This is a genomic window from Gracilibacillus thailandensis (genome assembly GCF_010994055.1).
GTDB lineage: Bacteria > Bacillota > Bacilli > Bacillales > Amphibacillaceae > Gracilibacillus > Gracilibacillus lacisalsi.
The window spans coordinates 1-56,818 of record NZ_WJID01000022.1; the positions used below are offsets into that span (position 1 = coordinate 1).

The following is a 56,818-nucleotide window of genomic DNA, read 5'->3' on the forward strand; positions in this document are numbered from 1 at the left end:
CACTTCGCTTTCCATGGGGCGTGTCTTCAGCTAACTTTTGTAAAGAAGATCGCTTTACAAAAGTGAATCTTCAGATCACGCTGATCCCACAGGGGTCGAAGTGGGCGCATGCGCTAAATAACGTTCTACATTTTTTAACGTACGGACATTACGTCTTTTATTTTACATTGTATAAAACCTTAAAGTTAGCTGTCACTTACGTTGTAGAGCTGCTTCACAGCGGAGGCCGCCCGCTTAACAAAAAATCCTCCTCGCTTCTTCCTGCGAGGAGGATTTCAAATTCAACTATGGATTATTCTACACCTTCAGTCCACTCAGCAACTTTGTCTGAATTAGCTTCTACCCAGTCTGCTGCAGCTTCTTCTGGATCTGTACCATTGTTAATTTCAAGCATAACAGAGTTACTGTCTTCTTCTGTCCACTCGAATTGATCTAACACTTTATATGCATTTGGTAAATCTTCTTCTAGTCCTTCACGAACCATTGTTTCAATTGTTTCTGCTTCACCAAATACACCTTCTGGATCTTCTAAATATTTCAAATCATATTCAGAGAATTTCCAGTGTGGAGACCAACCAGTAACAATGATAGGTTCTTCATTTTCAATTGCTTCTCCAAGTTGTGTTGTCATTGCACCACTTGAAGATGTTTGCACTTGCCAGTCACTTAAATTGTCATATTCTTCGAGAGCCTTTTCAGCAGCACTTACCACACCGGCACCTGGCTCAATACCAGTAATCGTTTGACCTGCTTCATCTGTAAGATCTGCAATAGAGTCAACATCCATGTAAGATGGTACTACAAGACCAATTTGTGCTCCTTCAAGGTTTGGTCCCAATTCTACAACTTGATCACCAAATTCTGCATATTGTGATTCATGTGTTCCTGGTAACCATGCTGCAACCATACCATCAGCTTCACCATTTGCTACCGCTTCCCACATAGCTGCATTTTCAATAGATGTAAGAGTTACATCATATCCTAAATCTTCTAAGACATTACCTACAACATGTGTAGAAGCAATTTCAGTGTCCCAGTTTACGTACACTAATTCAATTTCTTTACCTTCACCTACAGCAGCTGTTTCATCACCTGTAGCATCATCACCTTCATCATCGGCACCACAAGCTGCAAGTACAAACACTAAAGCTAATACTGCCATTAATCCAAAAGACTTCCATGTTTTAAACATGAATAGACCTCCCCTTTAAAAAATTTATATTTAAACATATCCAGGTTATTCTGGATATGTTTATCACCTTAACTTTAAAAAACTTCACAGTGTCTTAACAAATTTCTTCTAACCAGTTTAATACCACTTAATCTGGCTATGTTTATTAAACTTAGCCTTTATTTAAGTTTTGAGAAACTCTGTCAATAATAATCGCTAAGATAACAATACCAAAACCTGCTACAAACCCAGGTCCTTCTTGTGAACGTTGCAGAGCTGTTAATACTTTATCACCAAGTCCTGGTGCACCGATCATTGATGCAATTACAACCATAGATAACGCAAGCATTACCGTTTGGTTTACACCTGCCATAATCGTTTTTCTAGCCATTGGTAATTCTACTTTAAACAGCTTTTGTGATCCTGTTGTACCAAATGCGTCCGCAGCTTCTACTAACTCATTGGATACTTGACGGATACCTAAATTGGTAAATCGGACAACAGGTGGTGTTGCGAATACAACAGATGCAAAAATACCTGGTACCATCCCAATTCCGAAGAATACAACGGCAGGAATTAAATAAACGAAAGCAGGCATCGTCTGCATAAAGTCTAATATTGGCGTAATAATTGTTTGTGCCCATTTACTCTTTGACATCCATATACCGGCTGGAATACCAATAATGATCGATATTAAACTGGCAAAAAGAACTAATGTGAATGTGTACATTAACTCTTCCCATAAGCCCTGGTTATAGACAAACCACAGACCAATAATAGAAAAAGCAACTAATCCAAATTTCTTACCAGATACAAAGAAAGCAATAAGAGCAACGATTAATATGATAATCAGTGCCGGAACTTGATTTAACCATTCTGCAGTCGTTTCAACAAATTGACCAAAATCTTGTTTGATTGGATCAAAAATAAATTGAAATGTATCTTTCATCCAATCAACAGCTGTATTAATCCACTGTGCTACTGGAATCTCGGGGATAAAATCAAGCATCTTCAGTCACCCCATTTCCATTTGCTAATGCTGCAATTACTGCACCTCGTACAATGATGCCTTTCATTTTGCCATCTTCCACAACAGCTACTGGTACTGGCGCATCATGAATAATTTCAAAAATTTCATGAATAGGTGCTTCTAATCCTACTGTAGGCATATCTGTACGAAGAATGCTGTGTAAATCTTTTTCTTCATTATCCCGAGCCTGTTTAACATCATCGGCTGTGACATAGCCCTTTAATTGTCTAGAGCGATCAACTACATAGATGCTTGACAAGCCTTGCTCACGAATTCTTTCTAACGCAACTCTTGGACCATGTTTTTCGATATCAACCGTTTCAGGTCGCTTCATAATATGACTTGCTGTTAATACTTTGGAGCGATCAACATCTTCAACGAATCGTTCCACATAGTCATTGGCCGGATTCACTAAAATTTCTTCCGGCGTACCGATTTGAACAATAGAACCATCCTTCATCAATGCAATTCGGTCACCGATCCGTAATGCTTCGTCCAAGTCATGCGTAATGAAGATAATCGTTTTCTTCATTTTTTGTTGAAGGTCCAGTAATTCATCTTGCATATCTTTTCTAATTAATGGATCCAATGCAGAAAAAGCTTCATCCATAAGTAGAACCTCCGGATCGTTTGCCAAGGCTCTTGCTAAACCAACACGTTGTTGCATACCGCCTGATAACTGATCTGGATATTGGTGAATAAAACTTCCTAATCCTACTAATTCTAAAGCTTCTTTGGCTTTTTCAGCACGCTCTTCCTTTTTGATACCTTGAATTTCCAGTCCAAACTCCGTATTTTCTAACACGGTACGGAAAGGAAATAATCCGAATTTTTGGAAGACCATACTCATTTTTTCACGACGGACTTTACGTAATGTTTCTTTCCCTACCTTCGCAAGATTTTCTCCACCTACTTCAACATCACCTTCCGTAGGGTCAATCAAGCGATTCAATAAACGTACAAGTGTTGACTTCCCACTACCAGAAAGTCCCATAATAACGAATACTTCGCCTTCTTCGACTTCAAACGTCGCACGGTTTACACCGACTGTACATCCTGTTTTTTCTAAAATTTCTTCCTTTGCATATCCCTCATCTAATAATGAGAGAGCTTCTTTTGTTTTCTTGCCGAAAATTTTCGACAAATTCTTTACACTAATGACAGACATGAATCTATATCACCTCAATTTATATTCGACTTTTCCCGTCATTTTATGCATCACTTATACTATGCTAAAGGTTTTACTTATGAATTTCAAGCGTTATACACTTATTTTTCCGTTTGTTACGTTTGTAAAGTTTAAACTTTACAAATGGAAATCCTTACTTTTACTATATACTTAGTATTTACATTGAATTTTTAATTATATAGTGTAATGTTATTAATAAGAGAGTTGAAAGGGGTTATCATACTTTTATGACACAGGAAGCTGATACTAATATAGAAAGAGTAAACAATCAAATTATTTCTGAGTTTTCCAAAACACTTGAAATGTTTTCTTTAAATAAAACAGAAGCGCAATTATTTGTTACGCTTTATTTAAATGGAGCTCCCATGACTTTAGACCAAATGAAAGATGCTCTGGGTAAAAGTAAAACGGCAATGAGTTATGCCGTTCGCAGGTTGCAGGAATTTAATTTAGTTGAACGTGTCTTTCAAAAAGGTGTGCGAAAAGACTTATATGAAGCTCGTGAGGATTTGTATAAGAAATTTATGAAAACTTATGTTAATCGTTGGCTCGAGTCACTCAACCTGCAAATTAACAACTTAGCAGACATTCAAGAGGATCTAGATCGCTATCCTCATGAACAAAAGGAATTATTTGAGCATAAAATTCAAGAAGCAATTTCCTTTCATCGCTCGCTTGAAACGGTTTTTTCGAATATTAAGAAGAATGATTTTCTTTGATTCATAGTGATCCTGGTCCATATATATTCTAAATAATGGGACTTACTATAATTTATAAGCTTTATTTATATGTACTATATGTAAAAATGGGACAACATATGCTGTCCCATTCGATTACATCATCTCTTCAACTGTCCCATCTTCTTGATCAACAATATACCATCCAATAGTTGCGGTATGACTTGTTTCACCATTGGAAACTAATTCATACACTTGAACGACAAAATTGCCATCATCATCTTTGTGATCCATTACGACATGGATATCACTATTCTGTGAAATATTAAGGTGGTTCCTTACTAAATCTTCTGCTTTAGTGTTCGTAATTTCACTCGTATCCGTTTCGTGGTTACTATCAGTATTGTTTTCATCTGATGCTTGTTCTTCGCCTTCTCCATTCTCAATGTTTTCTCCATTTAAATCTTCAGACCTTACTTCACTAACAATCCAAGAATCATCAGTTGACGCAATCACATAAGTCATTCTTACATTTCCTATTAATTCATTTGATTGTTCTTGTGTTACCTCATATTCTACATCATTCACTTGTTCAAAACTAAAATCACTATCTTCATCAAACCACACAGGGGCCTCGGTTGAAACAGTATATACCTTACCGTTATCCTCTTCAAAATAATGAGCCACAAATGAATCAGCTAATTCTTCTGACATAATGGTCATGAATTCTTCTTTCAGTGACTCCTTTGAATCATAATCTTTCAAAGCACCATCATCCTCCGTATTTTCAATGACAGACATGAATTTATTTTGGTATTCATTTAAAACTTCTTTTGCTTGTTCTTGATCAAGTGTAGGTGTATCTTCCTCAGAAGATTCATCTTGTTCTGAGTTTTCTGCTGATTCCTCTACTTCGTTCTCTGGATCTTCTGTTTCATTTTCATCTTTGTCATCTTGTGTACACGCCATTACTAATAACGATAACAGTAATACTAGAATGACAAACAATAATTTCTTTTTCATGTCGATTTCCCCCATTTTTCATCTAATATCAAAAATATTACTTAGTAATAATATACCCTATTTTTGATAATAACAAACTATTTATCATCCTCCTATAAGGCTTTATTACTAATATTTCTTGAGATCTTTAGCTATTTCACTTTATCCTTGCACAGTGAACGACTTTTTTTATTCAGCGTACGAACAGGACGAATCAGAAAACTGCTAAATAAAACTGTAAGATTTCCCCGTAAAAGTGGTTTTACCGGGAAAAGTGCCTGTAAAAATGCTGATTTTTCCCGGTGAAAATACAATTACAGGGAAATCTATTAAATAAAACAGAGGATTTCCCTATAATAAAAGGAACGATGTTAGTCAAGGACCTAATGAAAAAGATAGGTGAATTCATCACCTATCTGCTACTTATCTATAAATCTCGTTAAAAAATCAGCCAATCTAGTTTGATATTTTTCCTTATGAAGTGCGTATGCTTCACCATGCCCGGCATCATCATATAAAAAGATTTCTGCATGACTATTAGTCTCTTCATAGAGTTCATTTGCCATTCTGGAAGGGACAAATGTATCTTCTTTTCCATGGAAATAGAGAATCGGAACCTTTGCCTTCTTTACCTGATCAATAGCGGAAGCTTCGTAAAAGGAGTAATTGGCACGTATGTTGGAAACCATACTCGTTGTAGGTAATACCGGAAATGCTGGTATGTTGTACATCCTGTTCATTTGATATTGAAAAAGGTCATATACATTGGTATAACCACTATCCGCGATGACCGCTTGTACTTGTGGAGGAAGCTCTTCTCCACTAGCCATTAGCATCGTTCCTGCACCCATCGATAACCCATGTAGAACAATTTCCGCATTCGTTCCAACACGCTCAATAACTTGATCTATCCAATCTAAAACATCCAGACGGTCATGCCAGCCAAAACCAAAGTAATCTCCTTCACTTTTTCCATGCCCTCTCATATCAAAAAGAAAGATATTATAACCTAACTCTTCATAATAGTATTGCGCATATAAGCCCATATCTGTAGCTTTTCCTAAATAACCATGACCAAAAATAACTGTTTTGTTTGTATCAGTAGTGGCCGGTAAATAGTATCCTTTTAAAGTTAAATCATCAAAAGTTTGCAGCTGCCAACCTTCAAAACTCTGACTGGCCACCCAGTCTCGCCATCCGCCTTTGGTAAAGACGTTCATCGCTGATGCGGATACTTCTAAGTCTTCATTTCCTTGTAAAAAAGTCTTTTGTTCACGTTTGATGGCGAGGTTATAAAAATAGTTTCCAGCAAATAAATCTATGCATAATAAAATGGCGATAAGCGCTATCATTATTTTTAAACCTTTACCTATCTTCACAAAAAATCCCCTTTCGACATCTTTATACATATTATAACAAGCATTTGCTTCATAAAGGGGATTTTTTATTGGAACAACCGGAAAATTTCGACATTTTTTTCATTCTTCTAATGATGTCAGGACCTCATTAATGGTGATAAATGCTTCTTTTAAGGCTCCTTTATCTTGATCCGCTAATGTTGCAAAACGTTCTCGCACGACTTGGTAAAGAATCTGCTTTTTCTCAGTTGAAAACTGCTTTCCTTTTTCCGTCATTTGAATGTATGTTATCCGCCGATCTGTTTCATCCTTCGTTTTAATAATAAACTCCTTCTCCGTCAGTTTTCGAATTAATGGAGTTAAGTTTGATTTGTTAATATCTAATTTTTTAGCAATCTCCGCCATTTGAATTGGCCCCATGTTTTCCACGATGTGTAACACATGGAAGTGGGATGGGTGAAGTCCTTCTTTTTTCGTTATCGGAGATGTACCAAACATCTTTTTTGTCAATATTGGTAATACAGTTAATGCCTGTTCCACCAATTCATTTGTCAATGTATCTTGTTCTTCCATCTATTTCGCTCCCTCATATAGATTGACTTCATTAGATATACAATGGATAATAGTTATTATATCATAACTATCTTAGTTGATAAGGAGGTTACATATTGAATTCTATCATTTCCGTGAAAGATTTAACAAAGACCTATAAAAAAGTAGATGCGGTAAAAGGAATTAACTTTGATGTTAAAGAAGGCGAAATTTTTGGCTTTCTCGGTCCTAATGGTGCAGGTAAAAGTACAACAATCAATATGATTTGTACAATGCTAAAGCCAACTTCCGGAGAGATTATCATCAATGACTATGATGCTAAAAAGCAAAAAGATGAAGTTCGAGCAAGCATCGGCATCATTTTTCAAGAAAATACATTAGACGAAAAATTAACAGCTAACGAAAACTTGAAATTACACTGTCGTTTTTATAATGTGCCTAAAAATAAACGAGAAGAGCGCATTCAGGAAGTACTGGAAATTGTCGATTTGGTCGATGAACAAAACCAGCGTGTAGAAGAATATTCCGGTGGGATGAAACGTCGTCTTGAGATCGCACGTGGACTTCTTCATTATCCGAAGGTGCTTTTTCTAGATGAGCCGACTGTTGGACTGGATCCGAACACGAGAGCACACCTATGGGAATATATTTTAAAGCTCAAAGAAAAAGAAGGTATTACAATGTTTCTCACCACACACTATTTAGATGAAGCTGAGATTAGTGATCGAGTGGCGATTATGGACCAGGGTGAAATTATTGCGATCGACTCCCCTACTGCTCTTAAAGACCAGCTTGGTGGTGACATTATTGAATTGTCCACGGAAGATAATGAGGCTGCTTTAAGAGAAATTGAAGACAAAATGGAAACGATCGAAGTGAAAGTGGAAGATGATACGATTCATCTCAAGGTCGAAAGTAGTGACACCTTTATTTCTTCTTTCATCAAAACATTAGAAATTCCGATTACGAAATTAAATATTCGTAAACCTACATTAAATGATGTGTTTTTAGCTTTTACAGGAAGAAAAATTAAGGAATAAGGGGGTAATACTGATGGAAGGTATCATAGCAATTTGGCAGCGTGATTTAACGAAATTTTTTCGTGATCGAGCACGACTTCTTGGGTCATTTTCAATGCCGATATTATTTCTGCTTATATTCGGTGGTGGTTTAAGTGGAACGATGGAGACCATGATGTCTGGCGGTTTTGGAGAAGAAACTAGCGGATTTAATTATGTCGAATTTGTATTCCCTGGCATTGTCGCTATGACGTTATTAATGACAGCGATCTTTTCCGCCATGTCTGTGATCGAGGATAAAAACTATGGCTATATGAAAGAAATTTTGGTTTCACCAATTTCACGTGTAAGTATTGCTGTTGGGAAAATGTTAGGAGCAGCAACGGTTTCAACCATTCAAGGTGTTATTTTGTTTTTGCTCATTCCTTTTTTAGGGTTATCCTACAGCATTATTTCACTGATTCAAGTCATTCCGTTTATGTTCTTACTTGGTGCGGCATTATCAGGCGTTGGCTTGTTATTTGCCAGTATGATTAAATCGACACAAGGATTTCAACTGATTGTGCAAATTATTGTGATGCCGATGATATTCTTATCTGGCGCACTATTTCCTGTTAGTAATATGCCAGGTTGGCTCGATGTCATTGTCAAATTGAATCCTGTTACATACGGTGTCGACGTGATGAAGAAAATTATGATTGACGTAGATAGTCTATCTCAAACAGTACAAGAGACAATGGGCTTACATATTACCGTCTTTGGCAGAACTGTATCGGTGTTTGAAGAAATTTTATTTATTTTTGCATTTGCAGTCGTCTTTGTCGCGATTGCAACAATTAGTTTTAAACGAGCACATGCGTGAAAAAACCGCTCAGTCTTTAGTCATAATGAGAGTTAGTATTCATTACCAGCAAAACCGTTACATGTATCAATAAGATTTCCCGGTAAAGTTACATTAACCGGGAAATGAACCTACTTAAGCAATAGGATTTCCCTATAAAAATAAAATTACAGGGAAAACTAACAAGTAGCATAAGCAGTTTTTCCCATAATAAAAGTGTATTCTATGTCAGAATTAGCACACTATTCGTCCTTCAAAATCTCACGCAAAAACCGTTCCCGATGTTCTAAAAAATAACGAGTGATTTGATAATGATCCGTATTCTCATAAGCAACTTCCTGAATATGATCATCATCAAAACTAAAAATGGTCGCCTCCGGATACCCTAACAGAATCGGCGAATGGGTTGCGATAATAAATTGACTATCACCGTTTGCTGATAAATCATCCAATATCCTTAAGAAAGCAAGTTGTCGCTGGGGGGATAAGGCAGCTTCCGGCTCATCCAATAAATAAATCGCTTGTTGATGAAAGCGATGTTGAAACAAGGATAGAAAGGACTCACCGTGTGATTGATGATGCAACGACTTGCCTCCATAAGACAAGTCACCTCCATCAAGCGAATCAATATGGGTAGCAAAATGATGAAACGTTTCTGCTCGCAAAAAGAAACCGTTTGTTACTTTCGGCATCCATGACAATGTAATATAATCTCCTAATGCTGACTGAGCTTCATGTACCTCAAAATAATTATTACGTCCCCCACCAGCTGTATTAAATCCACATTTATCAGCAATAGCCTCTAGTAATGTTGATTTACCTGACCCGTTCTCCCCGACAAAAAAAGTCACGTTACTGGTGATATCCAATTGCTCTAACCTTTTTATTACTGGGATAGAAAAAGGGTAACGATCATCAATATTTTTATCTTTCTCTAGTGTGATTCGTTTTAAATACATATTATCACCAACTTTCTACTCTTTTTTAAAACGATAACCAACACCCCAGATCGTTTCAATAAAAGTTGGTTGTGAGGGATCTCGTTCGATCTTCTCCCGGATTTTACGAATGTGCACCGTTACCGTGGAGCTGTCACCGACCGCATCAAAGCCCCAGATTTTTTCTAAAAGGTGATCTTTCGTGAATACCTGGTTAGGATTCGTCGCAAGGAAATATAATAAATCATACTCTTTGGCGGTCAACGACAGTTCTACATCATCAAGATAGACTCTTCTTGATGGATGATCGATAGTTAACCCTTTGAATTCGATGAGTGGACTTGTTTTTTCTCGTTGTGTTAGCCGCTGATATCGAGATATATGTGCCTTTACTCTGGCAACAAGCTCATTCGGATTAAATGGTTTGACGATATAGTCATCAGCTCCACGGTTAAATCCTTTTATCTTATCGATATCTTCTTTTCTTGCGGTTACCATTAAAATCGGGATGTCTAATGTTTCTCTGAATTGTTCACAAAGCTTAAATCCATCAATTTCAGGCAACATTAAATCTAGTAAAATCAGTGCATAAGATTCTTGCTTGGCCAAGGTTAAACCTTCTCTACCAGTTGTTGCGATATCCACCTCAAAACCACTTAATTCTAAATAGTCCCGCTGTAATTCTGCAATACTTTCTTCATCTTCAATAATTAATATCTTGGTCATTTTTGTTCACCTTTTTTCAATTGAAAATAAATAGTCGTACCTTGACCAGGCTCACTATCCGCCCAAATCATGCCGCCATGTGCTTCGATAATCTTTTTCACAATCGCAAGTCCAAGACCGCTTCCCCCTGTTCTTGAATTCCGTGATGTATCTGTCCGGTAGAAGTGGTCAAATATATAAGGAAGTTCGTATTCACTAATACCACTTCCATTATCTTCTATAGCTATCATAACATGATCGCTTTGTTCTGTTAGCCTAATTGTGATCATGGCTTTCTTTTTGTCAATATATTTAACACTGTTAGTAATGACATTCATAATCGCTCGGTGTAATTGCTCACGATCCGCTTTCACTAAAAAGTTTTGTCCCTTGTCCGCAATAAAATCGAAAGTTATATTGTTATATTGAAACGTTAATTCCTCGATAATATCGTCTAAATAGTCATTAATATCAAGCACTTCAAACTGAAATGGCATCCGATCTAAATCCAGCTTTGAATAGATAAAAAGCTCATCTACCATTTTTTCAAGTTGATCTGTTTTGTTATATATCGTCTGCATGTAGCAATCTAATTTTTCAGGTGAATCCGCAACACCATCCAGTACTCCTTGAACATATCCTTTAATCGATGTCACCGGTGTCCGCAAATCATGGGAGATACTAGCAATTAATTCTTGGCGGTTTGCTTCATATTTTTCCTGGGTTTCCTTCGCCTGTTTTAAACTTATTCTCATTTCTTCAAACGTATTGGATAACTGGCCGAGCTCATCATTTTTCTTGGATTGTATGTTATGGTCCAAGTCACCTTGTTTTATTTTTTCTGCGGCTTCGTTCAATCGTTTAATCGGTTTAATGATCGTCCTTGATACAAAGTAAGTCAACAAGCCATTCGTAATCATTAATAAAAGAATAATTGCCACCAATCGGTAACTCATAAACCTTTGCAAGCTATTCCCTTCAGGTTCTAGATTTCCCATCACGAAAAAAAGATAACCTAACAAAATCTCAATGATTAAAAAGCCGACCACTGGTATGATGATCATCGCTATATTGGACAACAATAATCTTTTTTTTATCGACATCAGCTGCACCTGCCTTTTGTTAGATTATATTAAAGAAAGAACGGATAAGCCAATTTATCCGTTCGTCTTCTTGTGATCTAGGAATGGTACAAGGATCGCACAAATAATAGCTGTATAATAAGGCAGAAACTTTATTCCGAATGGCGTGTTAAAGATCGTCATTCCTAAAATACCCATTAAGCTCGATAAAGCAATTCCTAACACAAAACCTCCTATTAATCCTACTATAATAGCGATAAAAGTTCTCATGATTGATTCTCCTTATTTAGATAAAATTTTGCTTGAATAACCATCCAAAATGACAATAATAGAAGACCAGTTCCTATTACTGGATGTAACGCTGCAAACCACGGAAAATGTCCTGCAATATTTGCAGAGAAATACATTAAAAACATCATCAGCATCAATCCGAAAATCTGCCAGTATACCACTCTTGGTAGTTTTGCTAACCAGGCAACAATTAGCAGTAATAACGGCACATTAAAACCGAACAAATGAATAAAAAACGTGTGATTTGCCCAATGCATTGGATGAATAAATACCGCCATTCCTGCTAAAATAATTTGCGTTGTTATCATTAGTGTAAAGATGACAGTGAGTGCGAAATATAAGATTTTCACCATTGGAATTCGCATAGATTCTTCCTCCTTTGATTGACTTTAAGCACAGTCTATCGTTAGAATCTAAACTCACTCTTAGCTAATTCTTAATTTTTTCTTAAATAAGAAAAAACGAGCAAAATCCGCTCAAAAAAGCGGATCTTTCAGGTCAAACGATTCCCACAGGAGTGGAAGTTGCAGCCTTTGCCATGATCACGCTCTACAACGATAGCATGAGTTAACACAGTTGTTTTACTTACAAAATGTGTATGAATTACAAGGAAAAACGAGGAATGTAATTGTAAGATTTCCCGGTAAAGTCGAAATAACCGGGAAATCAATCTACTTAAGTAAGAGGTTTTCCCGATAAAAATAAAATTACAGGGAAATCTAACAAGAAGAATAAAAGTTCTCCGCGATAACATAATACAGATCGTTTAGGCAGCGCATCAATATTTATCGACATAGCTAATTTTCTAGACAAAAAAATAATCCGCACTAGGCGAATTATCGAAAATATTTTTCTATATACTGTTGTTCTTCCTCTTCGGTATACAATCGTAATGCTCTGCCAACGGTACCATTCTTTAGTTCCCAAATATAATTATGTACTTCTACCGCATTACTGAAATCACCGTTTTGCCACGCTGTTAAAGCCTCAATATAAAAATCACGATGGGTAAAATCAGAGTTTTTTGCTGTTTCAAGCATTAAGTCTATTCTTTCATCCGTGATTTCTACAGCCCCCCATTTATCTTCAGCATGAATTTTTTGATGTGTCATATGATGTAAAGTATCCATAAAATTAGCTTCACTTTGAATACTCTCCGTGTTCACTTCCTGTACTTCTTCCTCAATATCTGTCTCACTAACTTCCATATCCACTTCTGCTGTCATTTCTTCTTGTGGCTCCTCATCGTTTGCCACATCATCCTCGGATAATAAAGCAAAAAGAATAAATATTGCAAGACCAAGAACACCTATCGCAAACCCAATAGTAACTACCCATCCAATAATACCTAACAATTTACTTTTCATACCAATACCTCCATAATTAACATATCCAAAAATATGCCAAAAATCAAGTCTCTTTAATGTGTTGACTTTGATATTTGGTGGTAATACTTATGTAGGATGAATTATTTAAATGAGGAGTGGTTTAATGAGTAATGTAGTGCCTTCCGTTAAATTGCATGATGGTCTAGAACTTCCCGTTATTGGCTTCGGTACAGCTAACATGAAAGGAAATCAAGGATCGACTGCTATTGCTAGTGCGATTTCAAATGGCTACAGGTTAATAGATACCGCATATAATTATGAAAACGAAGGTGCGGTTGGCGAAGGTATTCGCAGATCTGGTATTTCAAGAGAACAACTACAAGTTGCCTCTAAACTGCCAGGACGTTATCACCAATATGACGAGGCTGTAGAGGCTATTCAAGAATCATTATTCCGTGCCAATTTAGATTACTTTGACTTATATTTAATTCACTGGCCAAATCCGAAACAGGATCACTATGTGGAAGCATGGCAAGCATTGATTGATGCAAAGAAATGGGGGTTGATCCGCTCCATTGGTGTAAGTAACTTCTTACCAGAACACCTTGAAAGGTTAGAAAAAGAAACAGGCGTCCTCCCAAGCATCAATCAAATTGAATTACACCCATTCTTTAACCAGGAAAAGCAACGACAATGGCATGAGGAGCACGGTATTGTCACAGAATCGTGGAGTCCTCTCTATCGTGCTAAACATACGATGGAGAATGAAACACTTCAATTCGTTGCACATAAATATAACAAGTCTGTCGCACAAGTCATTTTGCGTTGGCATTATCAGCTCGGTGCGGTGACGATTCCTAAATCTACTTCACCAACTAGACAGGTCGAAAATATTTCTATCTTTGACTTTGCATTAGACTATGAAGATATGGAAATGATCGGGAAACTAACAAGACCGGATGGCAGAATTAACGACCAGAACCCAGCAGAATATGAAGAATTTTAAACCGATCAAATACTACTATTTCATACAAAGAAGGTGCCACCTAAACGTTAGGGGCACCCTCTTTCATTCGGCACTATTTTCCTTTATATTTTTCCTCTGATTGTGAAGTGCTCTGGCTATTCTTCTTATTTTTGAGATTCTTCTCTTCAATTTCCAAATCTCTTAGCGGAATATCATCGACTAGTTGTTGCTCCTTAAACTTATACAGTTGTGACCGTTTCTCATCGTTAACACTTTTCCGTTTGTTATCGACCGTTTCTTTTTGCTCTACTTGTTTATTTTTTCGTTCCTCTCCCATCATTAACACCTTCCTTTTTTTATTGTATGATCTGGATGTTGGTAATGATGATATTGCTTTGTGGCAAAGCTGGGATATCATTCATACTGTAATCAAAATCCTGTTCAGGAAAATCGAATGAAATCTCCTTACTGAAAAAATCTACCGTTTCATGTAAGATGTCGATCGTAATCCACTCGCCTGCACAGCGGTGACCAATATCAAATTCACCACCCCCTTGTGGAATGAATGAAAATGGATTCCCTTGCCAGTTCTGAAAACGCTCTGACTTAAATCGATTTGGATCTTCCCAGATAACAGGGTCATGGTTGGTACCATATAAATCAAGCAATGTAAGTGTCCCTTTTTTAAATTCGTAATTATTCCAAGTAAAGTCTTGTTTTACCCTTGCAGCTGTAAAAGGGAAGAAAGGATAAAAACGACGTACCTCCTGAATGAATTCGCGACCATTACCTTCACGAATACGTTCGGCTTCAGCTGGATAATCATACATCGCTAACAATGCAAAATCTATATAAATAGCAATGGCAACGATTGGTCTTAGTAAATTTAATAACTCCACCGCAACGATATTCAGTTTTAATAATTCTCCGTTAGGATCTTTATGCAAAGAAAATTGATATAAGGCACGGTTTTGATCCACATTTATCGTTTCTTTGCGAACCTGTTGAACGAGATCCTCCAGCCATTCTTCTGCCTTTTGTCTAGATCTCCTTGCCTTCCAATGCTTCGGTCCCACATCTGCTGCATGTTCAAACAAATCACTAAACTCATCAACCCATTGATCTGCTTCTTCCTTCTGAAAAGGGACTCCCGTCCATCGTAAAGCCACTCGTGTCAATACATACTTAGCCGCTTCATATACATTCACATCATTCTGTGCGTCAAACAAGTGATTTTTCCACTCTTCTCGTATGAATTGGCGAATTTCTTCTAATTTATCGGCCGTCATGAGCGACATGAACATTGCTTTGCGGTAACGGTGGTCTAGATTATCCAGCCCCTGTACCCCACCTTTACCAAAGAGTGTTTTCTGGATTCGACCAGGTGCTGCATTTTTACGCTGGAACTTTTCATTATCGTAAAACAATTTTGCTTCCTGTTCGCCAACCAAACAGATAGCCTTTTCACCGAGCAGTCTTGTTTCAAAAATTCGCGAATCAAATTTATTGGAACGGTTCATAATGAAATAGTAGCCTTCTTTTAACAGATCTAAAGTATGGTCTAATCCTTTTTCTTGTGGTAGTTGTTGATGATCTGACATATTTAGCCCTCCAGGATCTGATTTACTACAAACATTTTTCCCTAATATTCATTTTTAAAACAGCCATAAAGGAAAAGACCATACTTGTTATTTAATATGTCGGCCAACCTTGACTATCCCAATACAAATCGTTTATTAATAGTCGCGGCAAACCGTTACTGTCCGCATCATACGCATGTCGTACAAAAATATTATTGTTGTATACATCTTGATGTCCGGGTCCAATCCATTTGTCGTTACCATCGTCAAAAATAGTACCTCCACCATTTAACATATCTCGACCTAATTTATCTACGTATGGGCCTGTTATGTTGGAAGAACGACCAACGGCAACTTTATACGTACTATTCAAACCACTACAACATTTATCAAATGAGGCAAATAAATAATAATAACCGTCTCGATAAGTAATACTTGGTGCCTCAATTGCGCCTTCTGGATGATCAGGTCTTGCAGCAATCGAATAAAGCTGCCCTGTCGGTTTCATCGTATTAGCATCTAATCTCGTAAGTTTTATACCACTCCAATGGGAACCAAAGGATAACCATGGGTTGCCGTATTCATCAATTACCAAATCACCGTCAATTGCATTAAAATTATCTGACGTTGTTGAACGAACGACTAAGCCATCATCTCTCCAGTTACCTGAAGCTATACTGTCCGTTGAAAGCAAACCGATTAACGATTGATTAGAGCCAAAGGAAGAGACAGAATAGTATAACCAGTATCTCCCATTAAAGTATTGAATATCTGGAGCCCACTGTGCGCTTGTATGATTTGGGACATAATCACTCCACCAGCTTAAAGGTTCAGGGAACACTACAGGTGCCTCATTCCAATTCAAACCATCGTGCGAGTATAAAACCCTTATTCCATTACCATTTTCCTCTCCTGTCCCAAACGTCCACCAAGTATCTCCTTCTTTGATGAGAGAAGGATCATGAATCATCGGATGTTCATCCATTTCCCAAAATGCTGCCGATACCGATACACTGGAAACACCGAAAAATACTAAAACAAACAACAATACTTTCCAATAACTTTTCAAACTCATATGCTCCACTCCTTAACTTTATTATTAAGTATGCGTTTACATTATTGAAAATGTTAACCTCATACTTATTTAAAGTGAATTATAACACTATTTGCAGCATATGTTAATTATTGGAACCAAAAACACTTCTTAAGAACTATATCACTAGGACATTTATTTCGTTATATATCGTGAGGCTATAATCAGCGGGGTTTTACCCACACTGATCATGAGCCAAACTTATCTAAGTGTATGTCCTCAAATGTTACTAATCTATCTTGGCCTTCGTTTCTTAGCATTTAATAATCGAGCCATTTTTTCCTCTCTGCTTTCACCTTCTTTATTGGATGTATCACTTGGTCTTGTTTGTTTGGGTTTTACTAATGGTACATCATTTGTCTTAGCTCGCTCCTGTTTAGGTGGCGAAGTCGTTTTTTTCGATGATGCTTGTTTTAACTGACTTAGTTGTCTCGATCTTTTTTGAGTGACTTCATTTACCTTATTTCGCCCGTCTTGAAAACGTGAACTCATTTTCGTTACAAAAGTAAAATTGAATCGAAATCGTCTAACTGCTACATCTAACATAAATAACAATAATGCTATTGCCAACAAATAATAAAATATATCTTGTTTATCATAACGAGGCGGTAAACCTTCCGAAGAAAAAGCATCATCTAAATTTTCGACTACTTTACCACCGCCGGCAGATGCAATTTCTTCGATTACCTGTTCGTTAGTAGGAGTAAAAGTATATTCCTCTGAATATGGAACAACTACTCCTGTTTTAAATGAACTGACAACTTCCTCATTTTCTTGTTCAGTAATTTGCAGAAAATAAACGCCGGATTCATTTGCTTCAAAACTGCCCTGATACTCCCCAGGAGCTTTCGGTTGTAAGCTGAAGTCCACTTCTTCCCCTGTTTCACTAATTAGGCTGGCATTTAGATTGGCAGCTTGGTTGTCAGCAGCTGTTACGTTTAACGTTACTTGATTTCCTTCGATCTCTTTCGACACTTGATAGGACTCTTTTTGATATTGCGGAAAAGTCCAAGTGACCATATCATTCCAAAGGGCGGACCAATTCTCCCAACTTGGCCAACTACCTGCCCATTCACCAGACAAGTCTGAAGTCCAAGCAATCGTTTTACCTAATCCATACTGCCATCTAGCGAGGACTGGATCATCTTTCTCACTTACTAAAATTTGTTGAGCACGGCCTTTTGGAGTTGTGGCAATGTAGGCATTCATTTGTGGGACGGCCTTTTCAAAATAAGATCCCCATTCATACCCATTGACTAAAGATGGATAAAAAGGATCGTCCTCAATATATGTTTGGGTTACTAAGGATGTTTCTCTCGATAAAATCGTTGGAATACTAGAATTATTTTGCACTTCATAAAAACGACCGCCACCTAACTCTGCCATTTCTTGTAACAACGGTCCATCTGCTTCCATTCCGATCGCTACCGTGGATAATGTAATTCCTGATTCAAAAGCTTCTTCGATCATTTTTCGATAATTGATCGTAGTAGCGGATTGTCCATCCGTTAATAGAATCACATGTTTTCGCTTTAAATCTAATGGCTCCATTTGATCATAAGATTGTGATAACGGTGTAAATATATCTGTTCCACCACTTGCTGTTATCGACCGAATTTTATTTAATACTTCTTCCTTATCATTAATTGGTCCCAGTTCTACTACTTCCCATGGTGTCCCATCAAAAGCAGTGACACCGAGCGTATCTTTCTCTCTCAACAACTCTACCGATCGTGCTGCGGCTTCACGTGCTAACGCCATTTTATTTCCCGACATACTGCCTGACTTATCAAGTACAATGGATAGCCCTAATGAAGGAAGTTCCTTTTCCCCTTTTAACTCCATATCAACTGGTAATACTCGTTCAATTGGTGTTTTAAAATAGCCACCAACACCAAAGGATTGATCACCACCTGTCATCATGAAACCAACTCCAAAATCTTTTACCGCGCGTTCAATTAGCTCCATTTGTTGACCAGTAATCGTATGAGCAGATACATTACTGAATATTATAGAGTCGTATTTTAAATAATTACTTAATTGTCCAGGCAATAACTCTGGTGGAATGGTTTCAATTTGAATAGCTGAAGCATCTAGTGCATTTTCCACATTAGCCGCTACGCCACTTTTCCCTTCTACAATCAAAACGTTTGGCACACCTTTTGTTTCAGCAAAAGCGGACAACTGATTATTTTCGATCACTTGATCCTCTTCACTGACAATTTCCGCACGAAATGTATGAAATCCATCCGTTGAAATGAGATGATTAAATGACAGTTGATTACTTCCTTCGTTCAATTCAACGCTTTGCTCAATAATGGTTTCTCCATCCATCATGATTCTTACTTGAGTTGTCGTATTGATACTGCTGTCGATTGTCATCGAAAGAGTAGCCTGTTCACCTAAATAAATATTTTCTGGGACATCAAATGAAGAAATCGCCACATCCTCCTTGTAAGTAGGTGAAAAAGGGAGAACATCGACAATATAATCCTGTCTATGCAAATAGCTTGCTTGTCTGACAGCATCATTGATATTTTCATTTCCATCTGTCATTAACACCACTCGACCTTTAACATCTTGAGAAAACATACTTCCTGCAAGCTGTAGACCAGAGGCCAAGTTCGTATAAGAACGATTGACAGCTGTTTGAAATGACTCCATACGATTTACTTGACTAGATAGAGGTGTTTCCACTACCGCTTCTCTACCAGTAGACACAATGCCTGTTTGATCCTCTGGTGCTTTAGCCTGAATCGCAGCATTGACCTGTTCTAACACCGTTTCCTCTTTTTCAACCATACTATGTGAGGAGTCCACAACAAATACAGTTGCTATTTGTTGAATCGGCGATAGTATTTGCACACCTGCTAACGCTAAAATAATTAGAGTAAAAACTAAAGTGCGCAAAACGAGCAAGACGATTTTTCTTCCACCAGAAAGTAATGCATTTGAGCGGCCATATAAATAAAGAACGACAATCATTGGTATTAAACCAAGAAGCCACAAGGGATTATCGACCTGTAATGCCACGTCGATACACCTCCCATTCGATAAACAATATCAATAAAGCTAGTACAGCAAATATCCTCCATATTTCTCGCTTGGATAGCTCTGTTGTCCTTTCCTCGTCCCCTTCACCACTAATAGAAAAGGATTCAGCTGCTTTACTTATTCTTTCTTCCTGATCCAACTGCACGACAAAGTGACGTTGAATAGATCCAATATTCGTTTTTTCATGAAGCTGATAGATTCCTGGTTTACTAGGCATAGTTACTTCCCGTTCACCAAGCTCTATTTGTTGCACTACTTCACCGTCCAACTGTTCAATTGTCGCTTCATTTGTCGTTGTGGAAAGATTGATCTCCGTCGTCTCTTGTGGTGTATAATATCCTAAACTCGATCCACTTCCTACTAATTCTGTGATACTATTTGCTATCAAAATTGGAAATTCTGGTTGCAAAGGCCAGTCCGAATCTTGAAAATCAAATGCAAAAAAAATCATCGGATCGTTCTTATAGAATCCTTGCGCGATGATAGTCTGGTCCCCACTTTGTACAAGTGGTTGTAAATCATGCCAATTATTAACAGGAAAAGCCTGTCCTAAATATACGTTTCGCACAGCCGCAAAAGATAACAGCGGTGTATCACTCGCTTGCTTTAAGCCAAAATCTAATTCCTGTTTAGCTTTTACTTCAAAAGGTCCTCCAGTTACAGGAGAAATAATAAGCTTAGGTCCGACAGGCCATTGATCTGCCTCAACACCAGCTAAAAGATAAATGTTCTCTGGTTGATGTTCTGGAAATGCGTATTCTCCATTTTCAGACTTTGTTATCGTCGTAACATTGTGTCCCGCTGATAGTAGTGCTTGTTCGATAAACGGATTTGCCTCACCAGCTACATAAATAGACGGGGACTCTTGTTTAGGTAATAAAGCATAGATAAGATTATCAAGCGGATAAGCATCTTCTTCTATTTCAACTTGGTAATAATCATGTTCAGGTAACTGATCGACTCGAATCGTTTGTTGTTCATTTGCTGAGATATCCTCGGTTACTTGTTTTAACACATTGTCTTCATGACTTATCGTTAGCGTAACCTCTGAAGATTGTGATGATTGATTTGCAACGTTTATAATCGCAGAGACGTGATCATCTCCTTGCTTTACCCCAAACGTTTGCAGAGAGATATTTTTAGAGATTTCATCACTGTTGTGGACGGTAACAGGTTGCGTCAAATGTTGATCAGCTATACTTTCTTTGTCCAAGCTATCCGTATAAATATGTATCTCACCTGTTCCCTGTTGAATCAGAGATTGTGCTAGTTGCAAACTATCTTGAAGATTTTCAGTCTGATAGGATACCTCTAACTCTTTGATAGAATCACGAACGGCATGATGATCTGTCTGGTTAGCAGTAAGTATGACTGGATCTTTCTGAGCATGTATCACACTTACCTGATGCCCTGCCCCTAACTGATCGATTAATTTCTCTGCTTGCTCTTTTGCTTCCGCTAACCTTGTTGTTCCATTTTGTTCTGTCATCATTGTCGCAGATGTATCAAAGACAATCACCAAATGATCACCACTTATCGTTTCACTTTCCAGATAAGGACGAGTGAGCGCAAAAATAAGAAATAATAGAATCAGAAGTTGCAACAACAAGAGGATATTCTTCTGCAACTTGTGCCACCAATGATCTGATTCCCACTCTTGAAAGGTTCGCTCCCAAAGATATATAGATGAGATAGTTTGTTGATCAAATTGCTTCTTAAAAAAATAAAATAAAAGTAAAATCGGAATAGCACTAAAAAACCAGAAAGAAATTGGTGCTAAAAAACCCATGTTATCACCTCCTGAGCCATCCTTTATGCATCAATGTCGAAAAAATTGTTTCTTCTAAGCTTTGGGAGGTAGGGCAAACAATCAATTCCATCCCTCGTTTTTGGCAGAATGACTTCATTTGATTAGTATGATTTTCAAATAGTTGCTTGTATTGATCAATCACCTTTGGTGACATGGATACTTCTCGATATTTCGTCGTCTCAATATCAATCAGTTGCAAATCACCTACATAGTCCGGATTCATTTCTTCTGGTAAAACAACTTGTAAAAGTAATACTTGTTGATGACGAGCCTGCATTTGTTTCAATGCCGAGAACAAATTATCTGGATCATCTAAAAAATCACTAATCAAAATAGTTAAAGATCCTTTTTTCCCAGCCCGAGATTTTTGCAGTAGTTGTTGACCAAACCGTTCTTCATCAGGTGCAATAGATACCTGATCGATAAAATCAATGACATGGTTGATCATGGCTTTCCCTTTCGTATCTGGATACGTGTTAGAAGGAGAAGCTATCGGTGTAAAACGTAGACGATCCGCATTTGCCAATGTCAAAAAAGAACATGCTGCTGCAAATTGCTTGGCTCTTAACCATTTTCCCTTAACGATTCCCATTGATTTCGTACAATCTAAATAAATCGAAACGGAAAGCTCTTGTTCATCCAAAAACCGTTTAATATAAAATTTGTTTGTTCTTGCAAATGTGTTCCAATCAATTTGTCTTAAGTCATCGCCAGGACTGTACAATCGATAGTCGGAAAACTCTAATGATGAGCCAAGCCGTTGTGATCGACGCTCACCCTTATGCCCTCCCCTAACTATTTGCTTGGAGGTAAGTTTAAAGTTAGCAAGACGCTTCGTTAAAACTGGTGATAGAAGCGCGTTCATCGAATCACAACCTTTCTTTTCCGCGAGAAGCATTTCATTATTTACGTGCATCCCCTTCAATCGATTCAAGTAATTCTGTAATTAACTCATCTTTATTGATTTGACTAGCTTCCCCTTCAAAATTCAAAAAGAGGCGATGTCTTAATACCGAGTGTGCCACTTTTTTGATATCACCAATGGAAACATTGTAACGTCCATCAAACAATGCACGAACCTTTGCAATACTAATTAAACTTTGCATCCCTCTTGGTCCTGAACCGTAATCCACATATTTACGGACATTTTCTATTGCAAGTTCATAATCAGGATGTGTTGCCATGGTCAGATTGACAGCATAATCTAATACATTATCTGCTATCAATATGTGTTTCGCTAGTTGTTGGACATGGACAACATAGGAGTCATCAACTATTTTTTCTAATGGAGGAATAGTTGAACCAGTTGTCCGATTGGCAATTTCTTTTAGCTCTTCACGAGTTGGATAAACGACATTAATTTTCATCACAAAGCGATCCATCTGTGCTTCTGGTAATGGGTAAGTTCCTTCCAATTCAATCGGGTTTTGTGTAGCAAGGACAAAAAATGGTTTTGGTAATCGGTGCATTTCTCCCATCACGGTCACCGTTCTCTCCCCCATCGCTTCAAGCAATGCACTCTGTGTTTTCGGTGTAGCACGGTTAATTTCATCCGCTAATACAATATTCGAAAAAAGTGGTCCCTGATGAAATACAAAAGACTGCCCACCATTCTCATTAGGTTGAATCATATTTGTACCCGTAATATCTGATGGCATTAGATCAGGAGTAAATTGTACCCGCGAAAATCTTAAGTCCATTACTTCTGATATTTTCCGAACAAGCATTGTTTTCCCAAGACCAGGTAGTCCTTCTAATAACACATGCCCTTCAGCAAAGATCCCCCATAAGAGCTGTTCGATCACATCATCTTGCCCTACGATAAAGCGACGAATCTCCTTTTTGACTAATTCTATCTTTTCCTTTACTTCAATCAATTCTTGTTCATTTATTTCTTCCATCTTCAGTTCTCCTCCGCTGGCTTAATGTCAGAAAAGTATTCCTTAATTATCTCTTGTAAATGGTCAGGATAATCATTTCGTTCTAACGCTTGACGATACGTATTTTCATAGTGCTGATACACTTCATCATATGAACGAACTTCACCAGGCAGTATTGGTGCATTTGGCGCAACTTGTTTTTCACTAGATCCTGAACCAAGTTCTCCATTATCTATTTCTTGATTTTGTTCACCATCTAAGTTTTGAGGTACCGATAGTTGACGATTACCATCGCCTAAACCAGCACCGTTACCAGATCCTGAACCACTTCCTGAACCGGTGCCGGAGCCTGAGCCTGTTCCAGAGCCTGAGCCATTCCCAGATCCGGAACCACTGCCACTTCCTGAATTAGATCCACTTCCATTTCCAGATTGTGAACTAGAACCTTCTTGTTGGTCATTCTCAGTTGATTGTCCACTTCCTCTAGCGCTATTACCCGATGACGGACTTCCGCTTGAAAATGAAAGCGAACTTGAGGGAGTGAGACCAGCAGTTGTCATTTGTCCATTCATATTTTTTGCAAGTTGTTGAAGATCTTGTTGTGCTTCTGCAAGCATCGCTTGATTTTCAGCAGAATTTACTATTTTCTTTAAATCACCTTCCAAGTTTGAGATTAACTCATCTAGTTGTTCCTTGGATAACGTCCCTTCCGCCAATGCTTCACTATCTTTCCCCATTAGGTCTGCTATGGATTGTAACTTTTCCTGTAATGCTTGTAATTCTTCCTCACTAAAATCATCCAATTGATCCTGCAGCTCAGCCATCTGCTTTTCGATTTGATCCACATTACGATTACTGGTAGCTTGTGCAAGATTATTTAGCCCTTCTTGCCGCAATTGTTCTGATAACTCATTTAATTGATTTTGACTCGTTTCAGCTTTTTCTTTCAGTTCGTTTAGTTGTTCCTCTGCTTTTAACAGTTCCTTATTGATTTCCTCTGCTTGTTTTGCCTGTTCCACTTCTTCAAGTAGCTCATCTAGCTCTTTTTCTGCTTCTTCACCAACTTTTTCTTTATGTTCTTCTGTATACTGTTCGACTTTTTCTTTGTTTTCTTTTACTATTTCGATTTCTTCTTCTCTATCCTCTGCAGTTTCCATAACATCATTAGGAAATGCCGATCCAAGGTATACGAGTAACAGCAGACTGCCAGTAACAGCTAGTTTCTTCCATTGGAACCAAGCAATCTTCTCTGCTTTGATAGTAGGTATGACTTGTCGCATTTTGTTTAGTGTGTCTTTCCGCTGCAAATTGGCAATAGCCGATGATTCATCCATAAAGTGATAAGTAGTCATTACCCGATCATCCAAGTCATGTTGATCCAACTTCCTAACTGCATCCAAATTGGTAGGCCATTTCCATACAAGGTATAGGAAGAAAGCGACAATCACAATACCTACAGTAATAACGATTTTGTTCTCTAAAAAAGGAATAACAAAAAATCGACTAGCCAAAATCCATAACAAAGTAATACCTGCACAAGTTGTTAGTGCAAGATATAAACTATGAATCAATGCTTGGATCCATAGTTTTCTTTTCACTTCTTTTAGCAACCGAAAAAAATGATCGTGCTGATCCATACATTATCCCTTCTTCATCTTTTTTGACTTGGCTTTCATATTAGGTCGTAGCTTGTTAATCGCAATTAGTAAAGAAAACAATGAAATGACGATATAAGCAATTGTATAACCGACCCACAACGGCCAATTAATCCCTAATTGTTGAAATTCATACATAAACATATTTGATTGTAACGACGAAAACATCGAAACAGCCGGATTAAGCATGAGCACAAAGTATGGAAGGATATTATTACTTTGTCCAGTGCCTGGTGTTCCTTGCGAAAACCCTAAAATTAAGCGCAGCACTATTAAAAAAATAATCAATGTTCCTACCAGTAAAAATAACATAACTCCATAAGTGGTAATCGTAGAGATTATAGTTCTTTTCATTATCGTCGAAAACATAATCCCGATGCTTCCAATAGTCAACATGGTTAACAATAAAAAACCAAACATGACAAATACCGTTTGGGGTGAAACACCACCATAAAGAAAAACGATACTGTACAATGGTAAAGATGCCACTAGCATGAGAATTAAAAATAAAATCGAGGAAAACAGTTTACTTAAAATAATCGATGTTGATGATTGTTGTGTCGTTAACATTATATTAAGCGTCTGCTTTTCCCTTTCTCCACTAATAGCACCTGCTGTCAGACCGGGAGTAATAAAGACAATTAAGCCAAGCTGTCCCATCGAAAGCAGAATAAATAAATTTCTACTATCTGATGCTGTAAAACCATCGTGCGAGAACTGAGTTTCGATATAAATAAATGCTAAACACACCGCTCCACAAATAGCTAGAAATAAAAAGATACCTAGAAAATTTTTAAACGAACGAAACCTCAATTTTATTTCTTTGTTTAAGACCGGGTTAATTAACATGGATTGTAATCGACTCATTTACTCACCCCCCTTAGTTATTTCCATAAAGATATCTTCTAAATTGGTTTGTTTTTGTGAAAGGGTTAAAATCGGTAACCCATGTTCGATCGCCTGTTTCAATAATGTCACCTGCTCATCTTCTGTTCCTTGATAAGATAATTGTAAGAGTTGATTATCTTCTCCATCATGATCAACCTCAAGCACATTTGCATCATTTTCAAAAAAGGATATTGCTTGTTCTACATTGTCTTTCACTGTAACAAGCAACACTTTTTGTGCTTGTAATTGATTTTCAATTTGGTTCACATTACCATGGGCAATTAATTGTCCATGTTCAAGAACACCTAATTCATCACATAATTCTGATAATTCTGGGAGAATATGTGATGAAATGATGATTGTTTTATCCATATTTTTCAGTTCTCTTAATATCCCTCTCATTTCAACTCTAGCACGCGGGTCGAGACCAGAAGCTGGTTCATCCAGTATTAAAATTTCCGGATCATGAATTAATGCCCTTGCTAAACACAAGCGCTGTTTCATCCCCCTTGATAACAAGTCAACATAAGCATCGATTTTTTCTGTTAGATTGACTAATTCTAATAATTGTGGAATAATCACTTTTCTTTCTGCACTTGGAATACCATAACTAGTACCATAAAAATCTAAATATTCATGTACTTTAAATTGATCATACACTCCAAAGAAGTCCGGCACATACCCAATCGATTTACGAACTTGTTTTGGGTCTTTGGTGACATCATAGCCATTGATATATGCTGTTCCTTCACTCGGTCTTAGTAGAGTAGCTAAAATAGAGAAAGTTGTTGACTTACCAGCACCGTTCGGACCAACAAACCCAAAAACCGTACCTTTATCTATGCTCAGATTAAGGTTATCAAGTGCTGTAAATGAACCATATCGTTTCGTTAAATTTTGGATTTCAATCATGGGTTTATCACTCCTTCCAACGTTACAGTTGGCACATCAATGGGACTATCCGACGCTGCACTAACTTGAATGAGAATTTGATTTTGATTTAGATAATCTGCAGCAGCATTTTGATCATAAGAAACGGAATTCTGATCGATACTGTCATAGGAATCACTTTGTTTGTTATATAAAGAGAATGTTAGACCATTACGATTGTTTGGCAAACGGATAGCTAATTCATCCATTTGAAAAGAACGCTCACCTAATACCGTCGGAAGCTCATACGTTAATAAGTAAGAGCCAGCACTTACTTCAATGAACGGATCTCCCTGTTCGATACCATTATGATAAATTTGTCCCTGATCAATTGAAACGGTTGGCATCTGCAAATCCATGGATAAAGCGCTCGTTTCATCATCTGCTAAATCAATCGTAGTTGGCTGCATAAACAGGTGATGATTATTTTGATTTGTCTCATCTCCATTAATCGTTACTGGAACAAGTGATTGATCTGTAAAGCCGATTAACATTGGTGTATTCACATTACGATCGATTTCGTTACGGATTGCCACAGATAAAAGTTCAGCCTTTATTTGCTCATCACTTTGTTGCCCTGTTTGACCTGAATGACCAAATAAGTTATATGCGACTTGTTCTGTGGGTTGTTGGAAATAGTCCTGATTTTCCGCACTAAAACTTACTTCTTTAGTCTCTCCAGCAGCTAATTCACCTATTTCCTGATAGTTCTGACCACTAATTAAATATACATCATGCAAATCAAATTCAAAATTACTGGTAACTTGACCAGAAATAGTACCATTCGCAAACGAAAAACTAGATGAGATTTGACCATATTCTTTTACAGGCTGATCAAATGCTACACTTCGAGGTGACCAAAACTCAACTTGCTGAAAGTGTACGTTTTCCTTATTTTCTTCTGTTTCGAGAAAAGGTAGATCAGCATACGTTTTCTGCGGCCCATATAAATCCTCAGATGGTATTGGATTAAAGGTAGAATCCATGGATAACGTGTAAGAACCGGATCCTTTCGATAGCATTGATATAACTCCTTCACCGCTACCCATTCCCTGTTCATCTAAGGAAATCACAGACATTACATTCGTTTTGATAGCACCACCACGGTCTTTTGCCCCGATAGTATATAAGCCAACGCTTGACACAATGGCAAAAACAGGAATAATAATCCACGCCCATTCCCGCTTATCCATTCGTTTTAATACAAAATAAAGGATTGGAATAATCACTAACAAATATACTGTAAATAAGATAGCCAGTGTTGAAACTTTAAGGTTGGCTAAGGTTGGAAAAGTTCTTGAGATGTCCCTTAAGCGATCAACAGTACGCATACCTATATTATTCATATAAGCATCGACATTACCATTATCGTTTCCAATAGACTGCCATAATGGATCATTCCCTTGCCAATCAGCTAGTTGAGAAAGTCCTAAATCGAAAGCAATTTGTGTAACCGCTCCCTTTCCAATCCTCTTTTCCATTACTAACGGGATATCTCCCTCTTGATACAAGACAGCAGCTTCCTCATCGACTTCTCCAGTAAATAGCTCTATTCGATCCGCTTCAATTGGTTCTTGAGATATAGCCTCAAATCCTCGTATCTGTTCAACCTCTTCTTGCCCTGTGATGGTTAATGGCAATATATCTGCAAGTGATCCAAACTGTTGTTTTAGGCCTGGCTTACTGCCTGTAATAAGTGTTCCATCATTTTGCACCCATTCTTTAATCGACTCCTGCTTTTGGGTGGGCAATTGTGCAATTGAATAATCATTAACGACTAGTAAATCAAATATATCCAACCCTAACGAGTCATCAGTTATCATACTTTCATCTAAATTTATAACCTCTGGATCACTACCAAAAAAAGAAGTTAACTTTAAGTAATTCAAGCTGTCTGGGCGATCAGATAGTACACCAATCACTAACTTATCCGGTTGTATGTATGTAGGATTTAAGTCCAAATTAGAATCAAGCGTTACTTCATTCCCGTCTTTCCAATCCCCTTCATATAAGTGGAATAGCTGTTCATTTTGGTTAGCATTTGGTTGATAATGCATCATTTCTTGCATTCCCTGTATAGAGAACGAAATAGTTTTAGTTGTCCCGGACGCAATGTCAATAGGCAGTACTTTGTTAACAACCGGAAGTGTAATAACCAAATCCCCGTTAAAATCTTCCTTATTGTTCGTAATCGTTAACGTAACAGGATATCCTTTACCCTCTTTCGCTTTTCCATCTATGCCTGCCTCAACTTTTATTTCCAGTCTGTCCTGGTCATCGGCGTATGCCGTAGATGTATCGCTATAGGCTAAACACATAAAAAGAAGCACAAATAATCCAATGATATTAATTAGTCTCTTCATCTTTCTCCCCCTTCTTATCTTTATAGACGAAAAAAAATAGCTATAAGTTTCTTATTTCTGTTTCATAATTCTTTCTTGCTTTTTTAAAAAGCGAATAACATATACTCACTTTATAAAGTTTATATGAGTTAGCTTGATTACCACCATATTCACCTTGAAATACCAACATCTTTATTTTGTCGTTGTTTCACTTCCTCCATCTTCCTATAAAAAGCATCTTCCATATCGATATCAAAATAATTAGCAAATTTCGTCATATACGCTAGACAATCCGCCAATTCTTTGCCGATGTCTTCTTTTATATTTGCTTTGGCAATTTCGAAGGCTTCTGCTTCACCTTTTCCTTGATTGATCCATTTATTTGTTTGATTAAATGCCTTTCTTAATTCTTCCGCTACTTCTGCTACCTCTGTAGAAAAAAGCATGTAATTATGTAATAACGATGATTTCGCTTCTTCATAATGATTACCACTAATTTCCCAATTCATTTCCTCATGATATGTTTTCATATATCTCTGTAATTCTTTCATCTATTCCACCTCATTTGGATAAACTTGTTTGTCAAATACTGTTCCATCTGTGTATTCTACTTCCATCACTAACCGCATATTGTCATATTGTTCAAATGGTTCAAGATCAAATGGTCGATCTCTCATCCCTTCGTCCTGAAGTGTCAATTGTTCTTCTTCCATAAGTGTATCATTTTGATATTTTAATAGATTTACTTCTTCAACAATATTTTCCTGGTTGGCTATATTGTGATAGTAAACATGTAGTCTCACTTTACCTTCATTAAAATGTACATCAGTATGCAACGAACCATATTTATTCGCTCCTAAGTAATCTACATGTTCCGATTGTTGTTCACTTTGTTTGATGACTCCATCATGGAAAACAGATACAAAATAGTTTATTTGATTTTCCGGTTCGTTCTTTACAGATTCGGTTGTTTGGCCGCTAACCTCTACCTGACTAGATGAATGAGAACTGACTTTTGATTCACTTATACTCACCTTCCATTCAGGTTTCAGATCCATTTCAACCGGAATCTGTACTTGAAACATGCCCGTTTCCTCTTCATTTGCTGATATCTCTGTGAACTCATTTGCCTCCCCATATTTATAATGAAACATTACTTTTGCATCTTGATGAAATTCTTTGAGCTGCCAGGAAAAAGTAACATCCGTACTGCCGTTTGCTAATTGTTTCTCATTTGTTTCCATTGTGATTGGACTAATCCAGCTCTGTTCCTCGATAAAATGCTCTAATTCTTGCCGAATAACATCAGATTGACTGTTCACATTATTACTGATCATTGATTGATTATCTGTCAGGAAGCGAATATCTTCTTCCATACTTGTTATTTTAGAAATCACCATAACATTTATAACCATGCTTACTGCTAGTGCTATCAGAATAAATAACCGAAAACCTTTGATGGATCGCTCTTTCTCCACTCTTTTCCCTCCTCTCTACAAAATCTCTTTTAACAAATATTGTAACATATCAATGTGAAGTTGCGATTTACTTATCAAGCAATTATGATAAGAACAAATCATTAACCAAAAAGGAGTATATTCATGAAACTAATCTTAGCTTCTTCCTCACCTAGAAGACAGGAATTATTACAGCAAGTACATATCCCTTTTACCATACGGAAGCCTAATGTTGATGAATCACAAATTACCGAAACAAATCCAGCAGAGAAGGTTAAACAGCTTGCTATGTTAAAAGGAAGAGAAGTACTGATTCAAGACAAAGATGAAGTAATTCTATCTTCGGATACAGTTGTTTCCTTTCAACAAAATATTTTCGAAAAACCGGCAGATAAGCAAGCAGCCTACAAAATGATTGAAGCGATGAGCGGTAAAACACATGAAGTATATACTGGCGTGATGCTGCGTTCTGCAGAGCAAGAAGTTGTATTTGTTGAAAACACTAAAGTGGAATTTTGGCCATTAACAGAGGAAGAGATCATATCCTATATTGAAACAGATGAACCGTATGATAAAGCTGGTGGCTACGGAATCCAAAGTGTTGGTGCGATGTTTGTAAAAGGGATTATTGGTGACTATTATAACGTTGTCGGTCTACCTATTTCTCGTGTTGTACGAGAGTTAAGTAAGTTTGAGATTTTTCCCCGATAAGATATAGGTAAGCTTCTCAGGAAAGTGATGCCACTTTCCTTTTTTTATACATATAAGCGTTTACATGTAAATATTCTATTACATTTTACTAAAAACAATAGAATCATGAGTAAAAAGTATGTTATTTTAGAATGTGTTGTTTTAGGTATAAATACCTTTTAAAACAAGCTATATAATTCAAACATCCCGGAGGTTAACAAATGAAAAAATGGACTTTAGCATTATTTTTGTCACTTATTTTCTTGATGGCAGGCTGCTCTGAGCAAACTGACTCATCTACAATAGATGACAAAGTTAAAATCGGTGTTATGTTGTCGGACGTCGGACTTGGTGACCAGTCATTTAGTGACTCTGCTTTTTACGGATTAGAACATGCACGTGATGAATTAGGTATACTTTTTGATTATCGTGAATTGGCAGATGTCGGAGACTATCAAACTGGTTTAACCCAATTAATTGAGGAAGGCAATGACTTAATTATCGGTCTCGGATATATGATTGAAGAAGATTTAAAGAAAGCTGCAGAAGAATATCCTGATCAACAGTTCGTTATTGTTGATAGTGTGATAGATTTACCTAATGTAACAAGCGTAACTTTTAAGGAACATGAAGGAAGTTTTCTGATTGGTGCTATTGCTGGTATGAAGACTAAATCCGATATCGTCGGATTTGTTGGTGGTGAAGATACTCCACTCATCCGCAAATTTTTGAACGGCTATAAACAAGGTGTTGCTGCGACAAACCCTGATGCAACTGTATTAGATAAATTTGCCGGAGACTTTGGGGATGATCAACTTGGTGAAGAACTTGCTGCCGAATTAATCGAAGAAGGAGCAGATTATATTTATCCATCTGCAGGTTTCACAGGTGTTGGCGTAATCAACCAAGCACAAGAAAAAGGCATTTATTCATTTGGGGTCGATTCTGATCAATATTATTTAGGTGAAGATACCGTTGTAACATCTATGATGAAAAATATCGATGTAGCGATGTACACATTAGCTACTGAACTGGTGGAAAATGGTGAACTAACAAGTGAACATTTAGAATTAGGTTTAAGTGATGACGGGGTTGGACTAGCTCCTATTCGTGTTCTTTCTCTCACATCAGAAGAAGAGAATCAGCTGAATGAGCTGACAGACGATATCAACTCTAATGAGATTACGGTAAACGAATAAGGAGAAAGGGTGAAACACATGAATTTAAAACGAAAATTAAGATTAAACTCTCTGTTACCTTTGACTATCGCCTGTATTATTATCGGATTTATTGCATTTCAAATGACACAAATTCACTCTTCCAATAATGACAATGTCGAGCAGCTTGTGGATGTCGAGAAACTAAATAGTGCGATAATCTCCGTTGAGCAAGGCTTAAGCAGCTTTTCTCTAAACAAAACAGATGCAGATGCAGAGTCTGTGCAATTAAGCTTACAGAAAAGTTCGGATATTTTAGCGGAATTAGCAAATACCAAAAGAGCTGAAGATCAAATAGACAGGATTGAAGAAAAATTAACAACTTTAAACGATGATATCACTGTCGCTTTAGATGAAAAAGATGCAGCAGAAGCTAAAAAACAGTCGATTCGAACTCGGGGCATTCAAAACGATATTCATTTATTACAATTAATCGTAGAGGAAAACTACCAAAAAGCACAACAACAACTAGAAACAAAAATTGATTCGGTCATCTTGTTCACGATTGTCTCAGGTATAGTGTTGCTCCTAGGAACAGGCAGTTTTTCTTTTATCATGACAAATCGGATCGTAAAACCAATTTATACTCTTACCGATCATGCTGACGCTATTTCCAATGGTGATCTTACTAGGTCAATAGCAGAAACAGCACGGAAAGATGAAGTTGGACAGTTACATAATAGTTTCGCCCGAATGAATCAAGATTTAAAAGAGTTAATTGCTAATGTATTAGAAACAGCGCAAAGTGTCGCTGCTTCTGCAGAACAATTAAGTGCTAATGCTGATGAAACGTCAACAGCTACTGAGCAAATTGCCAATTCCATTCAAGAGGTATCAGATGGATCTGAACAACAACTTAATAATGTTGATCAATCTAACCGAAATGTCGAACAGATCTCAAAAGATATGGATGCTATCTCAACTCGCATTTCACGTGCAACAGAATCTTCCAATCATGCTTCAGAACAATCTGAGCAAGGAATGGATACAGTGAAGCGTGTTAGCGAGCAAATGGCGATTATCAATCAAAACACTGAAGACACTGGCCAAGTAATCGAAGGACTAAATAATCATTCCCAAGAAATTAATAAAATCGTCGATATGATAACCGATATCGCTGAACAAACCAATTTACTTGCACTGAATGCAGCAATTGAAGCAGCGCGTGCCGGCGAACACGGAAAAGGTTTTGCGGTAGTAGCTGATGAGGTGAGAAAATTAGCAGAAGAATCCGGTCAATCTGCTCGTCAAATTAATGACTTAATTGCCGTGATGCAACAAACAACTGGTAAAGCAGTACAATCAATGGAAGCAGGAAATGAAGCAGTGAAACAAGGTTCCTCCCTTGTATCTGAAGCAAGTGATGCATTTGGAAATATTACAAAAGTTGTCACAGATGTTCAGGAACGAATGGAGGAAGTGACGACTTCTCTTGATCAAATGAAAAACAATAACGAAACACTCGTTACATCAATGAATCACGTTTCAACCATTACTGAAAAAACTGCTCATCACTCTCAAGAAGTGGCTAGTGCGACGGAGGAACAAACCGCCTCTATTCAAGAAGTATCAGCCGCTACTAAAGTGTTAGCAGAAATGGCACAAGAATTGCAGGATAAAGTAAGTCGATTTAAAATCTAGGAAAATAGATTGCTATATGTCATGGCATACCAATTACATTGGTGATTGGTATGTTGTTTTTTATTGATTGGTATGTTAAAGTTGGTTACATATTTTTATGTTAGGACAAAAGCCTATTAGTAAAATTCCAAGCGATAATTACCAAGGCTATTCTCTTACAAGTATCATTGATAGAATAAATCTAAGTTGACTATCAAACTTTAAGGGGTGTTAATATGACAGAAGAAAAAGAAACACCAGAAAGAAAAAGAGAACGAATGAGACAAGAAGAATTGAAAGGAAACCCTTCTGGAAGCATTCATGGGAGTGGGTTACCTGATTTGGTCGGTGGTTTAGGTTGGAAAGGTACAGGAATACTTATTCTCCTTATTATTCTAGGTTTTATCATTTACACTGTTTTCTTTCAGTAACTATACTCGTATAATGCAGTAGGGACAGGTATTTTAAGCCTATCCCATTCCTACCATTTAAACGTTACCGTACTATTCGGTTCCAATGTATACGTAAAGGATTTCCCTTGAAAATTGACTTGAAATGACTGAGAATCAGCACTTGTATTGGCGGAAATTAAAACAATCGAATCATCAGGATTTTTATATCCAACCGTTTCTATTCTGCCTTTATAATGTGAGGTACTAATTCGTACTGCACCAAGTTCGACAAATTTACTGGCATGCCCTAATGCATAATATTCACTATTTTTTGTCACTTCGCCAGTTTCCCTGTCAATCGTTACAACACCTCTGCAATCCGTACAACCTCCATTAGTGGGACCACCATTGTTATCAAGCGCAATATTCCAAAGTAATACAGCCCTTGCCCAATTCCGCGGTCCACCAATAATTAGGTTGGACATATACCAACTTAAATTATTGCCAAAATCCGGACTCCAGTCCCCTCCACTACATTCTGTTAAATAGATATCTTTGCCAGGAAATTGTTCATGCACCTTTGTCATCGTTTCTGGCTGCCCCTCATAACAATGAAAAGCTATGCCGCTTGTGTATTTACTTGTCTCCTCATCATTAAAAACGGTTTTCGCATAGTCTATCCCATTTTCCCAGTTATGATCATATGCCAATACTTTGGTTGGAATTTGATTTTGTGAAAAAGCTGGTCCTAAATAATTCTTAATAAACATTGTCTGTTCTTTAGCACTCATACTCATCGTTGGATATGATTCTGACGTATGTTCTGGCTCATTCTGAATAGTTATTGCATCAATCGGAATATCTTTGTCTGCATAAGCCTTGATGTATTTCACAAAATAATCAGCATATGTTTCATAAACACGTTGCTCTTGATAATTTAAATACGATCCATTTAACTGCTGGTTGTTATATTTCATCCATGCCGGAGCAGTCCATGGTGTACCTAGTATACCTATCTCTTTGTTTAGCGAACGAATATCCTGAATCAGACGGATAACATCTTTATCTTTTTCAATAGAAAAATGATCTAAATAATAATCTGTTCCTGTATCTATATCATTATATGTGTAGCTTGCTGGGTTACCTTCATGATCCACCGAAAAATCTGATGCACCAATCGTATGACGGATATAGCTCATATGAATGCCATTGCTTGAAAACAAGTCTTGCAACAGTACATCTTTTTTTTCCGAATTTAGTTGATGATTGATAAGGTATGCAGAAGACCCGGTAACCGCGGCTCCGAATCCCGCCATTGTCTGAAACTCAACATTTGGATCAACTTGAATAACTGGATCATCCGTTGCTTTTATATCGTCAAAAATTATAGGCTCTTGCTCTGTAAGTAGATTTTGTTGATTTGCTGTGGTTAACCATAGATTCACTTTTTCTTCTTTATCAGTTGTTGGTAAGACTAAAAGAATAATAGTGATACAAATACCTACTAATAGGATAAAATATCCTTTTTTATTATAAATAATTATAATCCCCCCTAAAAAAGTTAATAGAAAAGTTGGGGCATGACGATACCCCAACTTTTTTCTTACTTAATAGTTACAGAAGTTTCTAATTGAATATCCTCTGAAGAGCTACCAACATAAATTGGAATCTCTCCACTTGGTGTTACCCATTCATCATTCTCTTCATCCCAGTAAGAGAATGCTTTCGGGTCAAGTTCCATTTTAACACGTTTTTGTTTACCCGGTTCTAACTCCACTTTTTCAAACCCTGCTAATTGTTTTGCGGGCGTATCAATATCAGTGGGTAATTCACCAGCATATACCTGAACAACCTCTGAACCAGATACATCACCAGTATTACGTAAATTAAGCTTAACTGATAATTCTAGTTCTTTGTTTTTACCTTTAGTCTTTGCTTTTGCTTTAACGTTTCGGTAATTAAATGTTGTATAGGATAAACCATGTCCAAATGCATATTCCGGCTCAATTCCTTTTTCTTCATATCCCTTATAACCTACAAATACACCTTCAGAATAATCAGATACCCCATCTACTCCTGGGAATTGATTTTCGTCTGATACTGGTGTGCTATCTTCATCAACTGGGAATGTCATTGGTAGTTTACCAGATGGGTTCACATCACCAAATAACACACTGGAAATTGCATTACCCTGCTCTTGTCCCGGGAACCAAGCTTGTACAATGGCAGGTACATCATCTTGCCATGTATCCATTTGTACTGCTCGACCACTCATTTGCACAACGATTGTGTTAGGATTTGCTTTCGTCACTTCCTTGATTAATTGATCTTGGTTATTTGGTAAATCAAGGCTTGAATTATCTACATAACCTTCACTATCATAAACTCGCGTTACAACTATTGCAACATCTGATTTTTTAGCTACATCAACTGCTTCTTGAATCTTCGTATCTACTGCATCTTTTGGTGGCTCCCAACCAAAACGAATCATTCCACCAAAGTCTTGCTGTCCACCAGATTCTCCTGAACTATATTCAATACGAATATCATGTTGTTCCCCTCCAACAAAAGAAAGGGCCTTTTTAGAAGTTTTTAACCTCTTGCTTTGATTATCAATGACAAGCTCATCATCAATGTATAATTTACCTGATCCTAGACTTGAAAGAGAAAGCGTATATTCACCTGATTCAGGTACGGTGAACTGACCTGTCCAACGTGCGGACATTTCACTATTAAATTCACCTGGTACTCTTTCTAGTTTTGGTGAATCTGCATTTAATCCATCATAGTTATAGAATCCAAGATTTAAGTTTACTTGATTGTCTGTACGAATTAATGATGGTTCACCTTCACGATCAATATTGGACCAATATTCTGCCGTTAATCCATGCTCATTTTCTTCCCCGTTAACTGGACTTAATAAAGAAGATGGTACCGCTGAAGGCCCTGGTAAAATATCACCTGCACTAATTGGATCAGTGCCTGGTGCATAGGATACCTCTACATTCTCTCCAACTTCATTTTGGATACCCTCTAATGGACTAACTGTATAAGTAGGGATTACTAATGAACTACCTCCACCAGCTGCTGAAGCATTATCAGCATCTGGTCCGATAACTGCAACGGAATCTAATTCATTTCTATCTAATGGTAATGCATTATTTTCATTTTTCATTAGGACCATACTTTGTTCCGCTATTTCACGGGCAATCTTTCCATGTTCTTTTGCTGGAATTTGATTATTAACAGTAGGCTGATCGAATAAGCCTTTACTAAACATCTCTGTTAGGATTCGAGTAGCCATATCATCAATTCTTTCTTCACTTACTTCGTCTTCTTCAACTGCTGTAAGCAAGTCGTCTCCCCAATAACCATTAGGATCACCTGGAGTTTCTAAATCTAATCCAGCATTGGCAGATTCAACTGTTGAATAATTGGCGCCATAATCACTCATCACAAAACCATCAAAATCTAATTGATCCTTCAATAAATTTGTAAGTACATTTTCACTTTCACAAGCATTGACACCATTTACTTGATTAAATGAGCACATAACAGCACTTAAGTCAGCTTGCTCGATTACTTCCGCAAATGGACGTGCATACACTTCTTGAAGTGCTCGCTCACTTGCTACGGAATTAATAGTAAAGCGTTCTGTTTCTTGGTTATTCAATATCCAGTGTTTAGCCGCTGCCATTACAGGATAGCTTTGAATACCATTTACATACGGAATAGCTAATTCTGATTGTAATAATGGGTCTTCACCTAATGATTCAAAGTTTCGCTCTCCCCAAGGAAAACGTGCAATATCAAGTCCAGGTCCTAAGACCACATTATGTGTCGTGTTAAAAGCTTCATTTCCTAACAGCTCGCCATAAGTTTTCGCTGCATCCACATCCCAAGTAGCTGCAAGGGCAATCGGCGCAGGAAGAGCAGTTGACTTTTTGTCTTGAATGTCAGGATTCGCAATACGAACTCCCGCAGGACCATCAGCCATTGTTAATGCTGGAATACCTAAGTCCTCCATTTCTTCATTATAAAAGCCATAAAAATTATTAAGATTCCCTGTTACTAATTGAATCTTTTGCTCTAAACTCATATTTTTAAGTAATAGCTCAGTACGTTCTTGTGCTGAAAGAGATTTATCATCCCACTGTTGAGTGGTTTCAGCTGCAACAGAACTAAAAGGTGTAATGATAAGTGTAACAATTAATGCTACTGTCAAAAATTGAAATTTTGTCGATGTTTTAATCATTCTGTTAGCTCCATTTCTATTATTATATATTTTTTCCGGCTGCTGAATTTCTTCCCACCTTTCTTTTGTTGTTACCTTTTTCAATCTAAACTTTGCTAAACACGGTGTCAAACTCGCATCAGCCATGAAAAGACTAATGTCTAACGTCCTAATACCCTTCATAACATCGGAAGAGAAAACGCTCACGAAAATAATGAAAGGGATTAATCTCTTTTCTTAAAATCGTTCTAAACACTTATATGTAACATCTCTTATTACAAACACATAATTCAATGAGTTTATTTTTGTAATATTTCCGTGTTTAGTAAAATGTTTGTTAACAATTCTTAACTAAGAATAGTGCTTTTCACCTTTTCTTTTAAAATATCCGTAATATACAATCCAATATTTTCTCTCTAAATATGAGTCACAAAAAAAGTGTCGATAGAAAATTTCTACCGACACTTTTTTTACGATTTTGATTATTGCGCAGTTTCGCAGGCACATTACTCTCCTTCTTCAAAGGAGCTTTTATAGTATTGACGCAACGCTTCAGCATTATCCTTCCACTCAACTGTTTCACCATATACAAGTTGTTGAAATACTTCAAGACAGCGATGCCACCCCGCAGCCATATACATCGCCATAGATGCGTCATCGAAAGAATGCTTAAATGTAAACAGACAACCATCTTCTTTTTCCGTTATTCGCATGTCTAGTAAATCGTCTACTTCTTTAAAAACAAATGTGTCCGGTGCCTCTAACTCCAATACTTCCCCTTCATAAACAGAACCTTCCCCATCATCAAACTTCAGCTTACCACCGACTTCTACATCCATTTCCGTTGTTGCGAATGGATACCATTGGGTAAAGAAAGTCGGGTCGATTAAGATAGCAAATACTTTTCCTGAGGAAAATGGGAATTCACATTTAAATGTTAATGAATATCGTTCATTATGTTGGCTAAGTGTACCGTAATTCATTGGAACAACCTCCTTTTGCAAGCTATTTTAACACATTAACTAGCACTAGTATTACAAAAGCATTATTTAGCATTGACTAGTTTACTGTAGCATAATATGGTTATATTACTAAAGCTTACAAAAAAGAGGAGCTGTTGGTATGAATCCATTAAATAACAGAATTACCGCTGTATTTATTCCCGTGAAGAATATTGAAAAAGCTAGTGACTGGTATTGTGATTTGCTAGATAAAGAACCTCATGATGACTTTCCTGGAGGACACCTCTATGTTATCGAATTAGACGGATTAAATGTCGTTTTGGACAGTAAAATTTACCGGGAAGAAACGATTTTGAAAACACCTGCCTTCCATTTTGATACAGATAATATTGAAGTGGCCTATCAGTATATGGAAAGCAAAGGTGTAGAATTACTCTCAACTATTCAATTTGGCCATTTTTTCACATTTAAAGATCTAGATGGTAACCATATGATGGTATGTAAACGATAGAAATGAAAGGTAGTGGAACAATGGAAGTGGAAGATATATTTAGTGATTTTCCGATCTTGGAAACGGATCGACTACTACTACGAAAGGTATCTTTAGGGGATGTTCGTGATATCTATTCCTATGGTTCTAATCAGGAAGTATCGAAATATGTAACATGGGAAACCCACCAGTCTTTAGATGAAACACTAGCATTTGTCGAATATATTATTAGTAGATATGAAAGTAATTATCTCGCTCCGTGGGCAATCGAATGGAAAGATCAGCAGAAAATGATAGGAACGATTGATTTTGTCTCATGGGATACACAGCAACATATTGCGGAACTCGGCTATGTGATTTCTCAGGACTATTGGGGCAAAGGGATTGTCACGGAAGCTGTTAAAGAAGTTATTAAGTTTGGTTTCAACCATATGGACTTAGAACGGATTCAGGCAAAATGTTTAGTAGAAAACATCGGTTCAGCAAGAGTGATGGAGAAAGCAGGTATGATGTTTGAAGGAGTATTAAGAAAAGCAGTATATGGCAAAGGGCAGCATTGGGATGTAAAGATCTATTCGATTTTGAGAGAAGAATTTGCTGCACAAGACTGAAAAAGCAGCTTGTTAATCCCTGAAGAATTTGTAAGACACCGCTCTAGTAACCACTAGAGCGGTGCTACATTAATTATAAGATTTGGATATACCCTTCTGTTCCATGCACTCTAATTTGTTGTCCATCCTTTATGAGCTTGGTAGCATTTTCTACTCCAACAACTGCTGGTATCCCATATTCACGCGCAATAACTGCTCCATGGGTCATCAGCCCACCAACTTCGGTGACTAGACCTTTGATGGATACAAACAATGGTGTCCAACTTGGGTCTGTAAAAGAGGTGACTAATATATCTCCATCTTCTAGATCAGCATCTTCCATGTTTAAGATGACACGTGCTCGCCCCTCTATAACTCCAGAAGAAACTGGTAAACCGGCAATGGCTTCAGTTGGGATATTTTCTCGTTTGTACTCACCAACAATGATTTCTCCATCAGACGTGATAACACGTGGGGGAGTTAATTTTTTATATAATTTGTACTCTTCTTTTCGTATGTTGATGACCTGGTAATCCAGTTTATTTGTGCGTATGACTTCACTAAGTTCTTCAAAAGAGAGATAGTATATATCTTCTTTTTCATGAATAACGTTGGCCTGTACGAGTTGTTCGGCTTCTTTCAGTAGAGCCTGCTTATACACGAAGTAGCGATTTATCATGCTGTATTTTGGATACTCTCTAAACCCACTGAATTTCCGGATTAGATCGATCATTCGTTTTGTCTCTTTGGCCTTTTGTTCACCATCCGGCAGTCGCTTCAGTCGTTCTAATAACTCGTGTTCTTTTTTCAGAGCCTCTTGTCTTCCTCGCTCAAATAACCGACTGCTAGCATTCGGTTCAAAGTTTTTGATATTGTTAAGAATCAAGGGAACAAGTGTAATGGGTTTTTCGCTCCAGCGATTTCTAGTCATATCGATTTCTCCGACACATCTCATTCCGTATTTGTTGAGAAAAGTAATTATTGCCTCTCGGATTTTTTGCCCACCTTCAAACTTCAACAGTTCTTCCAAAAAGTTTTCATCTTTTACATGGTGCAAGAAATCAATTACTTCCGGATAAGGTCGTATGACATCTGCCACATCCAATAACTCTAGCCCCATCTCCGATGTAATATTGTTTGGTACAGATTGAGAAATCGTATCAGCTACGTTTTTTTCACCTAGCCACTTCTTCATGTTTTCATTGATCCATGATGGAGCATTCATAGCAGTCATCACTACAACGGAAGTTTTTGGGTCAAATAAAATCTTTTTTAATTGCTGGATATCTTCTCGAATAAAAACAACTAAATCTGATCCAGATTTAGTTCGAATATTTTGTTTTAACTCTTCGATCGAAATCTGACTACTCTTAATCAAATCAGAAACGATTGTCGGGTCATGTTCGATTTGTTCTTGCCCCCAAGACGATATAGCTTTATTGCTTTCACTGGGATTCAGTTCTTTTTCATCCGATGAAGATATTATAAACCCTTCTCGCTTTACGATAGTTAGGAGTGCGTCTTTGATGAGTGGATCAGATTTCCCCAGGTTACCTATTACCGTTTTTCTGCTGTCGGGTGAAGCCAGCTTATCTGTGGTATCAACAAACAATCTGCCACCAGCTATACGCATAGGGGCAGGTGTCGTTAACAGATAAAAAGACAATCCTAATGGTTTCATGGGATCAGTCATCATTTGTTGATGGCCAACTGATACATAGACGTGATTATTTGGATCATTGACTTCTGGGATGGGATATAAAGTAGTGATTGGACGACTCTGGAGAATATAAAATGTACCATTCACCAAACACCATTCGATATCTTGTGGGCAACCAAAATAAGCTTCAATCCGTCTTCCGATGCGCGCCAGTTGTAAAATGTGTTGTTCAGTAAGTGTTTGAGTCTTTTGCCTTTCCGGATCGATCTGCCATTTCTCCGTCCCGCCCTCTTTTAATGGATGGATAGCCACTTTTTTGGTAGCTATCATCTGATCGATGATTTCCTCTTCCTGAACTTTATAACAATCTGCCGATACCAATCCAGAGACCAGTGCTTCTCCAAGCCCAAAACTGGCATCGATTGATAGTACCTTTCGATTAGAGGTAATTGGATCAGCGGTATATACTATCCCTGAAGCTTCTGGGAAAACCATCCTTTGAATGATAATAGATATATACACTTCATTATGATTAAATCCATTTTGTATACGGTATATTACTGCACGATCGGTAAATAGGGAAGCCCAACATTTGCTAATATGCCGTAAGATTGCTTCTTTGCCGATGATATTTAAATAGGTATCTTGTTGACCAGCAAAAGAGGCGTATGGTAAATCTTCAGCAGTCGCACTAGAACGCACTGCATAAGCATGTTGCTCGCCAAACTTGGAAAGAGTGTGAGTAACTGTATTCACAACTTCGGAAGGAATTTCTACTTCCATAATGAGTTGTCGTATCTTCTTGCTGATTGCAGCAATTTGTTCTCGGTCTTCTACCTTTAACCTTGATAGTCGGTCCAACAAAGCACGATACGTTTCATTTTGGCTGACGGCTTTTTGAAATCCCTCTGTTGTTATACAAAATCCTTCTGGTACGTGTATTCCTTGAATTTTTGATAATTCCCCTAAATTCAAACCTTTTCCACCAACGAGCATAAGCTGAGTTTTTTCTATCTCCTGAAAATCCAGAACCGAAGCACTCATTCTACATCACTCCTAACCATTAAAGTACTATGATTTTAGCAGTAGGAAATGAGAATAAACAGTCTATATTTCCCTTTTTTTATATGCTATAATTAAAGTAGAAAGAGTACTATGCCAAAGTTCTTCACTTCTCTAAAAGATTAAAAACACCTCGTTTCATATGGTATTCATAGAACTGAGGTGTTTTTTTATTATTTATATTATAATTTATTGTTTTGTTTTCAGTATTAATGATTGGCTAACTAATTTCCGGTAACCTGCTTGGACTGGGCCACTTTCATTAAGTAATAGTGTTCCTCACGAGCCATGTGATCAGCCATTGAGGCAGTGAATGTACTTAATACCTCTGCACTGAGCTCCATTTCTTCCAATTCATGCAAAAAAGTTTTAAATAAACCTATTTCTACCTCCACGTCATTATTGAACTTTTTTAATGCGGGGAATGCGTTAACATTGGAACGTAAATAACCGGTCAGCTCTACTGCTTTTAAATAAAATTGATTAAAATGCTCTGTGAAAGCATGACTTTTCTCTTTTAAACGTTTCTCGACACCATCCATTTCATCATTAATCGCGCCCGCATGACCGGATGCATCCAGTAACCAGACAAGGTGATGATGTAATTCATGGAAAATAGGTGGTACCTCTCCTTGCTTCAGATAGCCTAATATTAATAAATACTCTTCCAATTCATTGACCATGTGATTCAAAAATGTAGGTGTCAAATGAATCCCCATTTGACCCGTCAAGTGCCGTTCAATAATGGAAAGCTTGAATTCTCTGAATTGCTTAGTGAGATCCTCCACCATAATCGAGAATGAAATGGCATTGGACGTATCAATAGCACTTGATTGGGCAAGCAATTGATCATACTGTGAGCGAAACATTTTGGCTTTTTCAATATCCTCAGTTTGTGATGGGTAAAGGGAATCATGAATAAACCGAGCGTGATCTCCGAGCACCTGCAGCCAAAATTGATGTTCAAACACAGCACTTTTTAAATAATTGGATTTCAAACCAGACATCCCCTTTTTTTTTGCAATGATGGTTTATTGTATTCGGCAAACAGGGGAAATATTAACGAAATACTCTCAGATTAACGTGTATGTTCCTCTAGTTAGTCTTTTTAATCTTCTATATTCTGCTGGTACAGACGAAGAAGAATTCCCACCATAATTAACCGGAACCATATCTGCTAAAGTAGTACCAATATCTTTCCACTTTTGTTTATATTGCTGACCGATATATATTTCCACTTCTTGAATAGTCATTGGCTTTTGTTTTTCAATGAAACATTCTAAAATAGCTTCATATAACGTCATGATCTCACCTTTCCTTATTTGTTCAGTAATTTATTTTATAGCGAGAAGCTACAATCTATGAATAATAATGAGAAAAAGACAGAATCCAATTCATTATTTGGATTTCTGTCTTTTTTTATCACTTTTTATTTAGGGAATTCCGATTAACTCTCTTCTGGATAAAACTCATAACGAAACCAGGAAAAGTTCGGATCACCAAAATCAGTATTGATTTGTTTCGTCTCACCCGGCTCCAATGAAATCACCTTATCATTAATTAAATTGTCGTTATCATCATAAATCGCAACTCTTATCTTCCCATGAAACTCCCGTTCTTTATTCTCTTCAAAAACCTCACTTAACCTCATCCTCGTTCCATGCTTTTACCCATAATTCATAAACTTGATTTTCGTCTAGAACAGTCAAATAAAAAACTCCTACAATAAGATTTTATACTATATTCAAGTTCTTTCGTGAAATACCTTCAATCATTCCACAAACTGGTCCTTTTCTTCTTATATCCTCTATGCATAGTATATTTCATTAGATAGCTGTTGAGGGGTGATTTTTGTACGCTATTAAAACCCTTTTTTGACATCAACTTTATTAGATAAAGGTTTATCCTTTTCTAAATTTTCAAGTGTGTCAACAAAACATTCTACCGCTTCTTTAGCAGTTGTCACAGCTGAAATATGTGGTGTAATCATCACGTTTGGGTGTTGCCACAATGGACTGTGTTGTGACAGTGGCTCCTCTTGAAATACATCAAGTACAGCAAACCTAACCTGACCAGTATCCAATGCATGTATGAGATCTAATTCACTAACAGATTCTCCCCTGCCAACATTGATAAAGCCGACACTCGATAAACCTGAAAAAATATCTTTGTTAATTAAATGCTCTGTTTTTTCCGTTAATGGCAAGGTATTAATCAGATAATTCATTTTATTCATTAATGAAGAATTCGAGTCAACTGTAAATACCTCTTTGAAATATTCCTTTTGTTCACCGCTCCATGATACTCCGTAAACTTCTACATCAAAAAAGGAAAGGACTTGTGCTATTTTTTGACCTATTTCTCCTGTGCCATAAATCATTACTTTTGAATCGTTTAACATCTTAGGTGTGGTAGGTTTCCAATGCTTCTCCGCTTTCTGTTGAAAGAATTGATCATGATACTGTAAGTCTTTTAGTATGTAGCTAAGGCAATACTCACTAATTCTTTCTCCAAACGAACAAATCGTTCTGGTTAAGATTACATCGTCATTCCATTTCTTTCTAAATAAGAAACTATCTACACCAGCACCTAGAGAATGAACCCATTTCACTTTACTATAGTCATAACTTGCTCTAGTTTTGAAAGATATAAACGCATCAGCCCAGTCTAAATCTTCCTCGCTTATTTCTTCTTCTGTCAAATAACGAAATTCCTTGTCTAATTTATAATCTTCTATCAGATTCCGCATTTCTTGATTCAAAGGGCTTACAAATAAAATATGGTTGATTTTCATTGGTGTTCTCCTTTCGATAATGAACGCCTTGTCAAAAGGGGCAATATACAATTCCGTTATCTAAGTATTATCCCCAATGACTAGGCTTTTCTAAATAACTTGGAAGTCTAGTACGTCCATCTCCTTTTGCTGAATTAATTTGAGATTGTGTAAGAAAAAGAGCACTTGTCAAATCAGCACTATATAACTTAGCATCTCGAAGGTCTGACCCGATAAAATCTACTTTTCTTAAATCACTATTGCTTAAATCTGCTGCTATCAATAGCTTCCCGCGAAAGTCCTCTCCTTTAAGATCTGACCCTTCTAAACTTTCCCCTATTAAATCATTTGTCTCCATTATTCTTTTATTTTTATTCATGAAGTCTTTCCGATACCATTGACTCGTCTTTTTCAACAGACTGTTGACAATGCTTCTATGTTCCATAATATTCAATTCTAGAATCTCTTTTGGATGCTTCTTAGTTAGTTTTACAGTATCATTATAAATTTGCTGAAGATGGTCATGTAAAGGTTCTGTTTCCATTATTATCAATGCTTGTTTGAGGTACCAAAGCATTTCATGTAGTTGCTGAACAATAGGAAACACAGCAAACATCTCTTCTGCATGTTCACTATCTTCACGCCAGTCTTTCCCACCATAGATAGTTTGTGAAACATGCTGACCTGCACCAAAGCATTCATACGTAACACAACCATTAAAGCCTTTGTCTTTCAATTGGTCATGAATGGAACACATATTATTGGAGCATAAGTTTCGACATGGTTTTCCACCATCTTTAGTGAAGGGAAAATCATGAGACTTACCAAATGGTAAAGCTACACAACATAAAGCAAAGCAGTTTTTACAATCTGATTTAAGATCATTTAGCATTTTCAATAGTTCCTCCATATTTTTGACAGTGAATTATTAATCATATTCTATCACACTATCACTTGAATGCCTTGAAAAGAGCAAAAAATAAGAAATCAATAAGGAATGAAAATGAAATGATTCTATTAACTTTATAGATTATAAGGAGGACAATAAATAACGGTAAACATTACCCCTACGTATTTAATGATGGATGGAAATGCAAGAAACGCAATCCAATATTATTAGGCAGCACGTTGAACAATCAAGACGGTTTCTGTAGTTAAAAGGGGAAGCTCAGGTGAAAATGCCTTTTCAAAAACAATCATTTTGCCCAGAATACGTCCGATACGGGATAAAGTAAAAGTAATCATACAAAATTTCAGGTCTGTTCCTGCTATGAATCCAGCAGAGCACAGACCTGAAATGTGTTTATAAACACTCATTTTATTTATGATGTTTTTACTTTTCTATATACTAGCACACCTACCCCAGTGATTAGGACGAGTGCTCCTAATAAGAGAAATGTATACATATTAGTAGCCGTATCCGGGAGACGCTCTCCTTCTTCTTGATTACTTTCATTACCAGAGCCTGCTTCATTGTTATTATCTTCTGAAGTTTCTTGGCCATTTTTTTCTTCGGAATCTACTTTATCTTCTTCATCTTCAGAACCTACTTTGTCAGTATCCTCGTCTGTATTTTCACCGTCACCTGATCCATCATTAGATCCGTTATTGTCAGTTCCTTCACCAGTGTCGCCGCCATCCTCTTGACCTTCTTCATCAGGAGTTCCATCATTGTCCTCTTCAGGTTTCTCAGGGGCTTCAGGTTCTTCCCCTAATAAGTCAGTTATGCGACCTTCGATAACCGGATCAACCACACCACCTAAATCTTCTACCATATAATCACGTAATTGTTCCCAGTCAATTTCACCGATATCTCTCACTCGTCCTTCATCATACGCTTGAGCAAAGACTTCAAAACCGTCTCCACCTTTACCAGTGAAATTGTTTGTTGTTACTAAATAAGTTTGGTCTAAATCAATATCCTCATATTCACCTTCCACTTCTACTTCCATCGTCACAATTCGGGATCCAGGTTCTTTAGTGCTATCATAGTTAAATTTCATACCAGCAACCTGTAAGAATCCACCGCTTTCTGCAGGTGCTTGTCGGACGCTGTGCTCTAAAATTTCTTTAATTTCCGCTCCTGTTAATTCTGCAACAACTGGATCATTTCCAAACGGTAATACGGCAATCACTTCTCCAACAGTAATAGGACCTTCATCAATTGCCGCACGGATTCCTCCACCATTTTGCATGGCAATCACAACTTCTGGATTTTTTTCTCGCGCCTTTGCTAGCATTGCATCAGTGATAAGATTTCCTAATTCTGTTTCATTTGCTCGAACACTAACATCACTATCACCTAAGCGGGGATTTGGAATATCTTTCATCGCCACTGCGCCTGTTTCTTGATTGGTTAGCTCATCTACTTCTTCTTTGTAGGAAGACAGTACTTCCTCAGCTTCTGGATCAGCTTCTTTTTCGTTAATATCGATTAGTTGACCTTCATATCCTACAACTACACCATTTTCATCAAAATTAACATCTAATTTACCCAGTAGCTGTGCGTATTGATGTGCCTGAACGATAACAGTTGGATCTTTTTCTGCTCCATTCTCATCTGTTGATACAACAACTGGTTCATCTAATCTGGTATGAGAGTGTCCACCAACAATGACATCAATCCCGTCGACACTTGCTGCAAGCTGTAGGTCATTTCCTATATCTGGTGTACTATCATAGCCAATGTGGTTTAATGCAATAATCTTGTCCACACCTTGTTCTTCAAAAGCTGCAACAGCTCGTTCGGCTTCTTCTATATAGTTTAAAAATTGCACATTTACCGGACTCGAAATATTCGCTGTATCTTCTGTCGTCAGCCCAAAAATACCAACCTGTTCTCCATTGACTTCTTTAATAATACCGTCATAGACAGATCCATTATCAGGTGAATCAGAAAATACATTTTCACTTATGTAAGAAGCCATAAATGGATCCCCTGAGAAATCAATATTAGTTCCAAGGAATGGGAACTGTGCCTCCGCTACAAATTCTGATAGAGACTCATGTCCATCTTCACCTGAACCCAAATCAAACTCATGATTCCCAAATACCATTGCATCGAAATCCATTAAGTTTAATAAGGCCAAATCAGCTTTTCCATGAAATTGGTTAAAATACAAAGTACCTGAAAAAACATCTCCAGCATGAAGTAATAGTGCTTCAGGATTATCAGCTCGTACTTCTTTTACAGCTGTTAACATTCGAGGTAATGGTTCTACATGTGCATGTGTATCATTCATATGCATGATTGTTAATGAAAAATCGCTGTCATCCTCTGCAGCCAATGTACTCGTAGGTAAGACTATCGTTAATACTAAGACAATAATAGCAACCATTCTGAAAGAAAAGCCGAATCTCATATTACTTGCCATATCATGATTACCTCCTAATTATTTTTTGTTTTCTACTAAATCTATTATGTTAAAACACTAGATGTAAGTATTACAGAACAAGTGACAACATCTACCTACTTTCATTCTAGAAATCTACTATTAACTTAGAATTAAAGTATCGTAAAATATATGTAAATCTATACCAATTATAAAGTCTTAGAATCGTTACGTAAATGATGACTTAGGAACAGATAAAGAAAAGGTGATCATCTCTAGTCACCTTTTGGTTTTTATAACCCCAATTTTGCATTTGAAATTGCCTGTATACAAAGTCCAAAATTGATTTAGGTAAAACTGCACTACACCAGATTCCATACTAACTGAGTTTCTTCATCTCAAGGTATAAAAATCCCCTCTTCACATAAAAGAAGAGAGGCATAAAATAATGAATTAATTCATATAACGGTATTCCATCAATTGCTTCAACATTTCAATCTCCTCTAATAGTTCCTTTCCAACATTGGTTTCTCTCACTTTCTTTCGTTCGAGTTCTTTGTCTACTACTCTTCTAACTGATAAAACATCTGCACCATTTAGCAGAACATCCTCTTTAGAATTAAAATGTTGGTGAGCAACTAACTGCATGCCAAATGAATTATATAACAACGTATACCCAGCAATACCAGTAGTTGACTGATACGCTTTGGAAAACCCACCATCAATGACAATCATTTTACCGTTTGCTTTGATTGGATTCTCTCCTTCTACTTCTTTAACAGGGGTATGGCCATTGATAATATGACCTTGATCAGGATCAAGATCAAATTCTTCCAACATTTTACGGCATACTTCCTCATCTTCTCTCAAATAAAAATAAGGATTTTTTTGTTCTTTATGTGCTTGTTTATCTGTAATGAAATAGCGCTCAAATGTTGTCATTGCACGTTTTCCAAACAAAGATGAATATTCCCCTGTCCAGAGATACCAAACCATGTCTGTTGCCAGATCATCTGTCTCTTCCAAATTCGCAAAAGCATGGCGTAAGTATTCTTCAAACTTATCCAGTAAGTCACGGCCTTTATAGGTGTTTCCTTCAATCTCCATCTGTTCCATATTTCCGTCTTCATCAACAGGAATACAACCATGAATTAGTAAATTGCCGTTATATCTTAAGTATAGATTTCCTTTTTTTATAAGAAACTTCATATGTCTCGATAATTTCTCCGAATATTGTACCGAAAGCAAGAGTTTATCGATTACCTCCTCTTCTTCCGGTAACAGTTTTGCCGGATTTTCTGGATCTACTGTAGCAAAGCAAGTATTTTCAAGTGAATATGTTTTTCCATAAATCGTTACCTGATTCTTCTCATAATCTACTTTCTCCAATAAAAGTCTTTCCGACATATTAAAGAATGGACGTCGTTTAATAATGGGACTTTCTAATTTAAATTGAATCATCGCTATCGCCTGATGAATTTTAGTAATTTGTAATGCCTCATCCGCTGATAGAGGTTTATCAGGATGCTCCTTCGGTCTGAAAGCAGGGTTATCATCATAGTATTTTTCAGCTAAATTTAATAATGGCCTAAGATTAATTCCATAAACATCTTCAATAATATCGAGGTTATCATAACGGGCACAAATACGAATGATATTGGCAAGGCAAACCTTCGAACCGGCAAAAGCACCAATCCATAGAACATCATGGTTTCCCCATTGGATATCTAGAGAATGATAATTAATGAGCGTATCCATAATTTTATCTGGGTCAGGTCCACGATCATAAATATCTCCTACTACATGAAGATGATCCACTACCAACTGTTGAATCGTATAAGCAAGTCCGGTGATCAGTTTATCCGCCTGACCTAGCGTAATGATCTGTTGGACGATTTTTTCATAATACGGTTTTTTGTTGGAGTATTTATCAGATTTATAAAGCAATTCTTCAATAACATAGACAAACTGTTCTGGTAATGCCTTGCGCAGCTTTGAGCGCGTATACTTAGAAGATGCGTATGGAATCAGTTGAATCATATCGCAAATAATTTTCTCATACCAGTTATGTAAATCGTGTTTATGATTAAAATTATTTTTGATTAATGTTAATTTCTCTTCAGGATAGTAGACCAAAGTAGCGAATTCATTAATTTCATCTTGTGACAATTTATCTTTGAAAATATCCGTTATTTTTTCTTTCACTTTTCCTGAACCATTTCTCAGCACATGTTGAAATGCATGATATTCCCCATGCAAATCACTGACAAAGTGCTCCGTACCTTTTGGTAAGTTCAGAATTGCTTTCAGGTTAATGATTTCGGTTACCACTTTTTCTTCACTGTCATATTTTTCAGCAAGTAAGTCTAGGTATTTCGTATTCAATGTGTAGATATCCCCTCTCCGTTATGTATCACGGCACTATTTGTGTCCGTAAAGCTCCATTATTGGCAGCCTGATTTTATATAGCATTATTGTAACAATTAATGCAACACATTTCTAGTAATCACTTTTTTAATACAACACTTTATCAAAAAATGTTGTGTTAAAAATTATTTCTCGGGAAATATCGGCATTACTCCTCAGCTATTTCGTTTCAACGTCGATTTGCGCTATAATATCATTCAGGAGGGGTTACATGTCGACATATACTGTCATTGGCGGTGGAATTGCCGGAGCTTCCATAGCCTATCATCTTGCCAAAACCGGGAATTCTGTTACTGTCTATGATCGCTATGATAAAGGACAAGCAACTACTGCTTCAGCAGGGATCATTTGCCCATGGGTCAGTCAGCGCAGAAATAAAAAATGGTACAGACTTGTTCAGGAAGGTGCTCGTTATTACCCGGATTTCATTCAAGAACTCGAGGAAACAACCGGGCAGTTTACTGGATACAAACGAAATGGAGCGATATGTCTATTTAAAGATGAGCGGATTCAGCAACTCGCATATGAACGGATTTCTGCCAAACAGGATGGATCACCTGAAATGGGAGATGTTTATAAACTGACAAAAGCAGAAGTGAAAGAAATGCATCCACATCTGACTGATTGTTATCCAGCAGTATTTGTAGAAGGAGGCGGGCAAATCCGTGGAGAAAGTCTGCTTTCAGCTTTAAAAGAAGGGATAAGCCTTCATGGTGGTAAATGGATACAACAAGCTATCAAGCCTGAAGAGGCAGAAGGTACTGTTATTTATGCTGCTGGTGCATGGGCTGGTGAGTATTATCAAACACCTTTAGTCCGTCATCAACGGGCAGAATTATTGCACCTCAAACTGGATGATGCATACCAAAGTAAAGAAACTCCCGTTGTGATGGGACTTGGACCAATGTATATTGTAGGAACTGATCATAATCAGTTTGCGATTGGAACAACACACGAGGATACCGAAGATTTTTCCATTGCCCCGTCAGAAGAAAATCAGCAATACCTTCATCATGAAGCAATGCGTTATTTTCCGGAAACTACTATCCAAGACCAATTTATGGCTGTAGGATTACGTCCTTTTACAAGGGATTCATTGCCGTATATTGGATGGACTGCAGATCATATCTTTTCCGTGAATGGTTTAGGTTCAACCGGATTAACAGCAGGACCAGTGATTGGCAGAGAAGTTGCAGCCTATCTAACAGATAAGGAAACAGTTTTAAACCTGGAGGATTATGCTTACCTTTAAGTGTTCGACAAGATAATAGCTTAGAAGGGACTGAATGATGCACAGATATCAATATTTTTTATCCATCAATTAAACTCACAAATGGGAGGTAAAAGTATTGATACAACATCTATATACGAAAAGACTGCACTTAAGGAAGATGACTTCTGAAGATGCAGCTAGTCTGTTTACCATTTGGTCTGACTCTGATGTAACAGCGTTTATGAACATTACTAACTTTACAACGAAAGAGCAGGCTGAGGAAATGATCTCTTTTCTCGACCGGTTGGCACAAGATCATAAAGCAATCCGTTTTACCATCATAGAAAGAAACGCTAACGAAATTATTGGATCCTGTGGATATAATTCCCTTGATTTCGAAAATAAAAAGGCGGAAATAGGCTATGAAATAGCAAAAAAACACTGGGGTAAAGGCTTTGCTCCAGAAGCAATCTCAACGCTTATGGATTATGCCTATAATAGATTAGATTTCCATCGTATCGAAGCGAAGGTAGAACCGGAAAATGTTAATTCGGTGAGAGTTCTAGATAAGTTAGGTTTTACTTATGAGGGGACATTAAGACAGTCTGAGAAAGCTAAGGATAAGTTTATTGACTTACAGATGTATTCTAAATTAAAAACAGACTAGAATATTTAAAGCAAACCTCAAAAGCGTAACGTTTTTGAGGTTTGCTTACTTTTTTCTTAGTGCATACCTTGTTGAGGTGCTTTTGTATAAGCTTGCAGCATATTATTCATATCTTGAGCGTCTAGTTTAGGTAGTTGATAATAACCATGTTTGTTTTGGTATAAGAAAAGTTCATAGCTCATTTCGATTATGTTCGGAACACTATCTGCAATAATACGACGCAATACCGGGTTGTTCATCTCTACTGCTGCCATAGTGAGTCCAGAAGCCATTGATTTAGTATGACCTAACATAAAAGAGGAAAAGCATTCATCCGTAAACTCATTAACAGACTGCTTTGGTTTTTTTGGTTGCCCAGCCTGAGTGCCGTAAGTAACCTCATTATTTTGCTGCATTTTGTACTGTTGTGTTGGTACTTGTGGATCTTGCCCAGTTTGGAAGCTTTCTACGATTGTGTTATACATTTGCGTAAGAAAGGACGTTTGGCGCTGCAGAATACCTTTTAATTCCTGGTCTTGAATATGTTGATCATACAACTGATACTGCTCCATCATCCCGATTAGGCCACCAATTAATTCATGGGAATCCATCATTTCATGTGCACCATGATTATGACTAGTCCCTTGGTTCGCCATATTTTGTGGCATTTGCGCATTGTTTTGCATCTGATTTTGATTTTGCACTATAAGTAACCTCCTGTATTTAAAATTCAAGTATATATTTTCCTCTTAGGGAACATTTATGTATATAATTTTTCGTAAAAAACAAAAAATCTCGTAAATGTGTTAATTACTTCTAAGAATCATTATCAACTTTTAGGATGATCAAGACAATATAAAAGTCCGGGAATCCCGGACAATTTTTACACTTCTTCAATTATCTTTTCAAGACTAGCTGTCCTATAATGACCATCTATCCCTGGTTTCGTAATCAAATAATCTAAAATTTCCTTATTCTCTAGCGATAATGTTGATTTTAAACCATGAATGATCATACTTAAATATTCTTTAGATGGTGTATGAAAAGGGACATCTAAATCCCAATCTGCAGTGAAAGTGACGATAGGGTAACCATCCTCTTCACCTAAAAACAAAATCGTTCCATACCACGAATCTCGTAATGTCTTGTATCCGCTCTCCATCAGTTTCTCTAAATCGATATGTATCTCCGCTCCGTTATTTTCCTGTTTAACTACATCCATAAATTGCTCTTCTGTTATTAAATATTTTCTACTGTATGTATGGAACTTTTCATCTTTGCTCAATCCGATAAATGCCACACCTTGTCTCTGCCAGCGCTGTGATTCTTTTGCAAAGTAAAGCGGATATGGCATGATATGTGTTCCTTCAGCGATTGGAAGGGATTTATCTCTACACCCTACCTCTCTTTTTTCCGAACCTTTAGGTCGTCCACCTTTGATATAACATAAAAACCTTTCCCTGCTTAAATTAGATCCATAGCTTGCATACCAGACATAGGACCTTTCTTTTGATATAGACAATATACTTCCCCCTAACATTATGCTTAATTTTTGCATGCTTTAACAAAAGCATCAAATATCCCTTGCATTGTTGCGTCTTCACTCGCCATCTCCTCAGGATGCCACTGAATGCCCATTATCATTGGGGAAGTTTTATCGACTCCTTCTACCGCTTCTATGATACCATCTGGGGCAATCGCTACTTTCTTTAGATTTGTTGCAAGCTGATCAATTGCCTGATGATGAATGCTGTTTACTTGGATACTTGAGCTACCAAGAATCTGATATAACTGACTCGGCTTATCGATCTGAATATAATGGGTAGGCTCTGGTCTTGCCGCTTGCTGGCTATGGTTGTTACTAGTCTCGATATCTTGTATGACTGTGCCTCCTAATGCAACATTTAACATGGTTGCACCTCTGCAAAGCCCCAGAATCGGTTTACTTTGTTTTTGTGCATATTTCACCAATTCTATTTCAGTAAGATCCCTTTTTTTATTGGTGTTTTCGATTTTTGTTGATGGATGCGCCCCAAACGAATTGGGATCGATATCTTCCCCACTACTAAGTATAATGCCGTTACAAATACTGACCCATACTTCCGCCATCACTTCTGGACCTGTGGGAATGATGATAGGAACTCCACCTGCTTGCATTACGGACTGAATATGCTTCTCATGCAGATTATAACTGGGAATATTGTTGTGACTAACAATTGAACACGTAATTCCAATTACAGGCTTGATCGATGGAACCATGTTGAACACTACCCTTCCATATTAAATACTTTATGCGCCGTTGTTAAACCTTTTTTATTTTGTAAAAAAAGTTAAAAATTATACTTCTGCATAAAGCCCATTTCCGTCGGTATGGGTTATGCTCTTAGTAGTTTACAGGCTGACCATCTACTTCTCGAATTTATACTTTATAAAATGCCATGAATGGTTAGTTGTTCATCATCGATTTTAAAGTGTCCTTGCAGTTTTGGATTGATCGCTGAAGACAATTTTCGATCTATTCTTTTTGTTCGATGATAATTTGCGGACCATGGCTTGCATCAATCGATTCCAAATGAATATATTGTTCAGGTCTTGTCATTCTTTTCATGATAATAAAAAACGCGAAAAACCTATGATATGCTCCCTTCTAAGTAGACAGATTAAAAAATAA

The 56,818-nt window shown here is 37.2% G+C and carries 52 protein-coding genes; 12 read left to right on the plus strand and 40 right to left on the minus strand.

Annotation, left to right across the window (positions count from 1 at the left end; genetic code table 11):
* Positions 1 to 292 precede the first annotated feature (292 nt).
* The 3 genes from GH715_RS08340 to GH715_RS08350 form a co-directional block, all read right to left on the minus strand.
* Positions 293 to 1,192 carry a glycine betaine ABC transporter substrate-binding protein gene (locus GH715_RS08340; protein ID WP_153835022.1) on the minus strand — a complete coding sequence of 300 codons (900 nt, stop codon included), beginning with the start codon at positions 1,190 to 1,192 and terminating at the stop codon, positions 293 to 295.
* Between the two features lie 151 nt (positions 1,193 to 1,343).
* Positions 1,344 to 2,180, minus strand: a complete 837-nt coding sequence (locus GH715_RS08345; RefSeq protein ID WP_153835021.1) for an ABC transporter permease — start codon at positions 2,178 to 2,180, stop codon at positions 1,344 to 1,346.
* Positions 2,173 to 3,369: a quaternary amine ABC transporter ATP-binding protein gene (locus tag GH715_RS08350; protein WP_153835020.1), complete on the minus strand. Its 1,197-nt coding sequence runs from the start codon at positions 3,367 to 3,369 to the stop codon at positions 2,173 to 2,175. Before GH715_RS08350 ends, GH715_RS08345 begins: the two co-directional genes overlap by 8 nt.
* A gap of 248 nt (positions 3,370 to 3,617) precedes the next feature.
* Here GH715_RS08350 and GH715_RS08355 point away from each other — a divergent pair, with 248 nt between their 5' ends.
* Positions 3,618 to 4,109 carry a GbsR/MarR family transcriptional regulator gene (locus GH715_RS08355; RefSeq protein WP_153835019.1) on the plus strand — a complete coding sequence of 164 codons (492 nt, stop codon included), beginning with the start codon at positions 3,618 to 3,620 and terminating at the stop codon, positions 4,107 to 4,109.
* A gap of 114 nt (positions 4,110 to 4,223) precedes the next feature.
* Here GH715_RS08355 and GH715_RS08360 read toward each other — a convergent pair whose 3' ends face one another.
* From GH715_RS08360 to GH715_RS08370, 3 genes are all read right to left on the minus strand, one after another.
* Positions 4,224 to 5,090 carry a hypothetical protein gene (locus GH715_RS08360; protein ID WP_153835018.1) on the minus strand — a complete coding sequence of 289 codons (867 nt, stop codon included), beginning with the start codon at positions 5,088 to 5,090 and terminating at the stop codon, positions 4,224 to 4,226.
* A gap of 398 nt (positions 5,091 to 5,488) precedes the next feature.
* Positions 5,489 to 6,448, minus strand: a complete 960-nt coding sequence (locus GH715_RS08365) for an alpha/beta hydrolase (protein WP_240469364.1) — start codon at positions 6,446 to 6,448, stop codon at positions 5,489 to 5,491.
* Positions 6,449 to 6,547: 99 nt separating this feature from the next.
* Entirely contained in the window at positions 6,548 to 7,000 is a 453-nt protein-coding gene (locus GH715_RS08370) for a MarR family winged helix-turn-helix transcriptional regulator (RefSeq protein WP_153835017.1), read from the minus strand.
* Positions 7,001 to 7,095: 95 nt separating this feature from the next.
* On the opposite strand from GH715_RS08370, the gene GH715_RS08375 reads away from it, so the two are divergent.
* A complete protein-coding gene (locus GH715_RS08375) occupies positions 7,096 to 8,019 on the plus strand; it encodes an ATP-binding cassette domain-containing protein (protein WP_153835016.1) in 924 nt (307 codons plus the stop codon).
* A gap of 13 nt (positions 8,020 to 8,032) precedes the next feature.
* Positions 8,033 to 8,860, plus strand: coding sequence for an ABC transporter permease (locus GH715_RS08380; RefSeq protein ID WP_153835015.1), 828 nt, complete (start codon positions 8,033 to 8,035; stop codon positions 8,858 to 8,860).
* A gap of 221 nt (positions 8,861 to 9,081) precedes the next feature.
* On the opposite strand, the gene GH715_RS08385 is transcribed toward GH715_RS08380, so the two are convergent.
* The 6 genes from GH715_RS08385 to GH715_RS08410 all read right to left on the minus strand — a co-directional run bounded on the left by GH715_RS08385 (position 9,082) and on the right by GH715_RS08410 (position 13,222).
* A complete protein-coding gene (locus GH715_RS08385; RefSeq protein WP_153835014.1) occupies positions 9,082 to 9,798 on the minus strand; it encodes an AAA family ATPase in 717 nt (238 codons plus the stop codon).
* 15 nt (positions 9,799 to 9,813) lie between these two features.
* Positions 9,814 to 10,503, minus strand: coding sequence for a response regulator transcription factor (locus GH715_RS08390; RefSeq protein ID WP_153835013.1), 690 nt, complete (start codon positions 10,501 to 10,503; stop codon positions 9,814 to 9,816).
* A complete protein-coding gene (locus GH715_RS08395; RefSeq protein ID WP_153835012.1) occupies positions 10,500 to 11,585 on the minus strand; it encodes a sensor histidine kinase in 1,086 nt (361 codons plus the stop codon). The genes GH715_RS08390 and GH715_RS08395 overlap by 4 nt, the downstream gene beginning before the upstream one ends.
* A 54-nt stretch (positions 11,586 to 11,639) precedes the next feature.
* Entirely contained in the window at positions 11,640 to 11,834 is a 195-nt protein-coding gene (locus GH715_RS08400; protein WP_153835011.1) for a DUF5957 family protein, read from the minus strand.
* Positions 11,831 to 12,220, minus strand: a complete 390-nt coding sequence (locus GH715_RS08405) for a DUF6220 domain-containing protein (RefSeq protein WP_153835010.1) — start codon at positions 12,218 to 12,220, stop codon at positions 11,831 to 11,833. The genes GH715_RS08400 and GH715_RS08405 overlap by 4 nt, the downstream gene beginning before the upstream one ends.
* A gap of 471 nt (positions 12,221 to 12,691) precedes the next feature.
* Positions 12,692 to 13,222, minus strand: coding sequence for a DUF6241 domain-containing protein (locus GH715_RS08410; protein WP_153835009.1), 531 nt, complete (start codon positions 13,220 to 13,222; stop codon positions 12,692 to 12,694).
* Between the two features lie 124 nt (positions 13,223 to 13,346).
* Between GH715_RS08410 and GH715_RS08415 the strand changes: the two genes are divergently transcribed.
* On the plus strand, positions 13,347 to 14,189 hold the full coding sequence (locus tag GH715_RS08415) for an aldo/keto reductase (RefSeq protein WP_153835008.1): 843 nt from the start codon (positions 13,347 to 13,349) through the stop codon (positions 14,187 to 14,189).
* Positions 14,190 to 14,262: 73 nt separating this feature from the next.
* Here the strand turns inward: GH715_RS08415 and GH715_RS08420 are convergent, their stop codons facing one another.
* The 13 genes from GH715_RS08420 to GH715_RS08480 form a co-directional block, all read right to left on the minus strand.
* Complete coding sequence (locus GH715_RS08420) at positions 14,263 to 14,487, minus strand: hypothetical protein (protein ID WP_153835007.1); 225 nt, start codon at positions 14,485 to 14,487, stop codon at positions 14,263 to 14,265.
* A gap of 19 nt (positions 14,488 to 14,506) precedes the next feature.
* Positions 14,507 to 15,751: a CYP152 family fatty-acid peroxygenase CypC gene (locus tag GH715_RS08425; protein ID WP_153835006.1), complete on the minus strand. Its 1,245-nt coding sequence runs from the start codon at positions 15,749 to 15,751 to the stop codon at positions 14,507 to 14,509.
* Between the two features lie 91 nt (positions 15,752 to 15,842).
* A complete protein-coding gene (locus GH715_RS08430) occupies positions 15,843 to 16,805 on the minus strand; it encodes an arabinan endo-1,5-alpha-L-arabinosidase AbnA (protein WP_163578549.1) in 963 nt (320 codons plus the stop codon).
* 252 nt (positions 16,806 to 17,057) lie between these two features.
* Positions 17,058 to 19,856 carry a VWA domain-containing protein gene (locus GH715_RS08435; RefSeq protein ID WP_153835005.1) on the minus strand — a complete coding sequence of 933 codons (2,799 nt, stop codon included), beginning with the start codon at positions 19,854 to 19,856 and terminating at the stop codon, positions 17,058 to 17,060.
* Positions 19,837 to 21,666: a BatA domain-containing protein gene (locus tag GH715_RS08440; RefSeq protein WP_153835004.1), complete on the minus strand. Its 1,830-nt coding sequence runs from the start codon at positions 21,664 to 21,666 to the stop codon at positions 19,837 to 19,839. The genes GH715_RS08435 and GH715_RS08440 overlap by 20 nt, the downstream gene beginning before the upstream one ends.
* A 4-nt stretch (positions 21,667 to 21,670) precedes the next feature.
* Positions 21,671 to 22,552 carry a DUF58 domain-containing protein gene (locus GH715_RS08445; protein ID WP_163578550.1) on the minus strand — a complete coding sequence of 294 codons (882 nt, stop codon included), beginning with the start codon at positions 22,550 to 22,552 and terminating at the stop codon, positions 21,671 to 21,673.
* A gap of 37 nt (positions 22,553 to 22,589) precedes the next feature.
* Positions 22,590 to 23,588, minus strand: coding sequence for an AAA family ATPase (locus GH715_RS08450; protein WP_153835002.1), 999 nt, complete (start codon positions 23,586 to 23,588; stop codon positions 22,590 to 22,592).
* A 2-nt stretch (positions 23,589 to 23,590) separates the two neighbouring features.
* The gene (locus GH715_RS08455; RefSeq protein WP_153835001.1) at positions 23,591 to 25,204 is read right to left on the minus strand and encodes a GumC domain-containing protein; all 1,614 of its coding nucleotides are present in this window, start codon (positions 25,202 to 25,204) and stop codon (positions 23,591 to 23,593) included.
* Positions 25,205 to 25,207: 3 nt separating this feature from the next.
* The gene (locus GH715_RS08460; RefSeq protein ID WP_153835000.1) at positions 25,208 to 26,089 is read right to left on the minus strand and encodes an ABC transporter permease; all 882 of its coding nucleotides are present in this window, start codon (positions 26,087 to 26,089) and stop codon (positions 25,208 to 25,210) included.
* A complete protein-coding gene (locus GH715_RS08465; RefSeq protein ID WP_153834999.1) occupies positions 26,090 to 27,022 on the minus strand; it encodes an ABC transporter ATP-binding protein in 933 nt (310 codons plus the stop codon).
* Positions 27,019 to 29,403 carry a type 1 glutamine amidotransferase family protein gene (locus tag GH715_RS08470; protein ID WP_153834998.1) on the minus strand — a complete coding sequence of 795 codons (2,385 nt, stop codon included), beginning with the start codon at positions 29,401 to 29,403 and terminating at the stop codon, positions 27,019 to 27,021. Before GH715_RS08470 ends, GH715_RS08465 begins: the two co-directional genes overlap by 4 nt.
* Before the next feature lie 149 nt (positions 29,404 to 29,552).
* Entirely contained in the window at positions 29,553 to 29,933 is a 381-nt protein-coding gene (locus GH715_RS08475) for a MazG nucleotide pyrophosphohydrolase domain-containing protein (protein WP_153834997.1), read from the minus strand.
* On the minus strand, positions 29,934 to 30,860 hold the full coding sequence (locus tag GH715_RS08480; RefSeq protein ID WP_153834996.1) for a hypothetical protein: 927 nt from the start codon (positions 30,858 to 30,860) through the stop codon (positions 29,934 to 29,936).
* Between the two features lie 123 nt (positions 30,861 to 30,983).
* On the opposite strand from GH715_RS08480, the gene GH715_RS08485 reads away from it, so the two are divergent.
* From GH715_RS08485 to GH715_RS08500, 4 genes are all read left to right on the plus strand, one after another.
* A complete protein-coding gene (locus tag GH715_RS08485) occupies positions 30,984 to 31,550 on the plus strand; it encodes a Maf family protein (protein WP_153834995.1) in 567 nt (188 codons plus the stop codon).
* A 200-nt stretch (positions 31,551 to 31,750) separates the two neighbouring features.
* Positions 31,751 to 32,728, plus strand: coding sequence for a BMP family lipoprotein (locus tag GH715_RS08490; protein WP_153834994.1), 978 nt, complete (start codon positions 31,751 to 31,753; stop codon positions 32,726 to 32,728).
* Positions 32,729 to 32,746: 18 nt separating this feature from the next.
* The gene (locus GH715_RS08495; RefSeq protein ID WP_153834993.1) at positions 32,747 to 34,387 is read left to right on the plus strand and encodes a methyl-accepting chemotaxis protein; all 1,641 of its coding nucleotides are present in this window, start codon (positions 32,747 to 32,749) and stop codon (positions 34,385 to 34,387) included.
* Positions 34,388 to 34,602: 215 nt separating this feature from the next.
* Positions 34,603 to 34,797, plus strand: coding sequence for a DUF6366 family protein (locus GH715_RS08500; RefSeq protein WP_153834992.1), 195 nt, complete (start codon positions 34,603 to 34,605; stop codon positions 34,795 to 34,797).
* A gap of 50 nt (positions 34,798 to 34,847) precedes the next feature.
* Here the strand turns inward: GH715_RS08500 and GH715_RS08505 are convergent, their stop codons facing one another.
* The 3 genes from GH715_RS08505 to GH715_RS08515 all read right to left on the minus strand — a co-directional run bounded on the left by GH715_RS08505 (position 34,848) and on the right by GH715_RS08515 (position 39,975).
* Positions 34,848 to 36,353, minus strand: a complete 1,506-nt coding sequence (locus GH715_RS08505; RefSeq protein WP_153834991.1) for a glycoside hydrolase family 30 protein — start codon at positions 36,351 to 36,353, stop codon at positions 34,848 to 34,850.
* An 8-nt stretch (positions 36,354 to 36,361) separates the two neighbouring features.
* On the minus strand, positions 36,362 to 39,097 hold the full coding sequence (locus tag GH715_RS08510) for a glycoside hydrolase family 3 protein (RefSeq protein WP_240469365.1): 2,736 nt from the start codon (positions 39,095 to 39,097) through the stop codon (positions 36,362 to 36,364).
* A gap of 401 nt (positions 39,098 to 39,498) precedes the next feature.
* Positions 39,499 to 39,975, minus strand: a complete 477-nt coding sequence (locus tag GH715_RS08515) for an SRPBCC domain-containing protein (RefSeq protein ID WP_153834989.1) — start codon at positions 39,973 to 39,975, stop codon at positions 39,499 to 39,501.
* 139 nt (positions 39,976 to 40,114) lie between these two features.
* Between GH715_RS08515 and GH715_RS08520 the strand changes: the two genes are divergently transcribed.
* Both GH715_RS08520 and GH715_RS08525 read left to right on the plus strand, forming a co-directional pair.
* Positions 40,115 to 40,465, plus strand: a complete 351-nt coding sequence (locus tag GH715_RS08520; RefSeq protein ID WP_153834988.1) for a VOC family protein — start codon at positions 40,115 to 40,117, stop codon at positions 40,463 to 40,465.
* Positions 40,466 to 40,485: 20 nt separating this feature from the next.
* On the plus strand, positions 40,486 to 41,055 hold the full coding sequence (locus GH715_RS08525; protein WP_153834987.1) for a GNAT family N-acetyltransferase: 570 nt from the start codon (positions 40,486 to 40,488) through the stop codon (positions 41,053 to 41,055).
* Positions 41,056 to 41,128: 73 nt separating this feature from the next.
* On the opposite strand, the gene ppsA is transcribed toward GH715_RS08525, so the two are convergent.
* From ppsA to GH715_RS08570, 9 genes are all read right to left on the minus strand, one after another.
* On the minus strand, positions 41,129 to 43,738 hold the full coding sequence (gene ppsA / locus GH715_RS08530; protein WP_153834986.1) for a phosphoenolpyruvate synthase: 2,610 nt from the start codon (positions 43,736 to 43,738) through the stop codon (positions 41,129 to 41,131).
* A 242-nt stretch (positions 43,739 to 43,980) separates the two neighbouring features.
* Positions 43,981 to 44,763, minus strand: a complete 783-nt coding sequence (locus GH715_RS08535; RefSeq protein WP_153834985.1) for a DUF2935 domain-containing protein — start codon at positions 44,761 to 44,763, stop codon at positions 43,981 to 43,983.
* Positions 44,764 to 44,829: 66 nt separating this feature from the next.
* Positions 44,830 to 45,060 (minus strand): hypothetical protein, encoded by a 231-nt coding sequence (locus GH715_RS08540; RefSeq protein ID WP_153834984.1) that lies wholly within the window; start codon positions 45,058 to 45,060, stop codon positions 44,830 to 44,832.
* Between the two features lie 143 nt (positions 45,061 to 45,203).
* Complete coding sequence (locus GH715_RS08545; protein WP_153834983.1) at positions 45,204 to 45,407, minus strand: hypothetical protein; 204 nt, start codon at positions 45,405 to 45,407, stop codon at positions 45,204 to 45,206.
* A gap of 210 nt (positions 45,408 to 45,617) precedes the next feature.
* A complete protein-coding gene (locus GH715_RS08550; RefSeq protein WP_153834982.1) occupies positions 45,618 to 46,550 on the minus strand; it encodes a D-2-hydroxyacid dehydrogenase in 933 nt (310 codons plus the stop codon).
* A 67-nt stretch (positions 46,551 to 46,617) separates the two neighbouring features.
* On the minus strand, positions 46,618 to 47,421 hold the full coding sequence (locus GH715_RS08555; protein ID WP_153834981.1) for a pentapeptide repeat-containing protein: 804 nt from the start codon (positions 47,419 to 47,421) through the stop codon (positions 46,618 to 46,620).
* A 224-nt stretch (positions 47,422 to 47,645) separates the two neighbouring features.
* Positions 47,646 to 47,846, minus strand: a complete 201-nt coding sequence (locus tag GH715_RS08560) for a hypothetical protein (RefSeq protein ID WP_163578551.1) — start codon at positions 47,844 to 47,846, stop codon at positions 47,646 to 47,648.
* Between the two features lie 5 nt (positions 47,847 to 47,851).
* A complete protein-coding gene (locus GH715_RS08565; protein ID WP_153834980.1) occupies positions 47,852 to 49,903 on the minus strand; it encodes a bifunctional metallophosphatase/5'-nucleotidase in 2,052 nt (683 codons plus the stop codon).
* A 411-nt stretch (positions 49,904 to 50,314) separates the two neighbouring features.
* Positions 50,315 to 52,246 carry a fructose-1,6-bisphosphatase gene (locus tag GH715_RS08570; RefSeq protein ID WP_153834979.1) on the minus strand — a complete coding sequence of 644 codons (1,932 nt, stop codon included), beginning with the start codon at positions 52,244 to 52,246 and terminating at the stop codon, positions 50,315 to 50,317.
* Between the two features lie 253 nt (positions 52,247 to 52,499).
* Here GH715_RS08570 and GH715_RS08575 point away from each other — a divergent pair, with 253 nt between their 5' ends.
* Positions 52,500 to 53,540 carry an NAD(P)/FAD-dependent oxidoreductase gene (locus GH715_RS08575; protein WP_153834978.1) on the plus strand — a complete coding sequence of 347 codons (1,041 nt, stop codon included), beginning with the start codon at positions 52,500 to 52,502 and terminating at the stop codon, positions 53,538 to 53,540.
* 97 nt (positions 53,541 to 53,637) lie between these two features.
* Positions 53,638 to 54,168: a GNAT family N-acetyltransferase gene (locus GH715_RS08580; protein ID WP_153834977.1), complete on the plus strand. Its 531-nt coding sequence runs from the start codon at positions 53,638 to 53,640 to the stop codon at positions 54,166 to 54,168.
* 56 nt (positions 54,169 to 54,224) lie between these two features.
* Here the strand turns inward: GH715_RS08580 and GH715_RS08585 are convergent, their stop codons facing one another.
* From GH715_RS08585 to GH715_RS08595, 3 genes are all read right to left on the minus strand, one after another.
* Complete coding sequence (locus GH715_RS08585) at positions 54,225 to 54,851, minus strand: spore coat protein (RefSeq protein ID WP_018932955.1); 627 nt, start codon at positions 54,849 to 54,851, stop codon at positions 54,225 to 54,227.
* A 179-nt stretch (positions 54,852 to 55,030) separates the two neighbouring features.
* Positions 55,031 to 55,669 carry a hypothetical protein gene (locus tag GH715_RS08590; protein ID WP_153834976.1) on the minus strand — a complete coding sequence of 213 codons (639 nt, stop codon included), beginning with the start codon at positions 55,667 to 55,669 and terminating at the stop codon, positions 55,031 to 55,033.
* Between the two features lie 23 nt (positions 55,670 to 55,692).
* On the minus strand, positions 55,693 to 56,406 hold the full coding sequence (locus GH715_RS08595) for a gamma-glutamyl-gamma-aminobutyrate hydrolase family protein (RefSeq protein ID WP_153834975.1): 714 nt from the start codon (positions 56,404 to 56,406) through the stop codon (positions 55,693 to 55,695).
* Between the last annotated feature and the right edge of the window lie 412 nt (positions 56,407 to 56,818).

Bases quoted from the DNA above. Each gene is read 5' to 3' on its own strand.
- GH715_RS08425 (WP_153835006.1), bottom strand. From the start codon at position 15,751: ATGTCAGATCATCAACAACTACCACAAGAAAAAGGATTAGACCATACT.
- GH715_RS08455 (WP_153835001.1), bottom strand. From the start codon at position 25,204: ATGGATCAGCACGATCATTTTTTTCGGTTGCTAAAAGAAGTGAAAAGA.
- GH715_RS08360 (WP_153835018.1), bottom strand. From the start codon at position 5,090: ATGAAAAAGAAATTATTGTTTGTCATTCTAGTATTACTGTTATCGTTA.
- GH715_RS08350 (WP_153835020.1), bottom strand. From the start codon at position 3,369: ATGTCTGTCATTAGTGTAAAGAATTTGTCGAAAATTTTCGGCAAGAAA.
- GH715_RS08410 (WP_153835009.1), bottom strand. From the start codon at position 13,222: ATGAAAAGTAAATTGTTAGGTATTATTGGATGGGTAGTTACTATTGGG.
- GH715_RS08540 (WP_153834984.1), bottom strand. From the start codon at position 45,060: ATGACGTTATATGAAGCTATTTTAGAATGTTTCATTGAAAAACAAAAG.
- GH715_RS08545 (WP_153834983.1), bottom strand. From the start codon at position 45,407: ATGAGGTTAAGTGAGGTTTTTGAAGAGAATAAAGAACGGGAGTTTCAT.
- GH715_RS08595 (WP_153834975.1), bottom strand. From the start codon at position 56,406: ATGGTTCCATCGATCAAGCCTGTAATTGGAATTACGTGTTCAATTGTT.
- GH715_RS08550 (WP_153834982.1), bottom strand. From the start codon at position 46,550: ATGAAAATCAACCATATTTTATTTGTAAGCCCTTTGAATCAAGAAATG.
- GH715_RS08465 (WP_153834999.1), bottom strand. From the start codon at position 27,022: ATGATTGAAATCCAAAATTTAACGAAACGATATGGTTCATTTACAGCA.
- GH715_RS08340 (WP_153835022.1), bottom strand. From the start codon at position 1,192: ATGTTTAAAACATGGAAGTCTTTTGGATTAATGGCAGTATTAGCTTTA.
- GH715_RS08400 (WP_153835011.1), bottom strand. From the start codon at position 11,834: ATGAGAACTTTTATCGCTATTATAGTAGGATTAATAGGAGGTTTTGTG.
- GH715_RS08565 (WP_153834980.1), bottom strand. From the start codon at position 49,903: ATGGCAAGTAATATGAGATTCGGCTTTTCTTTCAGAATGGTTGCTATT.
- GH715_RS08395 (WP_153835012.1), bottom strand. From the start codon at position 11,585: ATGTCGATAAAAAAAAGATTATTGTTGTCCAATATAGCGATGATCATC.
- GH715_RS08500 (WP_153834992.1), top strand. From the start codon at position 34,603: ATGACAGAAGAAAAAGAAACACCAGAAAGAAAAAGAGAACGAATGAGA.
- GH715_RS08430 (WP_163578549.1), bottom strand. From the start codon at position 16,805: ATGAGTTTGAAAAGTTATTGGAAAGTATTGTTGTTTGTTTTAGTATTT.
- GH715_RS08520 (WP_153834988.1), top strand. From the start codon at position 40,115: ATGAATCCATTAAATAACAGAATTACCGCTGTATTTATTCCCGTGAAG.
- ppsA (WP_153834986.1), bottom strand. From the start codon at position 43,738: ATGAGTGCTTCGGTTCTGGATTTTCAGGAGATAGAAAAAACTCAGCTT.
- GH715_RS08385 (WP_153835014.1), bottom strand. From the start codon at position 9,798: ATGTATTTAAAACGAATCACACTAGAGAAAGATAAAAATATTGATGAT.
- GH715_RS08415 (WP_153835008.1), top strand. From the start codon at position 13,347: ATGAGTAATGTAGTGCCTTCCGTTAAATTGCATGATGGTCTAGAACTT.
- GH715_RS08490 (WP_153834994.1), top strand. From the start codon at position 31,751: ATGAAAAAATGGACTTTAGCATTATTTTTGTCACTTATTTTCTTGATG.
- GH715_RS08485 (WP_153834995.1), top strand. From the start codon at position 30,984: ATGAAACTAATCTTAGCTTCTTCCTCACCTAGAAGACAGGAATTATTA.
- GH715_RS08370 (WP_153835017.1), bottom strand. From the start codon at position 7,000: ATGGAAGAACAAGATACATTGACAAATGAATTGGTGGAACAGGCATTA.
- GH715_RS08535 (WP_153834985.1), bottom strand. From the start codon at position 44,763: ATGTCTGGTTTGAAATCCAATTATTTAAAAAGTGCTGTGTTTGAACAT.
- GH715_RS08440 (WP_153835004.1), bottom strand. From the start codon at position 21,666: ATGGGTTTTTTAGCACCAATTTCTTTCTGGTTTTTTAGTGCTATTCCG.
- GH715_RS08345 (WP_153835021.1), bottom strand. From the start codon at position 2,180: ATGCTTGATTTTATCCCCGAGATTCCAGTAGCACAGTGGATTAATACA.
- GH715_RS08495 (WP_153834993.1), top strand. From the start codon at position 32,747: ATGAATTTAAAACGAAAATTAAGATTAAACTCTCTGTTACCTTTGACT.
- GH715_RS08420 (WP_153835007.1), bottom strand. From the start codon at position 14,487: ATGGGAGAGGAACGAAAAAATAAACAAGTAGAGCAAAAAGAAACGGTC.
- GH715_RS08405 (WP_153835010.1), bottom strand. From the start codon at position 12,220: ATGCGAATTCCAATGGTGAAAATCTTATATTTCGCACTCACTGTCATC.
- GH715_RS08560 (WP_163578551.1), bottom strand. From the start codon at position 47,846: ATGAGTGTTTATAAACACATTTCAGGTCTGTGCTCTGCTGGATTCATA.
- GH715_RS08555 (WP_153834981.1), bottom strand. From the start codon at position 47,421: ATGCTAAATGATCTTAAATCAGATTGTAAAAACTGCTTTGCTTTATGT.
- GH715_RS08515 (WP_153834989.1), bottom strand. From the start codon at position 39,975: ATGAATTACGGTACACTTAGCCAACATAATGAACGATATTCATTAACA.
- GH715_RS08445 (WP_163578550.1), bottom strand. From the start codon at position 22,552: ATGAACGCGCTTCTATCACCAGTTTTAACGAAGCGTCTTGCTAACTTT.
- GH715_RS08460 (WP_153835000.1), bottom strand. From the start codon at position 26,089: ATGAGTCGATTACAATCCATGTTAATTAACCCGGTCTTAAACAAAGAA.
- GH715_RS08450 (WP_153835002.1), bottom strand. From the start codon at position 23,588: ATGGAAGAAATAAATGAACAAGAATTGATTGAAGTAAAGGAAAAGATA.
- GH715_RS08390 (WP_153835013.1), bottom strand. From the start codon at position 10,503: ATGACCAAGATATTAATTATTGAAGATGAAGAAAGTATTGCAGAATTA.
- GH715_RS08525 (WP_153834987.1), top strand. From the start codon at position 40,486: ATGGAAGTGGAAGATATATTTAGTGATTTTCCGATCTTGGAAACGGAT.
- GH715_RS08470 (WP_153834998.1), bottom strand. From the start codon at position 29,403: ATGAAGAGACTAATTAATATCATTGGATTATTTGTGCTTCTTTTTATG.
- GH715_RS08380 (WP_153835015.1), top strand. From the start codon at position 8,033: ATGGAAGGTATCATAGCAATTTGGCAGCGTGATTTAACGAAATTTTTT.
- GH715_RS08575 (WP_153834978.1), top strand. From the start codon at position 52,500: ATGTCGACATATACTGTCATTGGCGGTGGAATTGCCGGAGCTTCCATA.
- GH715_RS08355 (WP_153835019.1), top strand. From the start codon at position 3,618: ATGACACAGGAAGCTGATACTAATATAGAAAGAGTAAACAATCAAATT.
- GH715_RS08475 (WP_153834997.1), bottom strand. From the start codon at position 29,933: ATGAAAGAATTACAGAGATATATGAAAACATATCATGAGGAAATGAAT.